This is a genomic window from Haematomicrobium sanguinis DSM 21259 (assembly GCF_000688395.1).
Lineage (GTDB): Bacteria > Actinomycetota > Actinomycetes > Actinomycetales > Micrococcaceae > Haematomicrobium > Haematomicrobium sanguinis.
In genome coordinates, this window is the sequence record NZ_JIAG01000005.1 from 1 (window position 1) to 57671 (window position 57671).

The 57671-nt window shown below is 62.1% G+C and carries 56 protein-coding genes (1 of these 56 running past the window's edge); 22 read left to right on the forward strand and 34 right to left on the reverse strand.

Features of this window, described 5'->3' with window-relative positions:
- On the forward strand, nt 1-219 hold a 219-nt coding region (locus O148_RS15025), incomplete at its 5' end, for an HNH endonuclease (protein WP_035745108.1).
- A gap of 70 nt (nt 220-289) precedes the next feature.
- Here O148_RS15025 and O148_RS0105485 read toward each other — a convergent pair.
- From O148_RS0105485 to O148_RS0105520, 8 genes are all read right to left on the reverse strand, one after another.
- Complete coding sequence (locus O148_RS0105485; RefSeq protein WP_026530109.1) at nt 290-2176, reverse strand: thioredoxin-like domain-containing protein; 1887 nt, start codon at nt 2174-2176, stop codon at nt 290-292.
- Nucleotides 2173-4383 (reverse strand): bifunctional copper resistance protein CopD/cytochrome c oxidase assembly protein, encoded by a 2211-nt coding sequence (locus O148_RS15030; protein WP_075204295.1) that lies wholly within the window; start codon nt 4381-4383, stop codon nt 2173-2175. Before O148_RS15030 ends, O148_RS0105485 begins: the two co-directional genes overlap by 4 nt.
- 5 nt (nt 4384-4388) lie before the next feature.
- Nucleotides 4389-6713, reverse strand: coding sequence for a hypothetical protein (locus O148_RS0105495; RefSeq protein WP_026530110.1), 2325 nt, complete (start codon nt 6711-6713; stop codon nt 4389-4391).
- Nucleotides 6714-6780: 67 nt separating this feature from the next.
- The gene (locus tag O148_RS0105500; RefSeq protein WP_026530111.1) at nt 6781-7065 is read right to left on the reverse strand and encodes an HU family DNA-binding protein; all 285 of its coding nucleotides are present in this window, start codon (nt 7063-7065) and stop codon (nt 6781-6783) included.
- A 703-nt stretch (nt 7066-7768) separates the two neighbouring features.
- On the reverse strand, nt 7769-8074 hold the full coding sequence (gene rpsN / locus O148_RS0105505; RefSeq protein ID WP_026530112.1) for a 30S ribosomal protein S14: 306 nt from the start codon (nt 8072-8074) through the stop codon (nt 7769-7771).
- Nucleotides 8075-8076: 2 nt separating this feature from the next.
- Complete coding sequence (rpmG, locus tag O148_RS0105510) at nt 8077-8244, reverse strand: 50S ribosomal protein L33 (RefSeq protein ID WP_026530113.1); 168 nt, start codon at nt 8242-8244, stop codon at nt 8077-8079.
- Nucleotides 8244-8513 carry a 50S ribosomal protein L28 gene (gene rpmB, locus O148_RS0105515; protein WP_026530114.1) on the reverse strand — a complete coding sequence of 90 codons (270 nt, stop codon included), beginning with the start codon at nt 8511-8513 and terminating at the stop codon, nt 8244-8246. The genes rpmG and rpmB overlap by 1 nt, the downstream gene beginning before the upstream one ends.
- A gap of 737 nt (nt 8514-9250) precedes the next feature.
- Nucleotides 9251-10135, reverse strand: coding sequence for an SGNH/GDSL hydrolase family protein (locus O148_RS0105520; RefSeq protein ID WP_026530115.1), 885 nt, complete (start codon nt 10133-10135; stop codon nt 9251-9253).
- Between the two features lie 247 nt (nt 10136-10382).
- Here O148_RS0105520 and O148_RS0105525 point away from each other — a divergent pair, with 247 nt between their 5' ends.
- The 4 genes from O148_RS0105525 (at nt 10383) to O148_RS0105540 (ending at nt 14432) form a co-directional block, all read left to right on the forward strand.
- Nucleotides 10383-10613: a hypothetical protein gene (locus O148_RS0105525; RefSeq protein WP_026530116.1), complete on the forward strand. Its 231-nt coding sequence runs from the start codon at nt 10383-10385 to the stop codon at nt 10611-10613.
- Nucleotides 10614-10902: 289 nt separating this feature from the next.
- Nucleotides 10903-11976 (forward strand): YdcF family protein, encoded by a 1074-nt coding sequence (locus O148_RS0105530; RefSeq protein ID WP_051619886.1) that lies wholly within the window; start codon nt 10903-10905, stop codon nt 11974-11976.
- Between the two features lie 36 nt (nt 11977-12012).
- Nucleotides 12013-13044, forward strand: coding sequence for an ABC transporter substrate-binding protein (locus O148_RS15035; protein WP_051619887.1), 1032 nt, complete (start codon nt 12013-12015; stop codon nt 13042-13044).
- Nucleotides 13041-14432: a glycoside hydrolase family 125 protein gene (locus tag O148_RS0105540; protein WP_084157105.1), complete on the forward strand. Its 1392-nt coding sequence runs from the start codon at nt 13041-13043 to the stop codon at nt 14430-14432. The genes O148_RS15035 and O148_RS0105540 overlap by 4 nt, the downstream gene beginning before the upstream one ends.
- A 175-nt stretch (nt 14433-14607) precedes the next feature.
- Here O148_RS0105540 and O148_RS0105545 read toward each other — a convergent pair whose 3' ends face one another.
- Nucleotides 14608-15153 (reverse strand): acyl-CoA thioesterase, encoded by a 546-nt coding sequence (locus tag O148_RS0105545; protein WP_026530119.1) that lies wholly within the window; start codon nt 15151-15153, stop codon nt 14608-14610.
- Nucleotides 15154-15245: 92 nt separating this feature from the next.
- Between O148_RS0105545 and putP the strand changes: the two genes are divergently transcribed.
- On the forward strand, nt 15246-16733 hold the full coding sequence (gene putP, locus O148_RS0105550) for a sodium/proline symporter PutP (RefSeq protein WP_026530120.1): 1488 nt from the start codon (nt 15246-15248) through the stop codon (nt 16731-16733).
- Nucleotides 16734-16760: 27 nt separating this feature from the next.
- On the opposite strand, the gene O148_RS0105555 is transcribed toward putP, so the two are convergent.
- Nucleotides 16761-17051, reverse strand: a complete 291-nt coding sequence (locus O148_RS0105555; protein ID WP_026530121.1) for an ArsR/SmtB family transcription factor — start codon at nt 17049-17051, stop codon at nt 16761-16763.
- 89 nt (nt 17052-17140) lie between these two features.
- Here O148_RS0105555 and O148_RS0105560 point away from each other — a divergent pair, with 89 nt between their 5' ends.
- Genes O148_RS0105560 through O148_RS0105570 form a run of 3 tightly spaced genes read left to right on the forward strand, consistent with a single transcriptional unit; the run spans nt 17141 to nt 19922 of the window.
- Nucleotides 17141-17893 carry a LamB/YcsF family protein gene (locus O148_RS0105560; protein WP_026530122.1) on the forward strand — a complete coding sequence of 251 codons (753 nt, stop codon included), beginning with the start codon at nt 17141-17143 and terminating at the stop codon, nt 17891-17893.
- A complete protein-coding gene (locus O148_RS0105565) occupies nt 17890-19464 on the forward strand; it encodes a 5-oxoprolinase subunit B/C family protein (protein WP_026530123.1) in 1575 nt (524 codons plus the stop codon). The genes O148_RS0105560 and O148_RS0105565 overlap by 4 nt, the downstream gene beginning before the upstream one ends.
- A 59-nt stretch (nt 19465-19523) precedes the next feature.
- Nucleotides 19524-19922, forward strand: coding sequence for a hypothetical protein (locus O148_RS0105570; RefSeq protein WP_026530124.1), 399 nt, complete (start codon nt 19524-19526; stop codon nt 19920-19922).
- A 79-nt stretch (nt 19923-20001) separates the two neighbouring features.
- Here the strand turns inward: O148_RS0105570 and O148_RS0105575 are convergent, their stop codons facing one another.
- Entirely contained in the window at nt 20002-20868 is an 867-nt protein-coding gene (locus O148_RS0105575) for a hypothetical protein (RefSeq protein ID WP_026530125.1), read from the reverse strand.
- Between the two features lie 166 nt (nt 20869-21034).
- Nucleotides 21035-22315 carry an alpha-L-fucosidase gene (locus tag O148_RS0105580; protein ID WP_026530126.1) on the reverse strand — a complete coding sequence of 427 codons (1281 nt, stop codon included), beginning with the start codon at nt 22313-22315 and terminating at the stop codon, nt 21035-21037.
- Nucleotides 22316-22695: 380 nt separating this feature from the next.
- Between O148_RS0105580 and O148_RS0105585 the strand changes: the two genes are divergently transcribed.
- Genes O148_RS0105585 through O148_RS0105600 form a run of 4 tightly spaced genes read left to right on the forward strand, consistent with a single transcriptional unit; the run spans nt 22696 to nt 24251 of the window.
- Complete coding sequence (locus O148_RS0105585) at nt 22696-23130, forward strand: hypothetical protein (RefSeq protein WP_026530127.1); 435 nt, start codon at nt 22696-22698, stop codon at nt 23128-23130.
- A gap of 3 nt (nt 23131-23133) precedes the next feature.
- Nucleotides 23134-23562, forward strand: a complete 429-nt coding sequence (locus O148_RS0105590; RefSeq protein WP_026530128.1) for a hypothetical protein — start codon at nt 23134-23136, stop codon at nt 23560-23562.
- A 6-nt stretch (nt 23563-23568) separates the two neighbouring features.
- Nucleotides 23569-24042 (forward strand): hypothetical protein, encoded by a 474-nt coding sequence (locus O148_RS0105595; protein WP_026530129.1) that lies wholly within the window; start codon nt 23569-23571, stop codon nt 24040-24042.
- Nucleotides 24042-24251 (forward strand): helix-turn-helix transcriptional regulator, encoded by a 210-nt coding sequence (locus O148_RS0105600; protein ID WP_026530130.1) that lies wholly within the window; start codon nt 24042-24044, stop codon nt 24249-24251. Before O148_RS0105595 ends, O148_RS0105600 begins: the two co-directional genes overlap by 1 nt.
- Before the next feature lie 223 nt (nt 24252-24474).
- Here O148_RS0105600 and O148_RS0105605 read toward each other — a convergent pair whose 3' ends face one another.
- The 3 genes from O148_RS0105605 to O148_RS0105615 are packed head-to-tail and all read right to left on the reverse strand — an operon-like array spanning nt 24475 to nt 27249.
- Complete coding sequence (locus tag O148_RS0105605) at nt 24475-24735, reverse strand: glutaredoxin family protein (RefSeq protein ID WP_026530131.1); 261 nt, start codon at nt 24733-24735, stop codon at nt 24475-24477.
- 10 nt (nt 24736-24745) lie between these two features.
- Nucleotides 24746-26137 (reverse strand): alpha/beta fold hydrolase, encoded by a 1392-nt coding sequence (locus O148_RS15040; protein WP_084157106.1) that lies wholly within the window; start codon nt 26135-26137, stop codon nt 24746-24748.
- Nucleotides 26134-27249 (reverse strand): LacI family DNA-binding transcriptional regulator, encoded by a 1116-nt coding sequence (locus tag O148_RS0105615; RefSeq protein ID WP_026530132.1) that lies wholly within the window; start codon nt 27247-27249, stop codon nt 26134-26136. The genes O148_RS15040 and O148_RS0105615 overlap by 4 nt, the downstream gene beginning before the upstream one ends.
- Before the next feature lie 206 nt (nt 27250-27455).
- Here O148_RS0105615 and O148_RS0105620 point away from each other — a divergent pair, with 206 nt between their 5' ends.
- The 4 genes from O148_RS0105620 (at nt 27456) to O148_RS15050 (ending at nt 32814) form a co-directional block, all read left to right on the forward strand.
- Nucleotides 27456-28568: an alpha/beta hydrolase gene (locus O148_RS0105620; protein WP_026530133.1), complete on the forward strand. Its 1113-nt coding sequence runs from the start codon at nt 27456-27458 to the stop codon at nt 28566-28568.
- Nucleotides 28540-29724 (forward strand): alpha/beta hydrolase fold domain-containing protein, encoded by a 1185-nt coding sequence (locus O148_RS15045; RefSeq protein ID WP_157374514.1) that lies wholly within the window; start codon nt 28540-28542, stop codon nt 29722-29724. The genes O148_RS0105620 and O148_RS15045 overlap by 29 nt, the downstream gene beginning before the upstream one ends.
- Before the next feature lie 47 nt (nt 29725-29771).
- The gene (locus O148_RS0105630) at nt 29772-31058 is read left to right on the forward strand and encodes an MFS transporter (protein ID WP_169737506.1); all 1287 of its coding nucleotides are present in this window, start codon (nt 29772-29774) and stop codon (nt 31056-31058) included.
- 169 nt (nt 31059-31227) lie between these two features.
- Nucleotides 31228-32814 (forward strand): MFS transporter, encoded by a 1587-nt coding sequence (locus tag O148_RS15050; RefSeq protein WP_420805751.1) that lies wholly within the window; start codon nt 31228-31230, stop codon nt 32812-32814.
- A 158-nt stretch (nt 32815-32972) separates the two neighbouring features.
- Here O148_RS15050 and O148_RS0105640 read toward each other — a convergent pair whose 3' ends face one another.
- Nucleotides 32973-33731 (reverse strand): DeoR/GlpR family DNA-binding transcription regulator, encoded by a 759-nt coding sequence (locus O148_RS0105640; protein WP_026530135.1) that lies wholly within the window; start codon nt 33729-33731, stop codon nt 32973-32975.
- 35 nt (nt 33732-33766) lie between these two features.
- On the opposite strand from O148_RS0105640, the gene O148_RS0105645 reads away from it, so the two are divergent.
- Nucleotides 33767-34999, forward strand: coding sequence for an MFS transporter (locus O148_RS0105645; RefSeq protein ID WP_169737507.1), 1233 nt, complete (start codon nt 33767-33769; stop codon nt 34997-34999).
- Nucleotides 35000-35063: 64 nt separating this feature from the next.
- Here O148_RS0105645 and O148_RS0105650 read toward each other — a convergent pair whose 3' ends face one another.
- From O148_RS0105650 to O148_RS17000, 10 genes are all read right to left on the reverse strand, one after another.
- Nucleotides 35064-36119, reverse strand: a complete 1056-nt coding sequence (locus O148_RS0105650; protein ID WP_026530137.1) for a zinc-binding dehydrogenase — start codon at nt 36117-36119, stop codon at nt 35064-35066.
- 62 nt (nt 36120-36181) lie between these two features.
- Entirely contained in the window at nt 36182-37042 is an 861-nt protein-coding gene (locus O148_RS16990; protein WP_051619892.1) for a hypothetical protein, read from the reverse strand.
- Nucleotides 37039-38610, reverse strand: coding sequence for a hypothetical protein (locus tag O148_RS0105660; RefSeq protein WP_026530138.1), 1572 nt, complete (start codon nt 38608-38610; stop codon nt 37039-37041). The genes O148_RS16990 and O148_RS0105660 overlap by 4 nt, the downstream gene beginning before the upstream one ends.
- Before the next feature lie 168 nt (nt 38611-38778).
- A complete protein-coding gene (locus tag O148_RS0105665) occupies nt 38779-39921 on the reverse strand; it encodes an acetate/propionate family kinase (RefSeq protein WP_026530139.1) in 1143 nt (380 codons plus the stop codon).
- Nucleotides 39918-42110 carry a phosphate acetyltransferase gene (gene pta / locus O148_RS15060; RefSeq protein WP_084157108.1) on the reverse strand — a complete coding sequence of 731 codons (2193 nt, stop codon included), beginning with the start codon at nt 42108-42110 and terminating at the stop codon, nt 39918-39920. The genes O148_RS0105665 and pta overlap by 4 nt, the downstream gene beginning before the upstream one ends.
- Before the next feature lie 318 nt (nt 42111-42428).
- Nucleotides 42429-42767, reverse strand: a complete 339-nt coding sequence (locus tag O148_RS0105675; RefSeq protein ID WP_026530140.1) for a hypothetical protein — start codon at nt 42765-42767, stop codon at nt 42429-42431.
- A gap of 53 nt (nt 42768-42820) precedes the next feature.
- On the reverse strand, nt 42821-43039 hold the full coding sequence (locus tag O148_RS17740) for a hypothetical protein (protein WP_157374516.1): 219 nt from the start codon (nt 43037-43039) through the stop codon (nt 42821-42823).
- A 470-nt stretch (nt 43040-43509) separates the two neighbouring features.
- On the reverse strand, nt 43510-44187 hold the full coding sequence (locus O148_RS16995) for a DUF6318 family protein (RefSeq protein ID WP_157374518.1): 678 nt from the start codon (nt 44185-44187) through the stop codon (nt 43510-43512).
- Between the two features lie 30 nt (nt 44188-44217).
- Nucleotides 44218-45123 carry a PKD domain-containing protein gene (locus O148_RS17525; RefSeq protein WP_084157110.1) on the reverse strand — a complete coding sequence of 302 codons (906 nt, stop codon included), beginning with the start codon at nt 45121-45123 and terminating at the stop codon, nt 44218-44220.
- Complete coding sequence (locus tag O148_RS17000) at nt 45120-45632, reverse strand: DUF6318 family protein (protein ID WP_051619894.1); 513 nt, start codon at nt 45630-45632, stop codon at nt 45120-45122. The genes O148_RS17525 and O148_RS17000 overlap by 4 nt, the downstream gene beginning before the upstream one ends.
- A 372-nt stretch (nt 45633-46004) precedes the next feature.
- On the opposite strand from O148_RS17000, the gene O148_RS15075 reads away from it, so the two are divergent.
- Nucleotides 46005-46976 carry an aminoglycoside phosphotransferase family protein gene (locus O148_RS15075; protein ID WP_084157112.1) on the forward strand — a complete coding sequence of 324 codons (972 nt, stop codon included), beginning with the start codon at nt 46005-46007 and terminating at the stop codon, nt 46974-46976.
- Between the two features lie 77 nt (nt 46977-47053).
- Here O148_RS15075 and O148_RS0105705 read toward each other — a convergent pair whose 3' ends face one another.
- From O148_RS0105705 to O148_RS15085, 4 genes are all read right to left on the reverse strand, one after another.
- Nucleotides 47054-47398 carry a type II toxin-antitoxin system PemK/MazF family toxin gene (locus tag O148_RS0105705; RefSeq protein ID WP_026530143.1) on the reverse strand — a complete coding sequence of 115 codons (345 nt, stop codon included), beginning with the start codon at nt 47396-47398 and terminating at the stop codon, nt 47054-47056.
- A complete protein-coding gene (locus O148_RS15080; protein ID WP_420805752.1) occupies nt 47385-47693 on the reverse strand; it encodes a ribbon-helix-helix protein in 309 nt (102 codons plus the stop codon). Before O148_RS15080 ends, O148_RS0105705 begins: the two co-directional genes overlap by 14 nt.
- Before the next feature lie 21 nt (nt 47694-47714).
- Complete coding sequence (locus tag O148_RS0105715) at nt 47715-49337, reverse strand: outer membrane protein assembly factor BamB family protein (RefSeq protein ID WP_026530144.1); 1623 nt, start codon at nt 49335-49337, stop codon at nt 47715-47717.
- 410 nt (nt 49338-49747) lie between these two features.
- Nucleotides 49748-50092: a hypothetical protein gene (locus O148_RS15085; RefSeq protein WP_157374520.1), complete on the reverse strand. Its 345-nt coding sequence runs from the start codon at nt 50090-50092 to the stop codon at nt 49748-49750.
- A 320-nt stretch (nt 50093-50412) separates the two neighbouring features.
- On the opposite strand from O148_RS15085, the gene O148_RS0105725 reads away from it, so the two are divergent.
- The gene (locus O148_RS0105725) at nt 50413-50640 is read left to right on the forward strand and encodes a FitA-like ribbon-helix-helix domain-containing protein (protein WP_026530145.1); all 228 of its coding nucleotides are present in this window, start codon (nt 50413-50415) and stop codon (nt 50638-50640) included.
- Between the two features lie 384 nt (nt 50641-51024).
- On the opposite strand, the gene O148_RS0105730 is transcribed toward O148_RS0105725, so the two are convergent.
- The 4 genes from O148_RS0105730 to O148_RS0105745 form a co-directional block, all read right to left on the reverse strand.
- Entirely contained in the window at nt 51025-51426 is a 402-nt protein-coding gene (locus O148_RS0105730; RefSeq protein ID WP_035745116.1) for a GNAT family N-acetyltransferase, read from the reverse strand.
- Nucleotides 51427-51587: 161 nt separating this feature from the next.
- Entirely contained in the window at nt 51588-52778 is a 1191-nt protein-coding gene (locus tag O148_RS0105735) for a Fic family protein (RefSeq protein ID WP_026530147.1), read from the reverse strand.
- Between the two features lie 94 nt (nt 52779-52872).
- The gene (locus O148_RS0105740) at nt 52873-53823 is read right to left on the reverse strand and encodes a dihydrodipicolinate synthase family protein (RefSeq protein WP_157374522.1); all 951 of its coding nucleotides are present in this window, start codon (nt 53821-53823) and stop codon (nt 52873-52875) included.
- Between the two features lie 2 nt (nt 53824-53825).
- Nucleotides 53826-55379, reverse strand: a complete 1554-nt coding sequence (locus O148_RS0105745) for an MFS transporter (protein ID WP_051619896.1) — start codon at nt 55377-55379, stop codon at nt 53826-53828.
- A gap of 191 nt (nt 55380-55570) precedes the next feature.
- Here O148_RS0105745 and O148_RS0105750 point away from each other — a divergent pair, with 191 nt between their 5' ends.
- Together O148_RS0105750 and O148_RS0105755 are read left to right on the forward strand one after the other, a co-directional pair.
- Nucleotides 55571-56236, forward strand: coding sequence for a FadR/GntR family transcriptional regulator (locus tag O148_RS0105750; RefSeq protein WP_026530150.1), 666 nt, complete (start codon nt 55571-55573; stop codon nt 56234-56236).
- A gap of 179 nt (nt 56237-56415) precedes the next feature.
- Nucleotides 56416-57671, forward strand: partial view of an exodeoxyribonuclease VII large subunit gene (locus tag O148_RS0105755; RefSeq protein WP_026530151.1) — the 5' portion only. It continues 157 nt past the right edge of the window; the window shows 1256 of its 1413 coding nt (coding positions 1-1256); its start codon is at nt 56416-56418; its stop codon lies beyond the right edge, outside the window.

Consider the following 57671-nt stretch of genomic DNA (forward strand, 5'->3'; position numbering starts at 1 on the left):
GCCTTCTGCGAAGCACACCACATCACCCCCTGGTCCCACGGCGGCCACACCAACCTGAACAACGGCGCACTCCTATGCCCCTACCACCACCACTACATCCACACCGGCACCTGGACACTCACCATCACCAACAACACCCCCACCCTCACCCCACCACCCTGGATCGACCCCCACCAACAACCCCAAACCAACACCATCCACACCCTCCGCATCCAATAGGACAGCTGGAAAAAGCACGATGGCGCGTGCCCACTTCAAGTGGGCACGCGCCATCGGACAGCCGTGGAGGTTAGTTCATTCCGCGCAGGTCCAGCACCAACGCATTCTCGCCATCTGCGTCCAGCTCCACCGGGATACCCCAGTCCTGCTGATACAAGTGGCAGGCCGCGTGCATCGGAATCTCACCACCAGGTTCACCATCACAGGCGGCCGCACGCGCGGTGATGTGCAGGACGCCGGAGGCCACCTCGGGATTGAGCGTGACTTCGCGATTCAACCCCACCGAGGTACCGGAGCCGTCCACCAGCAACTCCGGCGGCGTCGAAGACACCTGCAGTTGCGTTGGGTCACCCCACCGATCGTCGAGCTTCTGCCCTGCCGGTGCGGCAAAGCGCACGGTGAGCCGAACATCTCCGGCGCGCAACGCCGTCGTTGGTCTTTGTGTTTGGGACGCGCCCTCGTCTACCGACTGCGCCTCGCGGGGAATCGCGATGCGCACCAGCTCATGACGGTTCGTCTCGACAACCACTAAGAACGGTTCCTCGCCGGAGGAATCCACGAGCACATCGGAAGGCTCGGCGAGCCCGCGCGCGAGGGTGGACACCTCGCCGGATGCCGGATCGAAACGGCGGATCGCGCCGTTGTAGGTATCGGCAATCGCCACCGACCCGTCCGGCAGGATCGTCACCCCGAGCGGGTGCTGCAACCTCGCCTGATCGGCCGCGCCGTCGCGGAAACCAAAGTCGAACAGACCCTCGCCGATTGCGGTGCCAACCCGCCCTTCCTCCAGGTAGCGCAGGGCGGAGGTTTCCGAGTCGGCGATCCAGAGCCGCCCGGCCGGATCGACCGCAAGTCCGGACGACTGCGCAAACCAGGCATCTGCAGCCGCCCCGTCCAGCAAGCCCTCCAAACCGGTTCCGGCCAGCACCGAAACGCGCCCGCCAACCGGATCAAAACCGAAAATCTGATGCGTCCCGGCCATCGCGACGGCCAACACCCCGTCGCCCGGGAGCCAGACCATATCCCACGGCGAGGACAGCGAGACCTCACGGGCGTCACGATCCAAAGACAGCGCGCCCTCGCCGGCGTCGAGCAAACGTTGCACACCGTTACCGGCAACGGTCCCAACCTCTCCGGTCTCCAGGTTCAGCGAACGCAATCGGTGATTCACGGTGTCCGCAACCACCACCGAGTAGCCAACCCGGTCCGCAATATCCGCTGGCAACAGCGCCAACCCTTGCGGCTCGTTGAACTTCGCCACCGATGCCGCACCATCGGCCCAGCCGCGCTCTCCAGAACCAAAGCGCGCCTTCACGGTTTGCAAGTCATCGTCCAGCAAGACGATCTGATGATGCCCGGTATCGGCAACGACATACCCCGCGCCCGGGAGCGCTATCGCCTTGCCCGGGAACCGCAGAGCCGTCTCGCGAGCCGGCGGCGCAACATACGGCCCATCCCCGCGGTGCAGGGTTCCTTTCGCCTCATGCTCGGCCACCAGCTCATCAATAAAGGACTCGAGGCCCGCCGCGTGCCCCTCCCCGGAGAGGTGCGCGGCAATATAGCCTTCGGGATCCACCACCACAAGAGTCGGCCAGGCGCGCGCTGAGTACGCCTGCCACGTGGTTAATTCCGGGTCGTCAAGCACCGGATGGTGAATGTCGTAGCGATCCACCGCCGCGGCCAACGCCACCGGATCGGCCTCGTGCTCAAACTTCGGCGAGTGCACACCGATCGTGACCAGCACGTCCTTGTACTTTTCTTCCAAGGGACGCAGCTCGTCCAACACGTGCAGACAGTTAATACAGCAGAATGTCCAAAAATCCAGGATCAGAATCTTGCCGCGCAAGGACTGCAAGTCCAACGTCTCCCCGCCGGTGTTCAGCCAGTTCCGGCCCAGCAACTCGGAGGCGCGCACCCGGTAGTTCGCCCGGATGCTCTCGGTCGTATCGCTGCTCATGAATCGTCCTTGCTTCTCGATTTCGCGTCCGCACCGGCCCCGTCGCTCGAAGCACCTCCTCCTGAGGTGCCGGACGCCGGAGAGCCGCCACTCGTCGTCGTACTTTTTATCCCGGAACCGCGCCCAGCGCTAACCCGCGCGTCATTCTTAGCCATATCCTGGAACATTTGGTTATAAGCGGTGAGGTCCGCCTCGTTATTCCGATTGGCCTGACGGTCGCGGCGGCGCTGCTCGCGCGAATCCGAGCGCGACCACAGGATCGCGACGCCAATGGCCATCGCGACGGTCGGGATTTCACCGATCGCCCACATGAGCGAGGCGCCGGTGCCCTGGTCTTCGATCGCGCTGGGACCCCAATCGCGGCCGAGGTTGCCGAACCAGCTCGCCTGCAACAGCGCGTTGGAGCTCATCAGCGCGACACCGTAGAACGCGTGGAACGCCATGGTCGCGAGCAGGATGATCAGCCGCATCGGGTACGGGGCGCGGCGCGGCACCGGGTCCTTGCCCACCATCGAGAGCGCGAAAAGATAGCCGGACACCACAAAGTGCACCACCATCAGCACGTGCCCGGTATGCTCGCGCAACGCAAATCCGAAGAAACCGGTCGAGTAGAAAATAATGATCGAGCCGGCGAAGTTGACCGCCGCGAAAATCGGGTTGGTCACGACCTTCGCAAACGGGGAGTGCACGCCCCACAGGATCCATTCGCGCGCGCCGCGGCTGCCGTCCTTGCGGGCCGGGAGCGCCTTGAGCGCCAGCGTCACGGGTGCGCCGAGGACCAGGAAAAGCGGGATGACCATGGTCATGATCATGTGCTCGGCCATGTGCACCGAAATCAGCACGTCGCCGTACACGCCCGGCGCGCCCGAGGTGACATACGTGAAAAACCCGAGCCCGGTAAACCAGGACACCGCGCGCATGATCGGCCACTTGTCGCCGCGCTTGTGCAGGCGCCACAGCCCGCGCGCGTACCCGATCCCGAGAATCAAAATGATCGTGAGGAACAGCCAGTCCCAGCGCCACACGGTCAGCATCCGCTCCGGCGTGAGTTCAGGCGGCAGTTCATAACCGGTCAAGATGCGCGCAGGCGTCGCGTTCGGGTCGATATCCTCGCTGCGCGGCGGCGCGGTGCGTGACAGGCTCACCGCAATGGCGCTCACCGCGGCCATAATGAGAAGTTCGACGGCGATGAGTTGCCATAGCACGCGCCTCACCGAGAATTTCCGCTCACCATCCAGGTGAGGGATGAGCCAGCGCCGGTGCATAAAACCGATCATGCCGAGCACGATCGTCCCCGCACCTTTGAGCAGGACCATCACACCCCACGGGGAGAGGAGTTGGCCGATGTTCTCCAGGCGTACTTGGGCGTTGATGACGCCGGAGAAGGCGACCACAATGAAGGCGATCAGCGCGAGCGTGGAGTAACGGGTGAGAACGGTTTTAGCGTCGCGGCCAAGTTTCGCGGAGATCACCACGAGGACAACGATCCCGCCGACCCACACCGAGGCTCCGATCAGGTGCAGGAAGATCGAATTGGTGGCGCTCGTGTGGTCGTCGCCGGAGGCGGAGTGGCCGATGAGCGCCTTCGGGACGAGGCCCGCGAAGGCCAGAAGGAGAGTGATCAGCAGCGGCGTGTAGGTGCGGAACGCGAAGGCGAAGGTGGAAATGATGGCCGCGAAAATGGCGGTGGACAACCAGGCTTGACCGTTCGAGATGTTCATGACGAAGTCGAGGAACGCGGTGGTGAACTGATCCGAGTTGCTGATTTTTTGGCCGGCGATATCGGAGAAGCTGAAAACCGTCATCGCAATCGCGGCCAGAGTCCAGGCGACCGAGGCGATTTGCGCGGTCAAGAGCGTGAGCCGAAAAACCGGGTGGTAGTCCTCCTCCGCGAGCGGCTGCTTCTTCTTGGGGCTCTTGTAATTGCGGGCGCGAGTGTCCGGCGGAAGGATGACGGTCGCGAAAACGAGAGCGCCAATGGTGGTGGCCATGGCGTAGTCATTGACCATCTGCGCCAGGGGCAGCCCCCAGCGGGTGAGGGCACCGGGGTCGAGGGCGCTTCCGTTGGAAAAGGCGCTTCCCGAGTAGACGAGCGTTAACGCCAGCGCGGTTGCTCCGACGGCCAGCGCTATTCCCAACCAAATGGGGTTGACGCCGGTGTCCGTTTTTTCCGCGGTGGGCCGCTCTTTAAGGGTGGGGGAAGCCATACTTTCTATTGTCTGTTAGGTGCGCGCTGTTCGCCCAATTCCGTGTCCTGCCTCACGGATTCCGGGGTCTCTGGGAGCCAGTGCAGTCCGGGTTCAAGTTCGCGTTGGGTTTCCCTGCCCTGACCGTCGATCCAGGTCAGGGTAATTTTTGCCGGGGTCTTGACATGGAGGTAGCGCATGGAGGCCTCCATGGCTTTGACCCGCACGTGTCCCTTGTCCATCCCGATAATGCGGGAGCCGATTTCGCGCACGTGTTCATCGCGCTGCGCATACGGGCCAAGGATGAGGAATGCGTTCTCTGCCGCGATTTCGGCGACGGCCTTAAAGACTTCGTGGACCGCGTTGTCGATGCCCCACTTCTCTCGCCAAGCATAAAGCGGAGCGTGGAACCAGTCCGAGACCATGTCGAGGTAGCTTTCGCCGGCAGTGGTCGGGGTGGTCGTGACCGTTTTCCCATCGGCGAGCACCCGGTTGAACTGCTGGCCGTCAATGAGCGGATCGGGGGTGAAGCTGTAGCGCAGGCGGTTCTGGCTGTGGTCGATCAGCTGAATGCCGGCGCCCAGGGTAGCGAACGTCTGGTCTAAGTCTTCGCGCTTGCCTTCGAGGAGATAGAGGTACCAGCTCGCGTAGGCGCGCCATGCGGACCAGCCCATGGGGGCGTTGAGTTGGTTCACCATGTAGTTCACGGCATACTGCGCCTCCCAAAAGCGCAGCGTGGCTCCGTTGACTCGATGATCCGGGGTCAGCAGGGCGCTCAGTGCGCGGTGTTTGGTCAGCAGGTCTCGTGCGGCTCTGCGATACTTTTCCTGGCGTTCGGGGTCGCGGGTGCGTAGAGCCCCGAGGCCCAGTTGCAATGAGGAACAGGAAATCATGCCGTCTTCAAAGGTCATTTGGCCTTCGGTGCCGATGTCGTCCAGTTTTTCGGCGAGTTCGTCGAGGGCACGGTACGCGCTCTCTCGCAGCGCGGAGGCGGCGATCCTCAACGTCTTCGCGCGCTCGGCGTCCTCCCGCGCCGCTTGGGCCAGGAGCGCGGTGCTGGTTTCCAAGATGGACTTCGCAATATAGATGACCGCCGTGTAGTGGACGTCATGCCCGCTGTAGTAGGCGCCGTCCTCTCGTTGCGTGCTCATCAAGAATGTACACAAGCGGAAGGCCTGGACCAGGTCCTCCGGATCACCGAACGCTTCGTAGCGGTCGGTGAGGATTCCCGCGAGAGTGGCGGCGTCTTGAATGCGGCCGGTCTCCTGGGCAATGACGCCGCGCTCCGCGTCATAGATCTGCGGAAAGACGCGCAACCATTCTCGGATGCTCTGCATGTCGGCGTCCAGGTCTGGAACGATCCTGGCCGCCAGAAACATTGAGTAGAAACCGTAAAAGGACTCGGCGTGATGGGTTGGTTGCTGCCGAATGCGGTGGGCTTCCCTGCGGGCTATGTCCAGGTACTCTGCCCACGGCCGCCGGCGAAAGATCATGACGTCATTGTCGAGTCGGTAGACGCCCTCGCCTGGCGGAACTTGGTACGCGGTGACCCAGGGTTGTTCGTTGAAGGGTTCGTTGTCGAACTCGTCGTCTTCGTCATCGGGGTCCGGTTGGTACTCGTCCGCCATTTCCGGATCGCGCGGCGAAAAGTATGTTGTGATCGTCAGGTCTTCGCCGGGCGCGGCGGTGTAGTAGTTCGCGAGGTAGAGGTTGCGCGAGGTGGTTTCCGCGACAAACTTGGGGACGTCTGAGAGATCGCGGACCAAGCGGAACGCCAGGCGCCAGGTGCGCACTTCCCCGGGCGCAAGCGGCCGGCCCACTGGGTGTCGCATCGGCAACGGGCCGGGGTGGCTGAGAAGCAGCGTGATGCCCTCGATGCGATGTCCACCGGACGGCACGGTCATCGCCGGGCGTGGATCGCGTTCGGGCAGGTCAAAGCTCCCGTGGGAGTAGTTCAGGCGCCACGCGCTCACCGGAGCATCGCAACTGAGCGCAAGAATTTCGCCGGTGGGGCGCATGAGGTAGCCCCAGAATCTGTCTAGCTCGCACCGCAGCAGTGTCGGAAAAAAGATACTGTCCCACTGCGGGTAGGACTTCATCTCGGTGTCGATCCCCAAGCGAAGCCCTACCTCGCCGAGCTGCTGTTCCTCGGCCGTGTTATTGGCGAGGGTGGCAGAGAGGACCAGGTCACCCGCGTCATCTGTGCCAATTTCGAGCCGAGAGTTGAGCGGACTCTCCTTGGGCAACACGAGCGCGAGCCGATTGGCGGCGTCGGTGCGCAGCGGGATGTCTACTCCGCCGCTTCTGAGTGCGCGTAAGTTGTCGGCAGTGCCGTCGATGTACCAGCTCATGGTGGAGATAGAAGTAGGGCCGCCGTTTCAACTGAAACGGCGGCCCCCAATTCTCATGCGAGAACTACTACTTCTTGGAGACAGCTGCCTTGAGCTTGGAGCCAGCGGTCAGCTTGACGCTGGAACCAGCAGGGATCTGGATGGTCTCGCCAGTCTGAGGGTTGCGACCGGTGCGAGCCTTACGCTCGGTGCGCTCAACAGCAACCCAACCCGGGATGGTGATCTTCTCACCCTTGGCAACGGAAGTTGCAAACACATCGAAGAGAGCGTCGAGAACACCGTTGACGGCGGTCTGGCTTGCGCCGGACTTCTCTGCTACCTCTGCCACAACATCGCTACGGTTCTTAGCCAATTTCGTCCTCCTGGACTGGATACTTTTACTTGCCGGATACACGCGGTTGCGTGCACCTCTCCCCGAAACTTACCAGCAATTACGGGCGCAACCGACCAAATTCCCCGGATTTCCGGCGTTTCGGACACTTTTTTTAGCTTTTCCCGTGGTTTTCATCCCCCAGCGAACGCTCCTGTCACTCCCGTCACACCCACGCTTGCGTTACGCGACCCCACGTTGCCTTCCTACGGCCCCGCTCCCGGCCCACGCGATCCCACGCTGCCAACCCGCGCGAGCAACCCTCCAGCCACCCGAGCAACCCTCCAGCCATCCGGGAAAGTAGGGTCACTTTGACAATGTAGGGCGGTATACGGCCCTACATTGTCAAAACAACCCTAGAAAGTGACGGCGGCAGGGCGCACACCGTGAGGCAACGCGCGCGGTGAGGTCCGGTAGGGAGGCGAGGTCCCGCCGTCGTCCCTCACTGCTGGAGTATGTAGCGGCTAAGGCTCAAGTCCTGCGCCCGCCCGCTGCCGTCCGGACCACCCACCCGAGAAGCTGTCCACCCATCCGGGAAAGTAGGGTCACTTTGACAATGTAGGGCGGTATACGGCCCTACATTGTCAAAACAACCCTAGAAAGTGACGGCGGCAGGGCGCACACACAAAAGTGGCCGCCCCCTCGATGAGGGGACGGCCACTTTAGGGCGTGTCTGCGTCTGGAATTACCAGGAAGACTTGGTCACGCCGGGCAGTTCGCCCTTGTGAGCCATGTTGCGGAAACGCACGCGGGAGATACCGAACTTCTGGAAGGTACCGCGCGGGCGGCCGTCGATCGCGTCGCGGTTGCGGACGCGGACCGGGGAGGCGTTGCGGGGCAGCTTCTGCAGTCCGACGCGAGCGGCTTCGCGCTCTTCATCGGTGGAGTTCGGGTTAACCAGAGCCTTCTTGAGCTCAGCACGCTTCGCGGCGTAGCGCGCAACGATGACTTTACGCTGCTCGTTTTTGGCGATCATTGACTTCTTAGCCATGTTTAGCGCTCCTCTCGGAATTCGACGTGCTGGCGGACTACCGGGTCGTACTTCTTCAGGACCAGGCGGTCCGGATCGTTACGGCGGTTCTTGCGGGTCACGTAGGTGTACCCGGTACCAGCGGTGGACTTGAGCTTGATGATGGGACGGACGTCCTTATCTTTTGCCATTAGAGCTTCTCACCTCGTGCAAGAATCTCGGCAACAACGGAGTCGATGCCACGTTGATCAATAACTTTAATGCCCTTCGCCGACACGGTCAGCGTGACATTGCGTCGCAGGGAGGGAACCCAGTAACGCTTCTTCTGGATGTTCGGATCGAACCGACGGCTGTTGCGTCCATGACCATGGACGTAGCGCTTGAGCGCCTTGCGGCTTGCTCGGGCAACGCTTTTTCCGAAGCTCGGCTCAGCTCCGGTCACCTGGCAACGTGCTGCCATGATGGTGCCTTTCGTTTGACGTATCTACTAGGTGCGCAGGATTAGGACTACGCGATGCTCTACGTTGCGTCCCGTGTCGCCCGGCTCTACGCCCGCACGCACAGTGCGGCGATGTTGAATCCTGCGTCCGCGGCACACGTGCCCACACAGATATCTGCTGAAATCTTCTGCGGGAAATTCATGCCAGCGGCGGGTGAAGGGTTGCGATCGACTTGAGCCCCTAACTACCGGTCATCTCCACAACCGACGTGCCACACCTAAGCGGTTCATCAAGGTTGGGGTTACTTCCGGAGCAATCGCTCGCATCCACGCAACATAGCGCCTTGCTATTCTACGCGCTCACATACCACAAAGGCTAATCGGCACCTGATGTGAAAGCTCGCCCGACGCAAAATGGGGGGACGCATCGGGCGAGCAGCTCTGAGTGGTTTTTCTTCGCGCAACACCACTGTGGGGGAACTGATTTTCACATCTCCACGGGGTTTTTCGGTCGCACTGACCACACTCACAATTGAATACCACGAGGAAAGAATTTTCAATCCGAGTTTGGAAAAAAATCTTGAGTTCCTTGATTTGGCGCCTCTGACTAGGGGCTATACACTTTGCGCGCTCAGCAAAATGTGAATGCTCTTTCATATTTGTGCATCACTTTGCATGCATTTGAAGCTCCCCAGAGGACCCTCAAGCACCGCCAATAATCGGTGGTATTTTCAGAATTTTGTGCCAGTGATTGTGTGCTACAACACTGATTCTCGCAACTCTCTTGGCGCTCTGCGTTCAGCTTTCTGAACGCCGTTCAGGGTTTCTGTTGGCACCGGCCGGGGATAGCGTGCACACAGTGAATCGCCCAGGGATACTCGGCGCAGGCGCCTCCCCAACCAGGGCCTGGCGTACTCGGTGAACCAGCGGACTTCCTTTCGCAACAGCTGCCAAAGCCAGTCCACCCCGGCAGAAGAAGCGTCGGGCGACGGCAGGCCGGGAACCTGGACGCGCTCAACTTCCCGCACCGGCATCGTGGCGGCAAAGGACGCACCAAGCACCTCGAGAACTTTCATCGCCATGTACTGGTGACCCACCGCCGACATATGCAGCCGGTCCTCGTCCCACAAAGCCGCATGCTGATAGTCCTCAAATGCCCAGTGGTCCACCAAGAGGCAACCCAGACGCGAGGCGATATCGCGAACAGACTCATTGTAGGCGTGGTTGCGCCGATGAAGCAGGTTGAGCGCCGGGTGCAGCCGCACGTCGTAGCCGGTGAACAGCACCACTACCCCGCCGGTGGCTACCAGACGGCGCACCGCACGCTCGTACTCCGCCATGAGCGCGGGCAAGTTCAGGCGCGGGTTCATTAGATCGTTCCCGCCCGCGTACATGGTGATCACCGTCGGGTTCATGGCGCACGCCGCACCGATCTGGTCGGCCACGATCTGTTCTAGCCGCTTTCCCCGGACCGAGAGATTCGCGTATTCCCAGCTGGCGTTCGGGTCCCAGCTCAGGGCTTCGGCAACCCGATCTGCCCAGCCGCGCACCCCGTTGGGTCGCAGCGGATCCGGGTCGCCCACCCCTTCAGTGAATGAGTCACCCACCGCGACAAAGCGCTTCACCACGTCTCGCGCACTCACAGCATCAGGCTAGGCACCTCTGCTCGCCGACACGGTGCCCTTTCGGTGAGTTTCATGCGAACGAGCGGTGAACTTTCACCCCTTCTCGCCCAGGACGCCGCCGATAGACTCTTATGCACCTAATGACCGCCGAATTAGGTGCAGAAGAGTCCAACGGCAAACGGCACCTCCGCATAGCGTCACGGCGCTGCACCACCGAAAATCCGCTGATAAAATCCAAAGAGACGCACCGGGAGGGAAAATACGCATGAACATGGAAGTTGTCATTGTCATTGAGTGGATCGCATCGATACTGGCGATCGCCTTTGGCGTTTGGGGCCTGCTCTACTCGGACATCCAGTCCGGCAGCACGCACGAGGGCGTCAAAGCCAAGGCCATCCCGGTCGGCGTGATCTGGGCTCTTGCCGCCGTATTCGGCTTGATCGCCTTCCTCGGCGCATACGTTTTCGACTACAACCAGTTGCAGTCCGCCGCCTAGCGCGCGCCACCCAAACACCAACAACACGCGAATGGCCGCCCCAGTGCGGGGCGGCCATCGTTATGCGGCGAGCGCCTCCCGCATGGCATGTGCCCCGTTCGTGATGAATGGAGCCGCCCGAGCCGAGCGTGACCCCGCCCGGGCGGCCCATCCATTCGCACATGAATGCGGGAGCGCGCTCCCACTAACCACATTTCCGCTCAACGCCCCACGGTTACGCCCCACCGTTACCCCCGGTTATGCACCAGTTACACACCGGCCAATCCCCAGATCACGTAGGCTCAATACTGTGATCCTCGTCCTGTCCATTGCCGCACTGTTTGTGTTGCTCTTTGTGCTCTCCTTCCGCACCGACCGCCGCCGCCTGCGCAACGGCGTCTACCTGCTGATCGCGCTCGGCATCCTCGCCCTCGCGGGCCTCTCCCTGCTCAGCCGCACCCCCGACGGCAGCAATACGGCCACCCTGATCGTCTTCGGCACCATCCCCCTCGGGGTGCTCTTCCTCGTGGTCTTCCTGCTCGCCAACGGCCTGACCATCATCCGCAAAGAGGGCCGCTCGCTGGCAAACCTGCTCTCCTTCCTGCTCGGCCTCGCGATCCTCGTCTCGGCCGCCTATTTCATCGTGGTCATCACCAACCCGAGCACCCCGCGGCTCGCCCTCTCGCTTGCGGTCTTCCTCTTCCTGACCTTGGCCTACCTCAGCTTCGTGTTCACCGCGTACTTCCTCTACTCGCTCATTTACGGCCGGCTGAGCTACCAGCGGCACCCGGACGCGGTCATTGTGCTCGGCTCCGGCATTTTCGGCGAGCGAGTGCCGCCGTTGCTCGCCTCCCGCTTGCAGCGCGCCGCGGACATTTTCACCAAGGAGTACGACGGCGATCACTCGCCAATTCTCATCACTTCCGGAGGACAGGGGCCCGGTGAGAGCATTCCCGAGGCCCTGGCCATGAAGCGGTGGCTCGTCGAGCGCGGAGTGCCCGAGGCGGCGATTGTGACAGAAGATCGATCCCGAAACACCTCGGAAAACATCGCCTTTTCCCAAGTGATTTTGCGCGAGCGCGGTTTCAGCACCGGTCGGCCGGACGCCTCGTCCCCCGAAGCACCCCAGACCGGTGACGCTCCGGCACCGAGGCGGGCACGCGCCGTCGTAGTTACTAGCAATTACCACGTTTTCCGGGCCGCCATGGAGACCCGGCACCACCGCCTGGACGCGGATGTGGTGGGGTCGCCGACCGCGTTCTATTTCCTGCCGAGCGCGGTAATTCGCGAGTTTGTGGGTGTGCTGCGACAGTTCTGGTGGGTGCACGCGCTGGTCATTGCGGCGATTGCCGCGCTCACGTTTGTGCCGGGGCTGGGGGTGTAGCGCCGGGCGCCCGAAACTTAGGGTAGCCTTAGTTCCATGCTTTCTCGTTTTCGCGCCCTGATTGGCGCGGCTCTGGTGATGTTTTTGTTGGCCTTGACGGCGTGCGCGCCGAGCTCGTCAAGCGGCGGGGACGGCGGTGCAGGGAACCTTGACGTCGCGCAGGGCGCCACGAAATTCAGCACCGCCGACCAGGAGACCGCGAAACTTGGCACGGATGCGGCCCCGGGCGAATTTCCGCGCACCATCACCGACTCGATGGGAACGGTCACGCTGGAAAAGAAGCCGGAGCGGGTGGTGGTGCTCGATGGCGGCGAGCTCGATTCGGTGCTCGCGCTCGGTGTGACGCCGGTGGGTATGGCCGAATACGCGACCTCCCCTAACGGCGAGTCCTATCTGAAGGATCGGGTGGCCGATATACCGGTGGTCGGGGACGTGAAGGAGCTCAACCTGGAGGCGATCGCGGCGCTCAAGCCGGACCTGATCCTAGGGAGCAGCCTGCGGGCCGAGAAAATGTATCCGGCGCTCTCTAAGATCGCGCCGACGGTCTTTGCGATCCGCCCCGGGTTCCCGTGGAAGGAGAATTTTCTGCTGATCGGGGACGCCTTGGGCGAAGAGACCAAGGCGGTGCAAATCCTGAACGACTATCAGGACAAGGCCAACGCGGTACGCGACTCCGTGAGCAACCCGCCGACGATTTCGCTGTTGCGGTTCATGCCGGAAAAGATTCGCCTGTACGCCAACAAGTCCTTTGCCGGGGTGATCTTGAAGGATGCTGGTATTCCGCGTCCGGCAAATCAGGACATCGATGATCTGGCGGCGGAGATTTCGGCGGAGAATGTGTCCGATGCGGAGGCCGATTTGATCCTGTACTCCAGTTATGGCGACCCGTCCGGCACGGCAGAGGAATCCGTGGTGAACGGCGCGCTGTTCCAGAACCTGGCCGCGGTCAAGGCCGGGAACGCGAAACGCATTAGCGATGACGTGTGGTTCTTGGCGCTCGGGCCGATCGGTGCGAATCTGGTTCTGGACGATCTGCAGAATATCCTCAAGGAGTACCGCCCGGCATGAACTTCACGCCAATAGTCGCAAAGCCCTTTGTTATCGATGAGGCGTTGGCCGAGCTATTGGCGTCCCGCGCTGCGGCTGTCGCCGAGGCTACCGGCGAGCCGCGGTTCGGCGAAATGCTCTTAGCCCAAATGCGGGACACCTTGGAGAAGACCATCAATGTTGCCGAGGACGGCACGACCTTTGTCATTACCGGGGATATCCCGGCGATGTGGCTACGCGATTCGACGACGCAAATGTTGCCGTTCATGCGGCTCGTGGACGCCCACGAGGGTTTGCGTGAAATGGTGCGCGGACTGCTCGAGCGGCAGTTCCGCTATATCCTGCACGATCCCTACGCCAACGCCTTTAACGAATCTGCCAACGGCAACGCCTGGCACGCAGGAGATATAGACCCCGACCCCTGGTTGTGGGAGCGCAAGTTTGAACTGGACTCGCTCGCCTTCCCGGTGCAATTGGCGCACCAGTACTACCAGGCGACCGGTTCGCTGGACTTTCTGACGCCGGACGTGTTTGCCGCTTTCCGGCTCATTGTGGACACCCTGACACTGGAACAGCGGCATGAGGAAAACTCGCACTACCGCTTTATCCGGGAAATGGATCTCGTCACCGAGACGTTGGGCCGAGATGGCCGTGGCACGCCCGTGGGTTACACCGGGATGGCGTGGGCGGGATTCCGCCCGAGTGACGACGCGTGCACCTATCACTACAACATTCCGGGCAATCTGCTGGCAGCCCTGGCGTTGGATTACATTGCCGAGTTTGCCGAGCTTTCGGCGGCCTCGAGTGCGGCCTCGGGTGCCGCCTCGAGTGCGGCCTCGGGTGCGGACGGCCCGATTGCCGATGAGAACTTAGCTCGCGGTGCGCGCCGCCTGGCTAAGGAAATCCGCGCCGGGGTGGAACGTTTCGGCGTGGTGGAGCATCCAGAATTCGGCCGCATCTTGGCCTATGAGGTCGACGGCCTGGGCAACACGCTGCTCATGGATGACGCGAACATGCCGAGCCTGCTCTCGCTCCCGATGACATCCACCGTCAGTGCCGATGACTCCCTGTATCGGAACACGCGGGCGTTTGTGCTCTCGGACTCGAATCCATATTTTGTCCGCGGAAGCGTCGCCGAGGGCATGGGTTCGCCGCATACCCCCGCTGGGTACATTTGGCACATCGCGCTCGCGGTGCAGGCGCTGACGTTGCCGCGGGACGGTCTGGGGCAACAAGAGCGCCGCGAGGAACAGTTACGCATTGCCCGTGTGATGGCCGCGACGGATGCTGGAACCGGACTCATGCATGAAGGCTTCGACGCCAACGACCCGACCCAGTTCACCCGCGCCTGGTTCTCCTGGGCGAACTCGATGTTCTGCGAGCTGCTCCTCACCCTCACCGACCCGTAACCCCACCAAGTTGGCGCAGATTAACAAAAGTGTGCGGGATCCCGTACAACTTCGGTAATCTGCGCCAACTTTGTGGCGCGGGGCGGGCGCGGGGCGGGCCTTGGGCTGGCACCGAGCGAAACCGGTGCGGGGGGCGGCGAGGGCGCTGAGCGAAACGGGACCGCACCCGGACCGCTCAGGCGACCGGCGGGAAAGGTGCGCTTTTGCTGGGACTGGGCAACGCCGTCGTGCTTCTCCACTCGGAAACCCAGCCCGGCAACGCGGTGCCGGCCGGTGGCGCGCCAACCACTTCGAAAATGTCGGCGAGATCCAGTGCGCCGCGCCGCGAAATGAACCGGATCGCGACCGTCGCCTGGGCGTAGATTTCGCCGTCGATGACCGCGTTGTGGCGGAAGTACACGTTTTTCGCGTCGACGCCGAGGACCTCGGTGGTGACCTGATACCGCGCCCACAGCACGAGCGATTTGCGGAACGCGATCGTCTCGGTGGAGGCGACCATGGACCAGCCGCGGCGGCGCATCACGCGGAAGAGTCCGGCGGCGCGCAGGTGGCGCAGGCGGCCCAGGTCGAAGTGGGAGAAGTAGACGCCGTTGTTCATGTGCAGCGCGACGTCGATGTCGCTCGGAAGCACGCGCATGGTCCAGGTGGTCCTCTCGCGCCAGAAGTCGGCTGGCGCAATGCGGGCAAGGAGCGCGTGGATGGTTCGGAAGATCAAATGCACGCTCCCATGTTACCTGCGGGTAACATCGTGTGGCGCGTAGCATTTAGTGATCACTCGACGCACAGCGCGGCGCACCGAAAGGCAAAGGGGCCATGGACAAGCTGGGGTACTACTACATCGCATTGGCGATCTATTTCGCGCTGATGCTCGGTATCGGCTACTACGCGTGGCGGCGCACCAAGAACCTGGACGACTACCTGCTCGCCGGCCGCGACCTCAAACCCGGCGTCGCCGCGCTCTCGGCCGGCGCCTCGGACATGTCCGGCTGGCTGCTGCTCGGGCTCCCCGGCGCGATCTACGTCTCCGGTTTGAGCGAAGCGTGGATCGCTGTGGGTCTGACCATCGGCGCGTATCTGAACTGGCAGTTCGTGGCGCCGCGCCTGCGCTCCTACACGCAGGTCGCCAATGACTCGATCACCGTCCCAAGTTTCTTCGACAACCGCCTAAAAGATCCCACACACTCGGTGCGCTTGGTGTCCGGCATCGTCATCTTGGTGTTCTTCACCTTCTATGTCTCCAGCGGCATGGTGTCGGGCGGCAAATTCTTTGAAAGTTCCTTCCAGGGCGATTACGTCTGGGGAGTGGTCATTGTTGGCGGCATAACTGTGCTGTACACACTGTTCGGCGGGTTCATGGGCGCGACCTTCACCGATGTCGCCCAGGGCCTGCTGATGCTCGCCGCACTCATCACGGTCCCGATCGTGGGGCTCACCCAGGTGGGCGGATTCGGCGGCATGATCTCCACCATCGAAGCCGCCGACCCGCAATTGCTGGTCTGGAGCGGCTCTTTCATCGGCATTGTCTCCGCACTTTCCTGGGGGCTCGGATACTTCGGCCAACCGCACATCATTGTCCGCTTTATGGCGCTACGCTCCCCGCGCGACGCCCGCGCCGGAAAATGGATCGGCATCGGCTGGATGGTCGTCTCGGTTGTCGGCGCCATCTTCACCGCGCTGGTCGGTGTCGCGTACTTCCAAGACAACCCAGACGCGAGCCTGGAAGACCCGGAAACCGTGTTCCTGGTGCTCTCGCAAATCTTCTTCCATCCGCTCGTTGCCGGATTTGTCCTGGCCGCAGTCCTCGCAGCCATTATGTCCACCATCTCCTCGCAACTTGTGGTCTGCTCGTCGGCGCTCGTGGAGGACCTCTACCACCTGGTGGTCCGCCGCAAACTCTCCCCGCAACAAGGCGTGAACCTCGGCCGCGCGGGCGTGCTGATCGTGGCAATTGTCGCCGCGGTCATCGCCTTCAGCCGCAACGACTCGATCCTAGATCTGGTCGGCTTCGCGTGGTCCGGCTTCGGCGCCGCATTCGGGCCGATCGTGTTGCTCTCGCTGTTCTGGCGCAAACTGACCTGGCAAGGCGCGCTCGCCGGAATTGTGCTCGGCGCGGCCACCGTGTTCATTTGGGCGAAGGTCATCGAGCCGGCCGCGAATATTGGGCTGTTTGAGATTGTCCCCGGGTTCATCGTGTGCACTGTGGCGGCCGTGGTGGTTTCGCTTCTCACCTTCCGCAGCGATCCGGAGATTGAAAAGACCTACGACGACGCGCGCCTCCTCGCAAAGTCCGGCGCGGTTTAGGCGGGGGTGCTTCGAGCGGGTTTCGGCTTAGGCGTGGCCCACGTGGTGGACCGCTTCACGGAGGAAGTCCCGCACGTGATCATCGGCGAGCGAATAGATGACCGAGCGGCCGCTCCGGCTCGGCGTCACAAGGTTCAAGTGGCGCAGCAGCCGCAAATGGTTGGAGATGGTCGCCTGCGCCAACCCGGTCGCGTCCACAATTTCGGTAACCGAGGCCGGGCCCTCCTCCAATTTGGCCAAAATGAGCAAACGGGCACTGGAAGAGAGGCCCTGCATGATGTCGGCCATATTGGCGGCCTCGCTGGCGGAAAGTTTCACAACTCACACTCTACTGAACCGTTTCGCTAGGCTGGGAATGAACGTTGTGTGCGGTCGCGAGCCGCGGCGCGGAACCTGGAGAGTGGATGCTGACGCAGATTGATCTCAACAGCGATGTTGGCGAGTCTTTTGGTCGCTGGCGTCTGGGTGAAGACGGCATCTTCACGGTGATTTCCAGCGCGAACATCGCCTGCGGTTTTCATGCCGGTGACGCCCCGACGATGTCCGCCTCCTGCGCCCTGGCCGCGGCTCACGGAGTGAGCGTCGGCGCGCACATCGGGTACCGGGACCTGGCCGGGTTTGGCCGCCGCTTCATCGACGTGGACCCGGCCGAACTCGCGGATGAGACCGCCTACCAAATCGGCGCCCTGCAGGCGATGGCCGCCCGCGAAGGCACCCGGGTCCGCTACGTGAAACCGCACGGCGGACTGTACAACGCAATGGTGCACCACGAGACCCAAGCCCGCGCCGTGATCGAGGCCGTCGCCTCCGTCGATGCGAGCCTCCCAATAATGCTCCTGCCCGGAAGCCTCGGCATTGAGATTGCCCGCGAAGCCGGCGTCCGCGCCGTCTCCGAGGCCTTCGCCGACCGCGCCTACAACCCCGACGGCACCTTGGTGAACCGCCGCGAACCCGGCTCCGTACTACACAACCTCGAGGACATCACCCGCCACGTCGAGAACATCGCCAACGGTTTCATCAAAGCCATCGACGGCACCCGAGTTCGCGTCGAGGCCGAGAGCATTTGCGTCCACGGCGACACCCCCGGCGCACTGGAGATCGCGCGCCGCGTCGCCACCACCCTGCAATCCGCCGGAGTCAGAATCGAGCCTTTCGCATGAGCACCGTTGACCTTCTCGACGTCCGACCCGCCGGCGGCGAAGCCCTCCTCGTCACCGTTGCCGACCTCCCCTCGGCGACTTCCCTGGCGGCGCACCTGCGCGCCGAGCCGCTCACCGGCCAGCGCGATCTCACCCCGGCCGCCCGCACCGTCCTGATCCACGCGCGCGGCGGCACCAATTTGCGCGATTTCGCCGCCGAGTTGGCGAACCGCGAGGTGCCTTTGTTGGAAGGGTCACCGGGGAAAGTGGTCACCATGGACGTGGTGTACGACGGCGATGACCTGGCTCGCGTAGCCGAGCTCACCTCCCTGAGCGCTAGCGAAATCATTGCCCTGCACACCGGAGCAGAGTGGACTGCGGGGTTCGCCGGATTCGCGCCGGGGTTTTTCTACCTAACGACCTCTTCTCCTTTCCCGCGCGTTCCGCGACGAGAGTCTCCCCGGACGAGCGTGCCTGCCGGTTCGGTGGCCGTCGCTGGCGAGTTCTCCGCCGTGTATCCGCGGGAGTCCCCCGGTGGGTGGCAACTCTTGGGCCGCACCGATGCGCGGCTGTTCGATCTCAATCGCGCCCCGGTGACCCTCGTCGAGCCGGGGGACGTGATTCGGTTCAACGCCGTCCGCGAGTTATTGAGCGTCTCGCCCGCGCCCGGCGTCGCTCCCCCGCCCGTTGCCGCCGGTACGCCGTCGCTCACGGTGATCGCCCCCGGCACCTTTTCCAGCATCCAGGACTCCGGGCGCGGTGGACACAGTGAAATCGGCGTTGGAGCTGCGGGATTTGCCGACCGCGCCGCGGCTCGACGGGCTAACCGGCTCGTCGGCAACGCGAAGGGTGCCGCCTGTATTGAGCTCATTGGCGGCGGTTTTGTGGTGCAGGCCGAGGCGGACGTGATCCTGGCTGTGACCGGTGCTCCCACCACGATGGTGGTCTTCGATGAGGAATCGGACCTGCGCGAGCCCGAGTCCGGCACACCGTTCTCGCTCTACGCGGGCGAGTCGCTGGAGATCGACTTTCCCGCGGCGGGCTTGCGCAATTATCTGGCGGTACGCGGCGGATTCGATACTGGCGAGGTGTTGGGAAGCCAATCGACCGATACGCTCTCTGGCATCGGACCCCTCCGAGCGCCCAAGCGTTTGGGAACCGGGGACGAGCTTCCCATCGGTTCCGATGCCCCGCACAGTGTTGGCAGTTTCGAACCGGACCTTGTTCCTGTTGCGGACGCGGAAGTGGAGATCCGTTTTCGGTGGGGCCCGCGAGACGACTGGTTCGCCCCCGAAGCTCGGGATGCACTGGTCAGCACGGTCTGGACGATCAGTCCGCAGTCAAACCGGGTGGGTCTGCGCCTGGATGGCGGCACCCTCGACCGCGACGAACAGCACACCGGGGAACTTGTCAGCGAAGGCGTCGTACTCGGCGCTATCCAGGTGCCCGCTAGTGGACAGCCGATTATTTTCCATGTGGATCACCCGGTGACCGGCGGGTATCCGGTGATTGGCGTCGTCGAACGTCAGGATATTGATAAGGCGGCGCAGCTGCCGCCGGGGACCGCGATAAGGTTTGTGGCCAGGGACTGACCGGGTAGTCTCGAGGTAGGCCGAGGTTCGGCCTCAACGCATTATGAGGGGATATTGCCATGAAGGCGAAGAAATTTGGAGCTGCCGCGCTGTTGGCGGCCGCATTGGTCATGCCGTTGAGCGCGTGCGCCAACTCGAGCGATTCCGGGAACGGCGGGGGCGACAAGCTGAGCAAGGATGAAGCATGCTCACAGGTGAAGACCGCGATCGAAGATCTGCAAAAGCAGGCACCGCCAACCGCCGCGGATCAGGCCATGACCATGTTCTCCGATCTGACTGGCAAGCTCGATGATATTGCCGCGAAGTCGCCGGACGAGGTCAAGGCACCGATCGAGAAGGTCAACGAGTTGTTCAAGAACGTTGCGTCCAACCCGGCGAGCATGAACTCCAGCGACATGACGACCGTCGGCCAGGACTTGCAGAACGCGTGCCCGGACCTCGCGAATATCGGCAAGTAGGTCTCGGTGACCGCGAACTTTCGTGGGCGCTAACTGCCGTTTGCGCCCACTCTCAAACTTCCGTGAGCGCTAACTCGGGTTAGCGCTCACGGAAGTTTCGCGTTTCGACGGCGTTGAGCGCTTTACGCACGAGTGCAATGAACCCGTCGGTGTCATGACGCACCATTTCCCACGTCACCCGCAGTGTTGGTACGCCGCGGATGACCGCGACGTTGTTCCGACGGCGGTCCTCGTTGTAACCATCGGGTGTGTCGTGGGTGGCCCGCCCGTCGAGCTCAAGGCCGAGAACCCCGTTAATCATCGCGTCAAGGTGTCCGAGCCCCTCAATATACTTCTGTATTTGCACCTGAAAACCGGCGTTCTCGAGGTGGAATCTGCTCAGTGTCTCAAGATAGGAGCCGCTTGCCGGATTTACCCGCGTCACCACAGCGCGTTCCCCATGCGGAACACGTTTGTCCCGGACCAATCGATGCAGATCGCCCAACGAGACGCGCCGCTGAATTACCGAGGATTCCGCAATCAAGAGTGCGTCCAGTTCGGTTCGACATCTCAAGGCGTGCAGGACGGTGTTCAGGTGTGGGTCTTGGTGCCGTCGATAGTGCGGACGTATCGGCATCGACGCTCCGTTCGGTAAGCGCAGTCGGTCCGGAACGTCCCCTCGACTGCGCCGAAAACTGACGTGGAGCTGCCGAGGTTGCTCATAGAGCGTCCAGAGTTTGAGTGTCGTGGCCCGGGTGGCGCACGTGACCTCGAGACCCTTACTTCTCAGCTCGGCCCAGTGTTCGGCAATCCCCGGAGCAGTGAGCACACCGCGCGGACCCTCAAAAAGTTGACCCGCGCGCACAAGTTGGCGGATGTACTGTTTTGAGATGCCGGCGCGCTGGATTTCCACCTGGCGGACCGCCCCGGCGTGAAGGTCCAATAGGTGCGTCAGCTTTTTCTCCATCCGCTTAGTGTGGCTGATTCGGCACGCACGCGTTGACCAGGACGGGTCAATTGTGGATAACTTTCCCAGAGGCTCGAAAACTTCCGTGAGCGTCAACGGCCGTTTGCGCTCACACTAGAACTTCCGTGAGCGCTAACTCGGGATAGGGCTCACGGAAGTTCCGCCGCTACTCCTTCAAGAACAGCTCTATCACCGGCACCGCCACCTCGGGCGCTCGCACCGGCAAGTCCAAGGTCAGCGTCCCGGCGGGCTGCGACCCCGGTGTGGTGTTCACGGCTTCTTGGCCCGGCTTCGCCCCGCGGAACTTAATCTCGGAGGCGTCGTTGAGCAGTTGCGCGTATTCGACCTTCCCATCGAGGTCCGGTAAGTGCAGATGCCCAAAGGGCCAGGCGAGCACGTGCACGTAAAGCCGGTTGCCGCGCTGCGTGTACCGCACGTCCTGCGGCGGCGTGTACTCCGAGGGACCCGCCCCGTAAATGGAGCGGCTGTGCAGACGCATCCATTCACCGATCCCATCCAGGGTCTCAATGTCAATGCCGTCAATGTACCCGCGCCCGGTCGGCCCGACGTTCAGTAGCAGATTCCCGTCCTTGGACACCCCATCGATCAGCATTCCCAAGAGCATCGGCACGCTCTTGTAGTTGTAGTTGTCGCGGTAGTATCCCCAACTGCCATTGAGTGTTTGGCAAGCTTCCCACGCAAGGGAAGTGCCGTCGTCGTTCTTCAGGGCGGAGGCCGGCTGGTACTGTTCCGGGGTCACAAAGTCTCCCGGGATTTCTAGGCGGTCGTTGACCACGATGCCCGGCTGCAGCTCGCGGACCATGGCGAGCAGCTCCTCGCTGCCCCACTCCTCGGCGCCCTTGCCCTCGGCGATGCCATCGGGGTTGTTGGCCTTGTAAGAGAAGTCGAAGAAGAGGTAGTCGATCTGGCCGTAGTCGGTGAGCAACTCGCGGACCTGACCGTGCAGATAGTCGCGGTAACGGGCGAGGTCCTTGCCTTCATCCAGCTTGTCGCGGTCGGGGTGGTTGCGCTGCGGGTGCACGCCGTCGATCGTGAAATCGGGGTGGTGCCAGTCGATGAGCGAGTGGTAGAAACCGACCTTGAGCCCGGCCTCGCGCACGGCATCGACGTACTCGCGGACCAGGTCGCGACCGATCGGCGTGTTCGTGACCTTGTATTCGGTCAGAGCGGAATCCCAGAGGCAAAACCCCTCGTGATGCTTGGTGGTCAGGACCATGTACTTCATGCCGGCTTTCTTCGCGGCCGCCGCCCATTCGCGCGGGTTGTAGAGGTCCGGGTCGAAGTGGTCGAAGTACTTTTGGTAGTCCTCGTCGGTGATTTCCTCGCGGTTCTTCACCCATTCGTGGCGCGCGGGCAGGGCGTACAGGCCCCAGTGGATGAACATGCCGAAACGGGCTTCGGTGAACCAGGGCGCTTGATCGAGCATCGATACTCCAGTAGTCAGATGGTTTTGCGCGGTCAGTGTCTACTTTTCCGTCTTTTGCGCAGCGATGCAAGCGATTCATCCGACCTTTCTCCCCGTCTACGTAGCGCGACACGCCGATGTTTCCGCGTTTCCCTCGGCGTGTCGCGCTACATAGATGCGGGTTGGGTCACCGAGCGCTTGGCCACCCTTCTTAATGACGACGGCGATGCTCACCTCGCAAGCCCCGCCTCACCTCGCCGTCGGGTCACCACGGCCTTCACCGCCCACCGCCCGCACGAATCAAGCGCCGAGACGACGAAGGGGTTGGCAGGATGGGGTGCTCGATGTAAAGTGAGCTTTACTACTCGATGTCAAGGTCGCTTTACATAGGAGTGAGGCTCATGTTGATGAAGTACCGGTGGTGGATCCTCTCATTCTTGTTTCTTGCCACCCTCGCCGCGAGCTTCGTTTTGTTTGGCTTCACGAAAAGCGCCCAGACCACCTCCGAGGCCAATGCATTTCTCATCGCGCAAATTGCCGTAATGACCATTGGCGGACTGGGAGTCAATCGGTTCGCCGCCTGGACGCGCGAAAAACGGGGACAGGCCTCGCCGGAATCGATCGAGTCGCAAGCAGCGCTCCAGGCAAAAGCAACAACGCTCGATGACGCCCCCATCTTCTTCGCGATCCCGTTTCTGACGGCACTTGCCGGAAATTCGAGCGAAACGATTGCCTATGTCATTGTCGGGTGCACCCTGTTGCTCTACCTCAATTACGGCTTGCGCTACTGGCTGGCCAAACGAAAGCTCGGCATCGGGCTCATGGAAGGGCTGTAGATAATGAGCGCGAAATTGCAACAACGTCTCTTGCTTGGGGCCGGAATCCTCTGCCTCTGCCTGATGCCGCCACTCATATTCTGGACGCTTACCGCCTCGACTTCGGGCGACAAGGTGCTGAGCTTCTGCCTGCTCACGGTGACCTTTATTGTGGGCGGTGTTTCTTGGTCACAATGGGAGGTGAGCCGCAAGCGCAACAAGGGCCCTCACAATGAAGAGTCTGTCGAATACCAATCCCTGCTTTTGTCACGCGCGCGAGCTTTTCCCCACGTCTACGTCGCTGCAACGCTTATGTTCTTTTCGATTGTCGTGTTAACAGATCAATACTCGGTCCGCATGGCTTGCAACCTTCTGTTTATTTATGCCTTGGTCGCGCTTGGTGTCACGCAGTTCACCGCACGGAAAAGTCTCGGCGCGGACACGAGACTGTGAACCACCATGAGTGAACAGATCCCCCCGAATCCAGGGCGCACCCGGCCCTCACGCCCGGGCCGCCTGCGCATCGAGTTGGCCTCGATTGCCGGGTTCGCGGCCACCTGGCTACTGGCAAATTACTTCTTCGCGAACTGGCAGAGTGCTCCAGAAAACAACCAAGCCAAACCGGTCTGGGGCATCCTCTACTTCGTGTGCGTCCTTGGCGGCCTCGGCGCGATCATTAAGCTCCGCGAGCGCGCGTTTGCCAAGCAGCGCAAATCCTCGCCCGAATCCGTCGAGTTCATTGCCATGCAACGCGCCCGGTCCGCCGCCTTCCCGGACATCGCCATCGCCATGATCGCCGTCATGGGCGCCGCTCCGCTCAACCTGAGCTTGCTCACCACGAATCTGATCGTGCTCGCGACCTTCGTGGCACTCGCCATCGACGTGAGAATCCGCCGCGACCGCGAACTCGACCGACTCCTGGGCCAAAACTAGTGCGCAACCGCTTAGCCGAACTGCGCCAGGAACGCGGCCAGTCTCAGGAAGACCTCGCCGCGGTACTCGGCGTCTCACGCCAAACGATCATCGCGATCGAGCGCGGCAAATTCAACCCCAGTCTCCCGCTCGCCTTCAAAATCGCGGCGACCTTCCGCACCCCGATCGAGCACATCTTTTTCCCGGACGAGGATCCTCCCGCGCCCTAAACCAGGCACCGAGTCGGCACGTTTTCCGCTATAGAGAGTGCCTATAGCGGAAAACGTGCCGACTCGGCGATAGGGGTGGGCGCCCAGGTGAGGTTCGACGGCGGTGCGTTGCCTTAAGAAGGCAACGCACCGCCGTCGTAATTCACTAGGCAAAAACCCCGCGGGTGAACCATCTATGTAGCACGACACGCCGAGGAATCGGCGAAAACCTCGGCGTGTCGCGCTACATAGACGTGGAGAGGCGGGCCTTGAGGTCCGCGTCGCTCGGCTCCACCAAGTGCGAACCGTCCGGGAACACGATCACCGGGATGTTGGTGCGGCCGGAGATTGCGCGCGCCCGGTCGGCGCCGTCCTCGACGGTTTCCAGGTCAACGTAGTCGTAGTCCACGCCCTCGCGATCGAGCAGCGCCTTGGAGCGGCGGCAGTCGATGCACCACTGGGCGCCGAACATCAAGATTTTGTCTGGTTGTGCGTCAGTTGCCATAGCTCTAAGCCTAGCCCTTTGCTCCGGCATCGCCAGCTGAGTCCGGCCGCACCGCCGCCAGCATTTGCCCCAGGAGCAGCGCCCCATCCTCGCGCAGCCCGTTGTGTTGGTAGCGGTCCGTCTCGATCACTTGCGCCCCGCGCACCAGCCCGGCCGTCTCGACCGAACCCGAGCGCGGAACAAACATGTCATCGGTATACACCACACCGACCACCGGCACCGCATTTGACGCCAACGCCGCCACATCATAGAGCGGCCCCCAATCCTCACGGGTAGCCAAGTGCTCGGCGACCTCCGCCAGCGGCACGAGCGCGGGATCCTGCGCAAACTGCCAGGGGTAAATCATCTCTCCGGTCAACAGCGGCTCCGACGCATCCGCCGCGAAATCCGGCAACTCCGCGCGCACCCGGGCGGCCGCCCAATTCGTCGCCGCGCCGGGCCCGTTCGCGTAAATCGACTCGTGCATGAGCCCGTAGAGCGGATGCGACGCCAGAGACACAATCCGCCCGAGCCCCTCCAAAAACGCCGCCGCGAGCCGCTGCCCATCGGCGGTCTCAACAAATGCGCCCTCCAGCAGGTAATGCAACTCGTGGAACCCAGTCGAAGACCCCAAAATGATTCCGACCGTGAGCACGCGCTCCGGCGTCAGCCGCTCGCCGGTCGGCAATTCTTCGGCGACCTCCGCCACATGCCGCACCACCTCGCGCAGGCGCTCGGCATCTTCCGGGTAGGTTTCAAAAAACAGAGAATTACGACGGCGCGTGGCCGCGTAGGTCTCCCGGTACACCTTCTCCGCGGGCCAGGTAATAGCAGCCAAGCCTCCGGTGATCAGGCTCGCCTCCAAACCTTCGGGGTGCAGTGAAAGATAGGTGAGAGTGCAGAAGCCGCCATAGCTTTGGCCAAGACTCGTCCAGGGCCGTTCCCCGCCACGGGAGGCAGGCAGCGCGCGGCGCAAGGTTTCGGCGTCGCGGACAATATTGTCGGCGCGAAAGTGCGTGCAGTAATCCGAGCGCTCCGCCACCGAACCGGCCGGCATTGTTTGTGCCGTCAGCGGAGTCGACAATCCGGTGCCGCGCTGATCGAGTAACACGACCCGGAATTCCTCCATGGCCCGCTTGAGCCAGCCGCCAAGCACCGTGGGCCGATCGGCGCCCGAACCGGGACCTCCCTGCAGGTACACCAAATACGGGTAGTCTTCCGCCTCGGCGCGATCGGTGGATAACTCTCGTGCAAACACTTCGATGGATCCCGCCTCGGGCGCGGCGTAATCGAGCGGCGCGTCGAAGCGGTGCTCGCGGACAATCAGATCTTCGCCTTCGCTTTCGCGCCGACGAATCTCCGTGGTGCGCAGCTCAACTGCGGGTAACGGGTGCTGGGGCAACGGCGTGGAGGGGGTATTCATGACTTCTTTCTGCGAGACGGGACAGGGGAGGGAGAAACGGGCATTGGACTCTGCCCGGTAGTAGTGCGGATCACCAATTCGGGCTCCAGCATGATGCGTTGGGTGACAGACCGCCCGGCACCCAACATGCCCTGGAGCAATTCGGCTGCCACCCGTCCGCTCTCTTCAAACGGTTGGCGCACGGTGGTGAGGCCGAGCGCTTGGGCGAGGGCGCCGTCGTCATACCCCGCGAGCGAAACGTCCTCCGGCACCCGCACCCCGTGCGCACCAAGCGCGGATAGGAGCATCGCGGCGAGCTCGTCATGGTGGGCAAATGCGGCGGTGACATCGGGGTTTTCGCGAAAGAACGCCGCGGCGGCGGCGAAGCTGGCTGGGTCGTCGCGGTCAACTTCCAGCAGCGTGAGATCGCCGAAACGGCGGGGGGATTCCTGGGTTGCAAGCAGCTCACGCACGTGCTCCACCGTGATGGGCGGGACATTGAGAGCGCTCGCGAGCCCGGTCATCCGATCCATTCCGGCCGAAACATAGTTGAGCGACTGTTGATGCGGATGCACGTAGGCAATGCGCCGATGGCCGAGCCCCACCAAATGCTCGGCAAGCGCTTTCGCCCCGGCGTGATCGTCAATCAGCACCGTGGGATTCGCACCGAATTGGGTGTCCACCGCGACCAGCGGCGGCCCCCAGCTGCGCAGCTTCTCGCTGATGCCCTCGGCCAGCGGCACGCCCATCACGATCACGCCGTCGACATTTGCGCGCACCGGCAGTGCGGACAGGAGCGGCTCGTCGGCGGCTTCGGCGGCTGGAAGATCGTGAACCATGACGTCCGCCCCGGTGCCCTGCAGTTGCCCAACGATCCCGTTGAGCCGCCGGGCAAAGGAGGGGTGCGTGGAAAACGGCGCGGCAACCAGGACTCCGGCGACGTGCCCGCCGCGCGTCTGGCCATCCTGCGAGAGCGGTCGATAGCCCAATTCGCGGGCAGCCTCGATGATGCGGGCGCGCGTCGCGGTGCTCACCCGTTCGGGGTGATTGATCGCCAGCGACACCGTGGAAATGCTCACACCGGCGCGCTCGGCCACCGCATAAATGCTCGCACGCATGCCCGTCGACTTCACTCAGCCGATATTACCCGCGAGCGCCGACACTGATTCCCCGCCCGGCGAATTTTCGCCAAACCCTTGCGTGTTAACCGAAGCGGCGCTAGGTTTAAAGAACTTTTATCGAAGTTCTTCGACGACTCCTCCAAGTCATCGATTGCCCCGGGATTGAAGGACGTGTCAGTGTCGATCACGCACACCGCAACCGCAAAGGGCCGCGCGCGATGAGCGCCGACCTCCGCCGCGTGGTCAGCGCCCCCACACGCCGTTGGCTGGACGCGGTTTCCGATGTCACCGCCTTGGTAGGCGCGCCGCGCAATGACTCATGGGATGAACGACGGCGCGTGGCCACCTCGATTGCCGACACGCTGGCTACCGCATTTGCTCGCCCGGCGCCGGCCGGGGTCGAGCGGTTCGCGATCGAGTTACCTCTTTCGGGCGGCCTGAGCGCCCAGGTCTTTCGGCCCACCAAAGCGACGGGTGCGCTCCCCACGCAACTGTATCTGCACGGTGGCGGGTTCCTCTTCGGTTCCGAAAATGAACTCTGGAACTCGCGCATTCTGTCCGAGCGCGCGCGGTATTCGGGCGTACAAATCATCTCCTTGGGTTACCGGCTGGCGCCGGAACACCCCTATCCGGCGGCGCAGCTGGATGTACTGGCGGCATTGCGGCACCTGGTGGAGAACGCCGAGGAGTACCACGTCGATCCGAGCCGTCTGGGTGTCGGTGGGAACTCCGCTGGAGGCAGTATCGTCGCCGGGGCAATGCTGCGGTTGCGGGATGAGAACCGTCGAACGCGGCACGAGTCGGCATTGCGCCGCGCCGACCTTCAACTCGCAGACGCCGCACCCTTGCAAACCCGCTCCGGTGACCCCTTTTCCGGTGAGTTGCGGCAGGGAAGCGGGGAACTCGTCGTCGTGCATCAATTGCTGGAAGTGACGCCCGCCGATTTTGATCTCGAGGCGCCTCGGGTGGCTCAGCTGCTGGAACTCACCGGGGAGGACGGTGTCGCGGAGTTGGTGCGCGCGTATACCGAAGACGGGCGGGCGGCCGATCAATACTTGGAGCCCGGGCTCGCGCCGGATGTGTCGGGGCTGCCGCCCGCGCTGATCATGGTCGCGGAGTTTGATCCGATGCGGTTTTCCGCCGAGTCCTATGCGAAGCGGCTGGCCGCGGCGGGAGTGGGTGCGCAGGTCCATGTGGGGGCGGGTATGGTGCATGGCTCGGTGTCGACGACGGCTGTTGATCCGGCCGCGCGGCTGTGGCAGCAAGTAGTGGTGGATTCGATGGCGGAGGTGTATCGAAGTGGTGTCCAAAATTCGAGCATTCCTGGGTAGGCTGAACCTCGGGCGCAGGGGGTTGCGCGCGCTGGTGTGGGCGCGCAAGACGGTGCCGAGCAGGGCGCCGGCGCGCGGGGCGCTGGATCCGGTGGTCGATCAGTTCTTGAGCGCGCGGATGAAGGAGCGGCTAGGTGGGGGCCCTGGCGGCACGGGCGAGCAGCCGCCGTCCGCGTGGGATGCGCCCAACCCGGATATGGAAGCCGTGCGGCGCGAAGCGCTCGCCGCGGATACCGAGATTTTTGCGTTGCAGAATACGCCGATGCCTGCGGTGGACATCGCGGAAGAGACGGTGTCCGTGCCGGGCTTTCCGGATGTGCGGGTGCGGCTGTACCGGCCGCTGGGTGCTGCCGGGGATGCCGGGGGTGCTGGCACCGCCGGGGGCGCAAGGCTGCCGGTGCTCGTACAGTTTTACGGCGGGGCGTTTCGGCAAGGCGGCTACGACTACCCGAACTTTGACTATGTGTATCGGTCCCGGGCCGCCGACGCCGGAATTGTGGTGGCCGCGGTCGATTATGCGCGGGCACCCGAGCACCGCTTTCCCACCCCGGTGCGCCAAGGTGCCGCGGTGTTGCGGTGGCTGTTTGCCGAGGCGGATCGCTTGGGAGTGGACCCGTGTCGCGTCGCCGTGGGCGGCCAGTCCGCGGGTGGAAACATCGCCGCAAGCGTGGTAAATACTCTGGCCGCCAGTGACGCCGGGCCCCGCGTGCGGATGCAAGTTCTCGAGGTTCCGCTTTTGGATCTCAGCGATCGACACAAGGACTTTGGCGCCGTGGCGGCCCTAGGCGTTCCGGCGGGTCTGCTTCGGACCGAGCGCAAAAAGGTGGCCTCGATGTATATGGGGACGCTCAGCTCGCGCGCGCTGGCGGATCCAGAGGCCTCGCCGCTTCGCAATACGAACCTGTGGAATGTCCCGGAGACGTACCTGTTCATGGCCGCAAATGACGCGCTGCGCGGGGACGGTCAAGCCTATCTGGAACGGTTGCGCGCCGCGGGTGTTCCGGCGGCAGGATTCCTGGCTTTGGGACAAACGCACGAGAGCATGTCCTTCACCGGATGGACCGCCGCCGCGCGCGGGTGGCAGGCGGCGGTGATCGGGATTCTCCGCACCCTGCACAATGACCCGCAACCATACAGCGCGCCCCCGCAAGAATGAGGGCGCGCCAAGATTCAACAATTTCGCATGAGACAACGAGGTCACCGATGACACATCCAGTGCAATTGAGCGCGGAAGAGGCGGCGCGTAGCGAGTCCGGCACGCATCGCCATGCCGCCAAGCAGGGGCGTCTTTTCCTGCCCTCGCTCATTCTCGGCTGGTTTGGCATCACGCTGGCGCTGTTGACCGCCGGAAGCGTCGCCATTCCTAAGGTGCTTGCGTTCTTCCGTGAGCCGACGAAGGACAATGATTTGGCGCTCATCACCGGCATTGGCGGGATTGTGGTCATGGTGATCACCCCGCTCTTTGGCAGGTTGAGCGACCGGACCTCGAGCCGCTGGGGGATACGCAAGCCGTGGCTCGCGGTTGGTACCGCGGTGGGGTTTATTGGAGTTCTGGGGCTCGCGTTCACCACGTCGCTGTGGATGATTGTCGCGTTTTGGTGCTTGGCGCAGATCGGTTTTGGCGCGACGAACATGGTGGTGCACGCGCTCTTGGCGGACCAGATTCCCACCCGGATACGCGGCCGGGTGGCTGCGGCGACCGGTGTGTCCACCGGGATTGCCACCATCACCGGGGCGGCCATCGTCGCGGCGCTGCCCAATGATCAACAGTGGAGCTGGTTCATTGTCCCCGGCATGATCGGCAGTCTGTTGTGTTTGACGCTGTTGTTTGCGCTGAAGGACATCCGTTTGCAGGAGCCCCCGGAGCCCATGAATTGGCGGGTAATTCTCTCGTCCTATTGGCTCAACCCGGTGATTTACCGCGACTTTGCCTGGGCGTGGCTGTGCAGGATGCTCGTGACCATGTCGATCGTGTCCGTCTCGATCTTCCTGCTGTTCTTCATCATTGACCAGCTCGGCATCCCGCGCGAAGTCGCCTCCGGTGTGCAAGCGCAAGCCCTCCTGTATTTCTTCGTCGGCAACGTGGTCATGGCGATAGTGTGCGGCTGGCTGTCCGATCGCCTCGGACGGCGGAAGCCCTTTGTCATCCTCGCTTGCCTCGTAACCGCCGCCGGCCTGATCCTCGCCATGACCACGCGGGACATGAACATTTTCATGATCGCGATCCTCATTGTCGGCTCCGGTCAGGGCGCGTACATTTCGGTCGATGTCGCGCTCATGACCGAGGTCCTCCCCAACTTCGACAACGCCGGCAAAGACCTCGGAATTGTGGCGCTTTCCTACCAACTGCCGCAGGTTCTGGTGCCGCTGACCGCCGTGCCGATTCTGGCCATTGGCGGCGGCGACAACTACGGGGCGCTGTTCGGGTTCGCGACCATCCTCGCGGTCCTCGGCGGCCTTTCGGTGATCCCAATCAAGAAGGTCCGCTAAGCCGGTGCGGCGCTGGGGGCGGGGCGCGGGGCGCCTAAGTAGCCCCGCACCACGGTGAGGTACGACGGCGAGTCCCCGACACGCCGTCGAACCTCACCTTCTTAACTGCTCGCCCCCACCTTGCCGCCACCAAATTAGACATTTGTCGACTCGGCGCTATGCTTGAAGGTTGTGTCCTAAGGCAACCAACTCGGAAGCGAGCGAGACAATTAACAGCCAGCAGAGTTCCCCCACAACAACGACTGCTAACCCAAAACACCACAAAAAGGTCTTTAAACGCCGCCGCCTCAAGGTCGATGACGTCACCGTCGTCGAGCGGCCAATGCTCAAGAAAGCCATCGGCGGAACCGTTGTCGGCAACCTCATGGAGTGGTACGACATCGGCATCTACGGCTACCTCTCGGTCATCATCGGGCGCGTGTTTTTGCCCGAAGCCTCCGCCGCCGGCCAGAATCTCTTCGCCCTCGGCGTCTTCGCGGTCACCTTTGTCGCCCGGCCGCTCGGCGGCATTGTGCTCGGCCAACTCGGAGACCGGATGGGCCGCCAAAAGATCCTGGCGTTCACGCTCCTGATGATGGCGACCGCCACCTTCTTGATCGGCATCTTGCCGGATTACTCCGTCATGGGCATTTGGGCGCCGATCTCCCTGATCGTCCTGAAACTTGTCCAAGGTTTTTCCACCGGCGGCGAATACGCCGGTGCCACGACGTTCATCACGGAGTATGCACCCGACAAACGTCGCACGTTCTTCGCCTCACTCCTGGATCTCGGCTCCTATATGGGGTTCGCGATCGGTGCCGCTTTCGTCTCGGTTCTGCAGCTCACCTTGAGCACCGAAGTGATGGAGGGTTTCGCCTGGCGCATCCCGTTCCTCGTGGCACTCCCGCTTGGCGCGATCGCCATTTACTTCCGCCTCAAGATTGAGGACACTCCGGCGTTCCAAGAGGCTCAGGACGCCGCCGAGAGCGCTGCGAAGGCCGCCAGCGAGAATCCGGACGCGCCCAAGGGGGTCGTCCAGCTGGTCAAGTCATACTGGCGCGAACTGCTCACCGCGTTCGTGCTGGTTTCCGCCGCGAACACGGTTGGCTACGCGGTCACCACCTACATGCCGACCTACCTCACCACCACGCTGAACTATGACCCGGTCCACGGCAACCTCCTGACCCTCCCTGTCCTCGTCGGCATGGCGCTCGCCCTGCCGCTCGCCGGAAAATTTGCGGACCGCACCGGCCGGAAGATTGCGCTGTTTATCGGTTCGATCTCCGCGATTGTGCTCGCCGTGCCCGCATTCCTGCTGATGATGCACGGCCAAATTTGGTCGACGCTGCTCGGCCTGATCCTGCTCGCCATCCCGGTCATCTTCTACGTGCCGAACCTCGCCGCCGCACTCCCCTCGCTCTTCCCGACCGAGTCGCGGTACGGCGGCATGGGCATCTCCTACAATCTCGCCGTCGCGATTTTCGCGGGCACCGCGCCGTTCATCATGGAGGCGCTCGTGACCTTCACCGGCCAGCCGCTCGCCCCGGCGTTCTGGGTCATGGGCACCTCGGTTGCCGGCCTGATTGCCGCGATTTTCGTGCGCGAATCGGCTCGCCGCCCCATGCCCGGCGCCATGCCCTCGGTCGCGACCGAGGCCGAGGCCAAGGAGCTTGTAGCGACCCAGGACGCAAACCCCGACCTGGACATCGACGAGCTCTTCCCCGAAAACGCGCTCGCCGCGAATCCCGAGCCCGGAACTAGTACGGCCAAGGTGTAGCCTTTCGACGCTCGGGCGGGGCGCCTCAGTAGCCCATTGCCAAGGTGAGGTTCGACGGCGAGTCCCCGACACGCCGTCGAACCTCACCTTCGTAACCCCCTCGCCAGGGCCTGCGGGCGCGGCTCGACCGGCTCAAATTTGCACCGGACCGCACACGGTTACACCTGCGTGACCTCGATTCCGAGCGCTCGATACTCGGTCAGGATGTCTGTCGGGGCGTCGCGCGTGGTGACGAGGTGGGTGAGCGCGTCGATTGGGGCGATTTCGAACGGCGAGGTGCGCTCGAGTTTGTCCGCTGTGGCAACGAGGATGGCGCGTCCGGACTGGCCGAGCGCGGCCTGTTTGAGCAGCGCGTCCTCCTTGCCGGTGGACGTCAGCCCGTGCGCCGGGTGCGCGGAGCAGGAGCTCATGATGTACGTGTCGGCGCGGAATTCGCGGACCGATTCGACCGCCGCGGCGCCGTAGTAGGCAAGCGAGTCGGTTTCGATCGGGCCGCCGGGCGTGACGACCTCGGCACCGGCACGGCCGGCGATCGCGGCCGCAGCGTGCAGCGAGAGCGGGAGCACGGTGAGCGGGCGGCCGGCGAGTTCCTGTGCGACGGCCAGGCACGTGGTTCCGTTGTCGATGATGAGCGCTTCGTGATCCTGAATGAGCGCGGCAACGGCCCCGGCGAGCTGCACTTTGGTGCCGTGGTGGGCCTCGGCGCGGGCCGCGAACGGCATCGGTGTCCCGCGCTGACTGGCCCGTACCGCCGCCCCGTGTGCGCGGGCGATCAGTCCCTGCGATTCCAGTTGCGTCAGGTCGCGCCGGATGGTGATCGCGGAGACGCCGGTCAGTTCGCTCAGTCCCTCGACGCTCACGCGTCCTTGGGTATTTACCGCGGAGATGATCGTTTTCAGCCGAAGTGATCGTTGCATCTGATCATTAAAGCAAATACGGTCAACGGATGCTCATGAAACACCCCACCAAGGCTCGCGCGCGGCTCGGCGTCTCGCTCATGTTTTTCAGCAACGGCGCCCTGTTTTCCGCGCTTCTTCCGCGGTATCCGGAAATCAAGGACGCCTTTGGGCTAGACAACGCGCAGTTTGGGCTGCTGGTGATCGCATTCCCGCTCGGCGCGATCGCTGCGGCCAGTTTAGGGGCACCGCTGGTGCGGCGCTTCGGGGCGCGGACCGTGGTTGCGGTGGGCTCGGCGTTGCTCGCGGCGGCGCTTGCAGTGGCGGCATTTTCACCGGTGGTGGGGCTGTTTGCGGTCGCGATGGTGCTCGCCGGACTTCTCGACGCCGTGGTCGACGCCGCCCAGAATATCCAGGGCGTTGCGGTGGAATCCTGGGTCGGCAAATCGATCCTCAATTCGCTGCACGCGCTCTGGAGTCTCGGCGCTGCGACCGGCGGCGCGCTGGGCGCCTGGGCGGCGGCGATCGGCATGCCGCTCGGCACGCAAATGCTCATTAATGGGGCGGTATGGGTGGCTGTCGCGGGGCTCGGTAGCGCGCTGTCCGCAGTCCCCGTCCGCGCGCCGGCAGCCCGCCTTGCCGAGCCGGGGGCACTGAAGCACGACGGCGACTCCCGCACTCCCGCACACACCTCGCCTTCTTCGCGGGTCCGGATCCCGGGTTCTGCGTGGCGGCTGCTCCTGCCCTTGATTCTGCTGGCGATTAGCGGCACCGTCATTGAAGACGTGGCGAATAACTGGGCGGTGCTGTACCTGGCTCGCGAGACCGATGCGGCACCGTTCATCGCGGGCCTGGGACTGTCGGTGGTGCTTGGGTCGCAGTTCGTGGGGCGGCTGTTGGGCGATCCGTTGACCGACCGGTTTGGCCGCGAACGCGTCGCCGGCGCGGGCGGGGTACTCATTGTGGTCGGCGTGGCTCTGGTGGTCGTGAGTCCGGTATATGTCCCGGTGCTGATTGGCTATGCGCTGCTCGGGTTCGGGTGTGCGACTCTGGTCCCTGCAGCCTTCGCGGCGGCCGGTCGCGTGCCGGGCTTGCGCGAGGGGACCGGGATCGCGATCCTGGGGTGGCTTATGCGGCTCGGGTTTTTGGTGACATCTCCGGCCGTTGGTGCGGTCTCGGAAGTTGCCGGGTTGCGCGTGGCGTTCCTGATTCCGTTGGTCGGCGGCGTCGTCGCAGTGGCGATCGCGTGGCACCTCTCCCGCCCCTCCCCCCACCCCCGGCAAATTTAAGCGTCAAACTCACGTTTCAGCGCCGTAGATGACGCTGAAACGTGAGTTTGACGCTTAAATTTGCTTAGGGGAAGGTGAGTTGGACCTTGAGGGACTCGCGCTGGTCCATCGCACGGTAACCGTCCGGGGCGTCCTCGATGCCGATCGAGCGGTCAAAGACGCGACCGGGATGCGCGCTACCGTTCAGAATTGCTGGAAGCAGCCGATCGATGTATGCGCGCACCGGTGCCACACCCCCGGTCATGGTGCCGTTTTTCCAGAACAGCGTGTCAAAGCCTTCGGGAGCCCCCTTGAACTGCGGCACACCAACGCGGCTGAAGGTTCCGCCCGGTCGCAGGATTTCAAGTCCGGTTGTGTACGCGTCTTCGTTGCCGACCGCCTCGATCACTACGTGTGTCCCGTCGCCGCCGGTCAGCTTCTTGACGTGCTCGACGCCCTCGGCACCGCGCTCGGGAACCACATGAGTCGCACCGAACTCTTTGCCGAGATTCGTGCGCGTTTGATGCCTGCCCATCAGGATTATCTGCTCGGCGCCCAATTGCGTCGCCGAGAGCACTGCCAAGAGCCCGACGGCACCGTCCCCAATCACCGTGACCGTTTTGCCCGGCGCTGCACCGCCCTTGTAGGCAGCGTGGAATCCGGTGCCATAGACGTCGGAGAGAGTCAGTAGGTCTGGGAGGAGCTTCGAGTCGCCGTCCACATGCACGCTTGCATTATTGGGCACCACGTACAGGGTGCCGTCGGCCTGGGGCACCCTGACGAACTCCGCTTGCCCGGCCGGACCGTCTTCACCGTATCCGCCGCCGTGACGGCAAGAGGTCTGCAATCCTTCTTGGCAAAATTCGCAAGTGCCGTCGCTGTATTTGAACGGCGCGATCACGAAGTCGCCCTTACGTACCCGTGACACGTCGCTTCCGATGTCCTCGACAACTCCAATAAATTCGTGGCCCATTCCACGGCCGGTCTCGCTCGGCTTCATACGGTGATACGGGTGCAGGTCCGACCCGCAAATGCAGGAGCGCACCACCCGGACAATGGCGTCGGTAGGGTTCTTGATTGCTGGCTCCGGTACGTCAATGACGCGCACGTCACCCGCCCCGTACATGTATACCGCTCGCATCAGCATCCTTTCGATCAGGTGGGTTCCCCTATAGTCCACTCAACGCGACGGGCCGGAAATGTTCAACCCTCTTCCAAGGCAAGGCGAATATCGTCCTCAAGTTTCGCATTGGCTTCCTGTGGCAACACCACGAGCCCCTCCACCTCCCGGTTCAGCCTTTGATAGGCGAGCCGACGTTCGGATGGCGTGGAGCTCGAGTCCTGGGCAATCGCAAGCATCGCGGCGGCACGTTCCAGAGACTTCAACTCCGCGGGTGTGTAGTTATTGCGCTTCACGCTTTTAGCGTTGAGTTCGGCCTGCTGGAAGGCGAGTTCAAAGGCGGCAACGGCGTCGCGGTAATCGCCCACGTCTGTAGAGTCCCGAAGTTCTTCGGCATCTTGCATCGCATTGATCATGTCCGACGTTTCCTTCACCCGCGGGTCCGCCATAGCCGGATAGTCAATCATGTAGGCCAAGTCGAGTTCATACCGGCGCCACTTTTTGAGGATGTCATCATGTTTTTGTCGGGCTCGGGCGCGAATTTGATCTGGGGTTTCGATACCGGAACCGTTACCAGCTCCGCCACCGATGATCGTGGACCCCGTCCGCGTTGAGCTCGACGCGGACCCCGGGTTTTCGGTGGATATAGTAGCCGCCGTCCCTCTGCCGTTCGGCTGGGCGGCACCGCTTGCGCGCGAGCCAGGCATCGCCGTCGCACTTCTCTTTCCGGAAGACCCGGTGCGGTAGAAAATCGCCACAAACATGGCCACAATGAGCGGGGATCGGAGCGGTTCGATGAAGATCGACCCGAGCAGTAGGCCGACCACCACGGTAGCGCGGGTGAGCCCGAGCAGCCGGTTTTTGGTCGCGGCGGGGACCGGCCGGTTGTCACGGCGGTTGATGATGAGGCGTTGCGAGAACGGCGGGCGTGGGGGCTTCGTCACGGTTTCGGCTTCCCGTCCAAGGTGTAGGAGAAGTCTCGCTCCTGGCCGTCCGGGGATTCCAGGTAGATGGTGGCGCCGGCGGGGCCGAACACAATTTGCATGCTGCGGCGCTCCTCAGGCGTGAAGTCGCCGAGTGGAAGGTTGCCGGGGTCGAAGGTTTCGAGGAGTTGGTCGCCTGCTGCCGGTGAGGCGCTGGGCGGCGGGGTGCTTACGGGCGCGTCGGTTGACGTCGAAAGGTTCCCGTCCGGAGAACCGGTGGCGGCGCAACCAAGGTCGTCGCAACTGAGCAAGACGGAGGAGTCCGACGCCAGCACATCGAAACTTTGCGGTCCCAGGCGGTAGACGTCGCTTGGGATCCCCTTAGCGGCTGCCGTGAACTTTTCCCAGGTTTGGCCGAGCAGGTCGGGGTCGAGGAGCGAGCGCATGTTCGTTTCCTCGCCACCGGGAGAGCGGGTCGACAAGAGCACTGCGGGCGAGTCGCCGCCGGGTGTGCGCACCGTGACCTCGCTCGAGCCGTATTCACTCTGGACGCCCAGGGTGATGAGCTTGGCGCCGGAGACAGAATCATTGGCGTCAACCCGGGCGTGATACGGCTTCGCGTCTTGGAGCGCTAAGGCATCAATCCCCTGCTGGAGCACATCTTGAACCCCCTCCGGGTTGAATTCGGAGTAGTCGCTGACCACAAACTTCTCGTCTTGATAGAGGGTGCGGCTCGGCGTGCGGGTGACCTCCGCATCGCGTTGATCGAGGCGAAGGTCGAGTTGATCAATCTGGCGAGGGTTGTTGGCTACCGGCACCTCCGCTGAGATCGACTGCGGGTAAATGCTGATGGGGCCAAATTCGTCGATGCCTGATCGCTCGCGCAACGTTGCGATCGCGTTGCCGATGCCTTCCGCGTTCAGCTCAATGTTCGCGTCAGCCGGGCGGCGCTCCTGAAAGGGCTGGTAAATGTTTAGGTCCCAGGCGGTGCCGATCATGCTCGCCGCGAGGGTCACCGAAAGCGTGACTGCGGCGTACTTGACGACTTGCCTTCGGCCCAAGACTTGCACCTGCTCGGGGGCGTCCAGGGTTTTGCTTTCGAGGTCTGCTTCCGGCACCGGATCGCGGTCCGGGTCGCGGCGAATCGGCACCACAAAGTTGTTGATGGTCGGGGAGATTGCGCACAGCCAATATTGGCCCGGAAGCGGAGGCTCTTCGCGGGGCGCGTCCAGCATGGCCTCGACTTGGCTGCCACCGTCTTCGGGTTGCAGGCGGAGGAGCCAACGGACCCACGAGTTGCCCACCGGCGCGTCCTTGCCTGGAATGCTCTCGGCGACGGCCACGGTGCGAACCACCAGAAGCGGGCGCACATCCTCTGTGCGGAGCAGGCGGCGGTACTCGCGTGGATCGTCGCGGTACAGGCTGGGAACCTGATTGCCATGGTAAATGATCCAGGACGCCAACCATCCGATAAGACCAACCGGAATGAGCCACGGCAGAAATCCCAGATCCCCCTCGCCGAGAAGAGTAATCGCGGAACCCACCACACCGCCAATGGTCAGGGCGATGGAGAGGGCAACGGCGATCACGGCTGGTCCCCTTCATTGGTGCGACTCGTGGCGGCGATGTGATGCAATGCTGGGATTATCCTACCGCCTCCTCCCCCGGCAATTTTCAGCGTCTAACTCACGTTTCATCCCCTTCTAAGGCGCTGAAACGTGAGTTAGACGCTGAAATTTGCGTCGGGAGGGGTGAGGTTACGGTGTGGCCAACACCGCGACCACCGCATCGGCGATCGCGCGCTCCTCGTCCGTCGGCACCACCAACACCGGAATCGCCGAATCCACCGAAGAGATCACCCGCGGCTGCTTCGACCGCTCCCGATTCGCCGCCTCGTCCAGTTTCACACCGAGCGCCCCCAACTGCTCCACCACCAGCGCACGGAACGTATCCGAATTCTCCCCGATCCCGGCGGTAAAAATCAGCGCCTGCGCCCCGCCGACCGCGACGTGATACCCACCGATGTATTTGGCGAGCCGGTATGCGGCGACGTCGAGCGCGAGGCGAGCATCGCCGTCGTACTTCCCGCCATCCTCCGGGTACGCCGCCTCCACAATTTCCCGCATGTCATTGCGCCCCGCGAGCGCCTTGAGCCCGGAATTGCGGTTGAGCATAGTGTCGATCTCGGCGGCGGTAAAGCCCTCGCGCTGCAGAAACAGCAGGATTCCCGGGTCCACATCGCCCGAGCGCGTGCCCATCACGAGCCCCTCCAGCGGCGTGAATCCCATCGACGTGTCCACGGATTGGCCGCCCCGGATCGCCGTCGCCGACGCGCCATTGCCCAGGTGCGCGATCACCGCGTTCAGCTCCGAAACCGGCCGATCCAACAGTTCCGCAGCGCGCCCGGCGACATACTGATGACTCGTGCCGTGGAAGCCGTAGCGGCGAATCCCGTGCATCGTGTAAAGCTCATTCGGGACCGCGTAACGCCACGCCTTCGGCGGCATCGTGCGGTGGAACGCGGTATCAAAAACCGCGACCTGCGGCAGCTCCGGCCACTTTTCGGTAATCGCGCGAATGCCGAGCACGTTCGCCGGATTGTGCAGCGGCGCGAGCGGATTGAGCCGTTCGATCGCGCGCGTGACCTCGTTATTAATGCGCACCGGCTCGCTGAACCGCTCACCGCCGTGCACCACTCGGTGCCCCACCGCATCAATTCTCTGGTCACCAAGATGATGTGCGACGACGCCCAGCGCCTTGGCATGGTCGCTCACCTCGCCCTCGCCGATCCTTTCGACAATTCCTTCCAACAGGACCGGGTTTGTGCCGGGCTCGGCTTCGGTGTCGCGGACTTGGTATTTGAGCGAGGAGGAACCGGAGTTGATAACGAGGACGATCATGGGGCTTTCGGCTCCTGGGTTGCGGTGGTTTCTGGGGTGTGTTCTGGTGTGGATTCAGGGCTGGATTCTGGCTCGGATTCGGACGGCTCGGTGGGCTCGGTGGTGACCGGTTCCGAGGGGTCCGGGTCTTGGGCCTGGATCGCGGTGATTGCGACGGTGTTGACGATGTCCTCGACGGTGCAGCCGCGCGAGAGGTCGTTGACCGGCTTGTTCAGCCCCTGCAGAACAGGGCCCACTGCGACGGCCCCGGCCGATTGTTGCACCGCCTTGTATGTGTTGTTGCCGGTGTTGAGGTCCGGGAAGATGAAGACCGTGGCCTGCCCGGCGACCGAGGAGCCGGGGAGTTTCGAGGCTGCAATCGAGGCGTCGACGGCGGCGTCATATTGGATGGGACCCTCCACGGCCAGTTCCGGTGCTCGTTCGCGAACCAGTTGGGTGGCGGCGCGCACCTCGTCCACGGCCTCGCCGTAGCCCGAGTCACCGGTGGAATAGGAGAGCATCGCGATCCGCGGGTCCACTCCGAACTGCTGCGCCGTCTGCGCTGAGGCGATGGCAATGTCGGCGAGTTGCTCGGTGTTCGGTTCCGGGTTGACCGCGCAGTCGCCGTACACCAGCACCCGGTCCTCGAGGAGCATTAGGAACACCGAGGACACAATCTTGACGCCCGGTCGGGTCTTGATGAATTCGAGTGCGGGCCGGATGGTGTTCGCGGTGGTGTGGGCAGCACCGGAAACCATGCCGTCCACCAGTCCGAGGTGCACCATCATGGTGCCGAAGTACGCTCCCTCGAGCATGCGTTCGCGCGCTTGCGCTTCGCTCACGCCCTTGTGCGCGCGCAGTTTCACGTATTCGGCCACGAAGCGGTCGAGTTCCGGGCTCGTTTCCGGGTCAATGAGTTCCACGCCGGTCAGGTCCACACCTTCGGCCGCGGCGAGGTCCCGGACTTGATCCACGGGGCCGAGCACCACCAGGTCACACACGTCGCGGCGGCGCAAAATCTCGGCGGCGCGGAGCACCCGCTTGTCCAGACCCTCGGGCAACACGATGCGTTGCCGATCTTGACGGGCCCGCTCAATGAGTTCATGCAGGAACCGCAGCGGCGTCATTTTTTCCGGCCGTGGTAGCGAGAGCCGTTCGATCAGTTCGGCCTCATCCACGGTGCGCGCCCATTCGCCGAGAGCCGCGGCGGCCTTGCGCGGTTGACCGTTGGCGATTTCGCCGCGCACTTCGCTGACCTTGCGCGCGGCGGTGTAGGTGTCGTCTCCGGTCATGAGAATGGGGAAGGGCGCCTGATCGAGAATCGGCAAAATGCTCGATTCCGGTTCCAGACCGCCGGTCAACAGCAGTCCGGACGGTACCGGGAACGTCGGAGACAGCGAGGAAGCGAGGGTCGCAACCATGACATCGGCGCGATCCCCCGGCGCAATGACTAGGGTGCCGTCTTTAAGGAGGTGCAGAAAATTGGTCACGTTCATTGCCGCGACCTTGATGTCGGTGACGTCCCGTTCCAGCGCATCGCTCCCGGCTTTGAAAGCGGCGCCGGTCGCGCTCACCACGTCGGACAGGCTCGGCTGGGCGATCTCGGGCAGGTCCTCGAAAACGTACACGGGCCGGTGCGATGCACCCGGGCGCACCTGCGCGCGGATGGAGGCAACGTCGTCGTGCTTTGCCCGGTTGACGATCATGGCCAGCAGGCTCGCGCCGGACTCCACGAGTTCGCGGCGCGCGACGTCCACCGCGTCCACCGCCTCGGCCGCGGTCATGTCCCGCGCGCCGACGACGCCGATCACCGGGATGCCGAGGTTGCTGGCGAGGCGGGCGTTGAGGTCGAATTCGACGGCGGCGTCGTGGCCGGAGAGGTCGGTGCCCTCGACGATGACGATGTCCGCCTCGCGCGCCATGTCGGAAAAGATTTCGACCGCGCGGGTGTCGATTTCCTCGCGTTCGCCGCGCATCAGGAAGGTGCGCGCCTCGGCGCGGGTCATGCCGCCGCGGGCGCGCTCGGGCGGTAGGTCGAAGGTGGTGCGCATGAGGCGGACCATCGGGTCATCGTCCGGGTTGTCTGTCTCCACGACCGGCCGGAAAAACGCGATCCGGTCCGCGTGCCGGTGCAACATGTCCGCCAGACCGAGGCTAATGAGCGACTTCCCCGACCCGCTCGTGGTCGCGCTGACGTAAATTCCCCGCATGCTGGCCCGCTTTCCTTGCTGATGTGGCGCCCCCCTGGCGTCCGTGGCGTGCCTTCTCAGTCTCTCACTGCGGGGTTTGTCGGCGCCATGACGCCCGTCACGCAGGTTGCTTGCCTTGGCGGATTTCATCCCCTTTCTCACGTTTCAGCACCTTATAAGGGGATGAAACGTGAGAAAGGTGCTGAAATCTGGTTGCGCGCGGGGATGAACGACGGCGATGCCTCCTTCTCCTTCCGTCTCACCTTAGGTGAGGCCCGGGGCCGAGGCGCGCATCGCCGTCGTGGGTTTGTCATTTGGGGCGCGGGGCCAGCGTTAAGGTTAGCTGACGCGTCTCTCCCGCTGAATCTGTGAAATCCCATACGCGAGTTGCGCCGCGAGAGCGGCCAGTCCGGCCGTGAAGAACCATCCAGAGTCGGTGCGCGCGATGAGATATGCGATCAGGAAAATAGAAATAGCAACCTGAATCGAGGCGATTGCCGCATTGATAAGGGTGGCCCTCGCGCTCTTTTGCAGAACGACAACAATTGCCGAAGCCATGAGGACTGAAACGGCGAGCCATCCTATTTCTAGTATTCTGTCGAATCCATTTCGATTAACCGTTGACATTCCGAGAATGACCGCCAGCGCCACAGACACCACACCATAAATAATTTTCATTTGCGCGATTCCACCTGCCTTTGGTGCGATAAATGCCGTTCCGGTGGATCAGCCTAGCGCGCGCTGTCTCCGGAAAGTGCCGAGGCCAGCGCGGTTGCTCCCAGAGCCTTGAGCGCTTTTGCGATGGCTCCTTTGTTGGCTTTGATGAAGGCGACGCCGGCGGATTTCGCGGCGGAGCCGAAGGGAATGCACCCGATGATTGCGCCCGCGACGTACTCCACGGGGTCGCCGCCTTTGTATGCCTGGTAGGCGGACCGGCCTACACTGGCCACACAGCCGAGAATGACGGCCCCGCCGATTACAGGTACGGCTTGAGGGCGCGCCGGGTCGTTAATGGTAGATATTGCGGACGCTGTGGGAAATTCTGAATTTTTTATGCTGGCGGCGTTTTCGGGGGGATTTGCAATTGCGGCTGTCGCGGAACCAAGAAGCAAGGTTGCGGAGAGCGCTATTGCGGTCGAAGCTTTTGCAAAAGTTCTCATCGGACAGGTCCTTTGTGAATTTATTGTTCGAGCTTCGTACAATGCGAACCTAACATGTACAAACTGTGAGTTCAAGGTCGGATTGACGAAGTGCAGCGCTTTACCTTTCCGGAGACGTTCGGCCCACGGTGACTTCCGCGGAGACCCAGGATTTGGGACTTTCGGCGCCCGCCTCATCCACGCGTAAGAGCTCTGGCTCAGGCTCTGGACCTACCGTTTGGACACCGGTTACGATTGTGCGGCAACCGCGCTGAAAACTCTCATGAGTTAGGGTCCTTGAATTCTTGGACAGTCCAACCGGCATCACCGAAGTAACTTTCGACGATCCAGGTTCTACCCTGGCCGCCTTCTTCGCCGAGACCAAATTTTCCGTTTTGGTAATACTTGTATGGCTTTTTATCCCAAACGACGATGTCCTGGAACACACCATAGGGATCGGCGCCCGGCGCTCGCTCCACGCGAATAAGCACTAGTTCTCCGCCGACGGTCCACGTGTTCGCCTGAGCTTGTGAGTAGGCGACGCTCATCAAGTTCAAGAGGTATCTCGACCCTTTAGCGGTCTCGGCGCTCATGATGCTCGGGTCTCGCGATTCGATCGTGTAGTTCATGAGATCGAAGTAGTACTTGATGAACGCCTCGCGGCCTTGCGGCGTATTTTCTTTTGCCGCCGCGGGCATCTCCGGAATCGGCACGTTCTCGGCCGGGCCTTCCGGCGTCGCGGGCTTGTACGCCGCGGCGGTCTGGGATGGGGTTGGGGTTGGAGCTTGAGTCGAGGGCACTGAAGGCGTGGCCGACGTCGTCGACTCCACCGCAGACGGCGACCCAGCGCCGCCGGTCTCGACGCTCCCACTGCAACCCGAGACACCCATCGCGATTGCCAGCAACAAAACAGGCGTCCTGAGCCGACGGGGAAAGCCGCTACCCGGAAATGTGATCATTGGCTTGGTCGACACGTGCTTTAGCGCCGGTCATGGGACAGTTCCTGGGCAACCCCAAGACTCGGGATTTTCGGCACACGCCTCGTCCACATTACGAATATCGGTGCGCCACACGTCGATCGTTACCGGCTCCGAAACAACCTCTGCCTGACCGTCGACAGGAAGCTCCGGCTTCCCCTCCACCGAATACATCGCCTTATAAATAGTCGTCAACGTGACCGTATAGGTTCCGGTATTGCTGTAGGCATGACTAGTATCGGTGACGACGTCACCTTCATCCAAGCGTTTCGGCCAGCCCGGCTTGTCAGTGACAAAAGTAGTTCCGTCGCCGTAATCCCAACGGAACTCCACCGGGTACGCACGGACAATCACCGACTTGCCCAGCAAGTTAAGATCCCAACTCTGATCAAACTTCTTGGTGAAGATGTTGTTGTTGAACCTAATAAGCGTGTTGGGCCCTGGCTCAACCTCAATGCGCGGTTTCGCAAACTGAAACTCGTCCAGGTCTTTCTGTCTAACAACTGGATCAGGTCGATCCGGCGGCGCGAGCAGACCAGGGCGAGTGCAGAAGGGCTCACTGATAGGGCGAGCAGGTTTCGGTGGAGTGAAGTCCTCTCGCATTAACACCATGTACATCCCCGGTTTACCGTCGTCGGCAATGCACTGGCTTGGATCGATGTAGTTACACTGAGTCCACCCGTCTTCAATTTTCGGCCCGCAGGCGAATGAGTACCAGACCCAATAGGGGAGTATCTTGGACTCTGCGGTGGCAGAAGATGGGGGAGGCGCCGTTGGGTCATCGTAGAGACAAAACCCTTGTTCGGCGCCGCCGATTCCACAATCGACGAGCTCGCCGGCGTTCACGCTTGCGGAATTCCCGATGGACATTGCAATCGCAAGCAAACAGACTGCGGCTATGCGTTTAAGATTACTCACTCGTATGGTCCATCAAAATTGTTTACAGCCCACTTCCCATTCACAAAGTAGGTTGAAATAGTCCAGACCCTGTTAGCTCCACCCTTAAGTTGTTCAGCAGCTGGACCACCAGATTTGAAGTAAGCTCGATAGTCGGCTTTGTCCCAGTTCACCTGAGCACTGTATACGCCCTGCGGGTCTTTTCCTGGAACTAGCTCGACCCCATTTAATGTGAGTTCGCCGCCTACTACGTAGACATCCTTGGATGCCTGAAGTTGCACTGAGCCAAGTAAGTTCTGGCAGTACTTACATTCCGGGCTCGTATATTGCGACATCAAAGTCGGGTCCATCGCCGCAAAAGTGTAGTTCATGAGATCGAAGTAATACTTGATAAATGCCTCGCGGCCAGCATCAGTCTCCTTTTTAGCCGCCGCGGGCATCTCCGGCACCGGCACGTTCTCCGCCGGACCCTCCGGCGTCGCCGGCTTATACGCTGCGGCAGTCGGCGTCGGAGTCGGAGTGGGCGTCACCGACGGCGACGCAGACTTAGACGTCTCCACCACCGACGGCGATCCCGAATCCCCAGGCGTAGCTCCCCCGTTACACCCCGACAACACCAGAGCCCCGGCAACTAACGCCACCCCCAGAGTAACAACTCCACGCGAACCGCTCACTGAATCCCCCATTGGCCAACCTTCTCTTCTTCGAGTGATTTGCCCCTTACCCTAGCCCAAACTCACACAACCCGGCAGAAGTTATCCACAGTTTTCTTTTCGAGACCGCACATCCGCCAATCCACGCCGGACGATGCGAACCAGCAGCGCCAAAGAAATGTCACTCCGCACTCTCCTTACTCACACTTTCTCGAAAGCTGTAAGTAGAGCCATCGGTAGGCTAAGCCCATGACCTCCCACCCAAGCAGAGCCGACCAGCACGACATTCACCCCAACCTCACCGAAGAGCAGCGCGCCCTCCTTCGCGAGTGGCTCCCCGGGCTCACAATCATCCAAAACCACAGCTGGGGCACCATCGAAACGACAGTCCTCGAGGCCACAGCCCCAAGCCCCACAGCCACAGGCACAGCCACAGCCACAACCACAGCCACAACCACAGATACAGCCACAGGCAGATACATCATCAAAGCCGGCGGCCCTTCCGACCACCACATGGCCCGCGAAATCCACGCCTATAACAACTGGGCCAGCGCGTGGCGACCGGGCGTCGACGCCCCGAAACCGCTCAAATCACACAAGAACGCGAAGCTCCTCGTCACCGAATACCTCGACGGCACGCTCGTCCAGGGCCACGTCGCCGAACAGGACCCGGACACTTACCGCCAGGCCGGCGCCCTCCTACGCCGCTTCCACGACCAACACCGCGAGCCCCACCCCGACTACGAGCTCAAAGAAAACCGCAAACTCCTCCGCCTCCTCGAGCAGCCGCACCGCATCCCGGCTGACCACGTCGCGCACCTCCGCGGCACAGTCCCCAATTGGCCCAATCAACCAGCCACCATCGTCCCCACGCACGGCGACTGGCAGCCGCGAAATTGGCTCATCCACGAGGGAAATATGCGCGTCATCGACTTCGGCCGCGCCGCCCTCCGCCCCAACTACACCGACCTCGTCCGCCTTCAGTTCCAACAGTTCGCCACCGTCCCCGGCTCCGAAGCCGCCTTCCTCGACGGCTACGGACGCGACCCGCGCGAACCCGAATCCTGGTACCGCGAACAAGTCCGCCAAGCCGTCGCCACCGCCGTGTGGGCATTCGGCGTCGGCGACGAGCCCTTCGAACTCGCAGGCCGCGCGCACCTCACCCGCCTCCTGGCGAGCCGCCCCGGGGAGGCGAGCATCGCCGTCGTACCTTATATATAGGTGACCAAAAGATGCACGACGGCGATACGCACCACCCAGCCAAAAGGTCACCCTGAGTGCCGCGGAAGTGGGCGAAGTCAGTCGCGGAGGAAGTCGAAGAGCCACATTCGAGCCGTGTTGAGGCACGCCGTTGAGACGAGGCCAGACACCCCCGAGATCCGGTCGCGGGCGATGGTTTGCGGCTGCTCCGTCATGATCCAGGAGGGGACGTCCAGCCTGCTGTTGCCGCTCACGCGCACGTGGTTTGGCCAGCCGCGGTTGACCGAAGTGATCGGCAGGACAATCACAAGCGTCGACACAATGTCGATGTAGGCCCGCGAGGCGACGACTAAGAGCGGGCGATGGCCACCTTGTTCGCGGCCGCGAATGGGGTCCAGCGAACCCCAAACGACCGCGCCGGGAAGGAGCTCAAGATCCGGCACGGCGCATGTCTGTCAGTTCCGCGCGTTCCCATGCCTCGGTTTCGGCACGGTATGACGCGAGTTCTTCGGCCGATGTCGACTCGATCGCCGCGCGTAAACTCGCCAACCGCCGCCGCCGGTCCTCGGCGTCCGCGAGCCGCGCGAGGAACTCACCGAGGGTGAGTTCCTCGCTCGCGGCCAGCGCTTTCAGGCGGTCGCGAAGCTCGTTCGACACCTTGATCGTGGTGGTCATACTTTGAGTATACCGTTGGTGGTTGGGTTGGTCGAGGCGGCGCCCCGGGCGTGCGGGCCGCATCCGGGCTTACCGGCCCTAGGCCTACTCCCCGACCGCGTACCCGGCGATGCCCCTTTCGGTCGCGATGACAAACATGCCGTCGCCCGCTTTGAGGCCGGCGTCCCGCACACCACCCAAGGACATTGTGAGTCCGTCTTGAAAGCTCTTAGCATCGTCGCATGCGCCCACAGCTTGCGGGCCGAGGATTGTGGATTCCGACCGCTTGGCACCAACTAACGTGAGCACTTGCTGTTTCCCCATGCTTTGCGCACAGGCGAAGACACTGCCGGCAGGAAATCGTTGCACGTCCCCGGTGGTTGAATCGACGAGCACCGCTGGCCCATCCGCGCTGGTGATCGGCACGCCGGTTCGCGTTCCCACGAGGTTCGGCGGCACGGTGCTGTCCAGCATCGTCACCCCGAGTCCCCCCACTTCGACTTTCCAGGTACTCTCACCAGTTGCGGTGTCAATGCCGATCACTTGCCCGGTGGCGTCGCCTGAAAAGCCGTCCTTTGCCAAGGTGTATGTACCGCCGGTCCATTCGCAGAAAGCGGCACTATCGCCAACGGCACCGTCAGGAACCTTCAGCCCTTCACACATCCGCACTCCGGGACGCTCCCACACGAGCTTGCCGGTAGCCGCATCCACCGCGATGAGCTTGGCGTTCGACGCGTCAAAGGTCCTGCCCGTCACGTTCCCCGAGTAATCGCCAATGATCTTGTCTACCTCTTTGTTCACGCCGATGGCGTCACCGATGAGCAAGGTGCCGTCAGCGGTCGCGAGCCACTCCCTACCCACGCTCCCGGCCCTCGTTTCCGGGCCAAAGAGGGTGGCGGCGTCCGCCTGCCACATCGTTGTGCCATCAGGATTCCGGCGCACGATCAGCCCGTCTTCCCCGTCGCCCACGTTGAGGAGGTCAAGCCCATGCTGCAGGGTTTGGTCATAGAGCACCTTGGGAAGATCGCTTTCGTCGCGCTGCTGAAATTCACCCGTGGCAGGGTCAAAGCTGTACCGCATCGCGCCCTTGTCCTGGGCGCCGCCCACACCTTCCAGTGACTTGGCGAATCCTTGGGCGCACACCGGCTTCCCATCGGAACACGCGCTAAGCGGAGACCCATTGACCAGGTGCGGCCCCGGCGCCCCCACGGGTTTGCCGGTCTTCACATCGACAAGAGTGAGATCGACCCACACGCCCGCAGATTCCTCCGCTGGCTTCAAGAACGCGACGGCCGCGGCACCGTCAACGTCAATGACCAGCGGCGCCAAGGTGGAAACCTCCGGGTCGACGCCGATCGACGCGTCCGACTCCCACTTCTTCTTCCCATCGCTTGCGCTATACGCGACGAGCTTCAAATTCTGGCTTGTGTCCGTTTGGTACGCGAGGACCGTGTCATCGACCACCGCAGGCTCACCGGCCACCTTGGCATCCACCGTCCACGCCGGGTCGACCAATTTCGCGTACTCGGCAACGTCCTGGACCGGCGCCTGCTTGTACGCGCCATCGGTGCTTTGGGCGTTCTCGGCGCTCTGGTTCTCCGCCGGCGATTCCTGGCGTGCCGGGTCCGCGCCCGGCGCGCAGGCGGTGGCGCCAAGCAGTCCCGCGGCGGCAAGCGCGACCCACATCGCCCGCGCCGCCCGTGCCGACTTTGCGTCTCGAGTTTTCATGAGGTCCCCATCTCTCGGTGCTGACTTCTCCAGCGTTGGGGAAACCCTAGCCCAGTTCCGCGCGAGGCGTCATAAGTTATCCACAGGCAGGGCTTTTGCCGCGTGTTTCCGGGAATTTTTAACAGATGAACGACGGCGTTGCTCGCCTTGGGTGCCTCAGCGCGCTCAACTTTCCAGCCACTTAAGCGCACGCTCGACGCGCTCAGGGTGACGGCTTTCAAGTTCCAAAAGACGCTGTCGAATAATCCCGCTGTCTACCAATCGTGCCGCTAGCAGCGCCCTCACAAAGTTCTGGTCTTTTTCCCTAAATGCACACAACTTCGCGACGCAGAGGTCATCTCGATCCCAGGATTATCACTTCGTCGCGTTTGATAATCTCGCAGGCCGCCCGAATAGCGTGCTCCAATTGGTCACGCCGCATGATCGCGAAGGTTCGCCAGCACTTTCTGACGTTCCGCGTCCGTCAGGATTCCAGCCATGGGGGAAACCTCGCGCATCTCAATGGCCCACTCATAGGTTCCGATTAACACGTCGCGAAACCCCTCGACATCCCGCGACTCAAGCAGGTCCAGCCACGCATCAGCGTTGCGCAGATGTGGCTGGCCGGTCACAAGCGAACGTATCCTGGCGAGGTTGGCTTTGATGAGGGGAGCCCACTCCTCAATAGTTGTGACGTTTAGTCGCGCGGACAATTCGCGATGGAGCATCCACGATCGTAACTCGGAGGGCGCCAACTCGATTTGAGGACGAGGCATTCGCTCAACCCGCTGGCTAGACATGCGTAACCTCCTCGCACCTGCTACACCACCCAATCATGCCCGGCACTAGACCACGCAAGCGTGCGATATTCGCAGTCACTTATTTCCTGTGTAGCCAGCGCGCCTATTCGTTTCAGCAGCGAAGGCAAAATCTGTATACCGCACTTCCGGGTGTTTTTCACAGATGAACGACGGCGTTGCTCGCCGTGGGCGCCCCGTCTCACCACAGTTTTTGACCCATAATTTCCGCTCACGACCCCCCCACGTCGGCTTACCACGAGGCAGACTGGTATCACAGTATTGATATCGGAGGTGCCATGGAACAAATTTTGATCAGAAACCTTCCGCCCGGAACCAAGGCGGCGCTAGCCGCGCTTGAGAAGCAACACAACCGTTCCGTCGAGTCCGAGGCTCGGGCAATTCTCCTCAGTGCGGTCACAAAAACACCTCGCACACTTCCCGCCATCTTAAAAATGACTGGCGATATCGAGATCGATTTCGAACCAGAGCGCCTTGGCATGCAAGCACGTTCCGCCGACCTGTGAGGCACCTCCTGGACACCAACATCGTCGCCGCGCTTCGCGTTCGCCATAAAAACCCTAAGGTTGCGAACTGGTCAAGCGATACTCCACTCACGGAATGACCCTGGTCATCCGAAACGTCCGCCATTTCAAACCTCTTGGCGTCGCGAGCCTCAATCCCTGGGGCAACTAATCGGACGAGGTTCAAGTATCCCCGATGTGCCCTTTTGGAGCATTCCACGAAGGACAATGCAACTAAACTGCCCGTTTACGATCATTGTTGGGCAACAATGATCGAAAAACAGCATTGTGGAACTGTTGGTCAACAACTGCCGGCATGAGTCAGAGCAACCCGGCCGCGCCCAAGTTGTCTCGCACCGCGCACCACGCGCGCAACTGGTTTTGGAGTCAAACAGTGAGGTTCTGTGGGTTGCGTAAGCCCGCTCCCGCGAGCGGAATGAATCCCCGTCTTTGGTAGTACGGCAGGACGTCAGGGTCGCAGCAGACGTCAATGGCGTACATCTCACGGAGTTCATCGGTGATGCGGCGCACTAATTCGGTGCCGATTCCGCGGCCTTGGTATTCGGGCAAGACCTCCAGCCAAGGGAGAAATGCGTTACACACCCCGTCGGAAATCGCATTAACGAATCCCACAACTCTGACGTCGTGTAGCGCCCACACTCGCCGATAGCTTCCTTCCATTACGGAGAGAAGTTTCTCTGCAGTTGGCGCGTTCGGCCACCCGACAAAGAACCCTTCGATCATCGCTGGGGTAATGCCGTCATTGGTCGGACGGTAGGTGATGTTCATGTGCTCAGCGTATCTTTTGCAGTTACTTCGACATCCTCAAATGGGTTCGCTAGATCGATTTGGAACCGCTCGGCGTCTCGACCCTCAATCCTTTGCTCCGCAGTTTGGATCTAAGGGCTGTCGCATTTGCTACTGACCGCCACAATCCTTGAATTCAAACCCTAGAGCAGATTCTGGATCACTTTCGGTGCATAGAATCGTCGCTTGTAATCATTCGCTCCGACAACGGCGAGCAAGTCCAGGTCCACGAGTTGACCAATCAACGCGTTGGAACGTGGATAGGACAGACCGATTGCCTCTTGGACATCCGCGACTGAGAAGACAGTATTTGCAATGGCAAAATCAATGAGTGCGTGCGCGGTGTCTGCCCGGATCTGAGAACGTCGCAAGGTTTCATGCATTTCGTCTTGCGCCTGAGCGAGTGCCACCATTTTGAGTTCTGTTTGGCGGGCTGATTCTCCCAGTCCCGCGGCAAAGAACCTTATGTATGAATCCCAATCTCCAGTTGTACTCACCGCGAGCAGTTTGTCGAAATACTCTGCGCGTCGAGCTTCAAACCATGGTGAAACACTGAGCGTTGGCTCACTCAATATTCCGGTGCGGAGAAGATGCAAGACTATAAGATAGCGACCCAACCGTCCGTTTCCATCCGTAAACGGGTGCAAAGTTTCGAATTGATAGTGAACCATTGCCAAAGCAACCACTGGGTCGATCTCATCTGAGTGGTCGGCTACAATCCAATCCATGAGGTCCCGGACTCGGTTTTCTAGGTCAAGTCCGGGTGGTGGAGGAACAAACCTCGCTGAGTGAACGGGGAATCCAACGTCGCCAACATCAGAGTGACGCCCAATCACGACCTGGGTGTCTCTTAGCTTCCCCGAATTGGATTCTTCCGGTGTCCCAGACATTAAGATTTGCTGGAGCTCTCGCAGGAGATGAACGGACAGGGGCCGCCCCTGAACTGCGTAGGCGAAACCCACATTGGCCATTTCAACATAGTTGAGGACTTCCTTGACCTCGGGCGAGTTCACAGAGCGTTGGCTGGCAATAAGGACATCGGACAACGGGGCATATGTGCCCTCAAGCGCCGAGGTGCTTTGAGCTTCTCGGCGCAAGGTTGGCATGCGAAAGAGCCCGGGATTTGGCAGTCGGGCCGAGGTGCTGTTGAGCGCGGCGAGGCGTGCCCGTGCGTTGGCTACTTCAATATAAGTCTTGTTCGTCAGACTCGGGGACACGCTTCCTAGCGGATCCGGCACGAATGCCGAGTGGGTCCACTCCCCGTGCCTTTGGTCCAGCCCTGAGATGGGCACAAGTATCCCTGGCGCACCCTTTTGGAACATTTCAACATCCACAATGTAACATTACACCCCGTTTACGATCATTGTTGGGCAACAATGATCGAAAAACAGCATTGTGGAACTGTTGGTCAACAACCGCCTGGGTGAGTCAGAGTAGCCCGGCAGACTCCAAATAGCCTCGCACCGTGTCCGCCTCCGCCGAATCAAGAGTGACATACGGCAACGCCGTCACGTTGGTGCCAATGATTCCTAAGAGCATCAGTGCTGTCTTGAATGCGCCCAGCGCCGATGATCCTCGCCCCATGCGTGCGGGGTCGCCCGCATTCACCAGCCCGAACAGTTCGATCAAGCGATCCTGGCCCTGGCGCGCACGCGTCAATTTTTCGGCGTCGCCGGCATACCCCGCCCTCGCATCCCGGAAAAGATTGACGTACGCCGACGGATCCACGTTCCCCAGACCGGGAACCACCCCGTCGACACCAAACCCGATGGCCGCGTCCACCATGAGCTCCGAGCCGGTAAACACGCGGAATTCCTGAAGTCCGCGCCGATTTCTCTCCATCACAAGCGCGCGCAGATTCGCATCGTCGCCCGACGAATCCTTCAGACCGGCGAGCACTCCGTCCTCCGCTAATCGAAGGATCTCCTCTCGCGAGGGCCGCGTCGGCACCGATACCGGAATGTCGTACGCGAACACCGGCAAGTTCGTTGCGGCGGCCACCGCCCGAAAGTGTCCGTCGATTTCCTCTTGCGACGTCCGAGTGTAGAACGGCGCGGTAACCACGAGCGCATCGGCACCCCCGTCTTCCAACCCGGGTAGCAGCTCAATAACCCGCTCGGTCGACATTTCAATGGCACCGGCAAGCACCGGAACACGACCCGCAACGGCATCGGAGGTGGCCCTCAACATGTCCAGACGCACGGTGTTGCTCAGCAGCGCGGCCTCACCCGATGACCCCAGCGCAAACAGACCGTCCACTCCTGCCGCCAATTGGTAGTCCACCAAAGACTTCACGGATTCGCGGTCGACATTCCGCGCTTCATCGAGAGGGGTCACCAAAGGCGGAACCACGCCTCCAAAGTTCACTAGCTCTGCCACGCCTATTCGCCTTTCCGTTCAGTATTGCCTTCAGCCGAGGTGCCCTCGCCGTGTGCCGTCACCCGAACGGGAGCCTGCCCGCCCGCTTGCGGAAGCAACTCGCCGTTGTCCGTGGGCCACACGTCATCACGTCGCAGCCACCGTTGCACCAGGTACGGCACGTTGAAGCCGATCAGCACAATCACCACGCCCGTGAGGGTGAACGAAATGACGGCGAGCGCGGTACCGAGCGGCATGGTGCTGGCGAGCGCTGCACCCAAGACCGGCGCAACGGCACCGCCAAGCGCCCCCACGTTGTAGGTGAATCCAAGTCCAGCCGCTCGCTGCTCTGGCGCGAAATACCCGCCGATCCATTTGGGCAGCAGCCCCGAGATTCCCTGACCGAAGATTTGTTGCGCAAGAATCAAGAACCCGAAGAGGGCGAGGCTGGACCCGCCAACCAGAAATACCGGGAAGATCAACAGCTGGGAGACCACCAGGGACATCCAGTACGCCCGCCGCGTCCCCAACCAATCCCCGGTAAACCCAGCGAGGATGTTGCCAAATCCGGCACCGAGCCCGGCAAAGGACATGACGGCCGCGACCTGATCCGCCTCATAGCCCAGTTCGGTTTTCGCATAGGTGGGTAGCAACGCCTGAATGGGCCAGGAATACAGGAACGCGCAAAACACCGTGATCATCAAAACCACGGCGATCGGCCAGCGGCCCCTCGCGAACTGCACCATAAAAGCCACGAACACAGCCGCGATAACAATGCCAATCGCCGCCAACACCACGCCGGAAACCTGCCCGGTGAAGATCAGAATCAGACCGGTAAACGCCACCACGGCCAGAGCGATATTCATCATCCGCCGCTTCGGATCCGCAAAGAGCGCGGTGATGACATCCGCCCTGCGCTCGCGCTCACTCGTCTGCGCTTTCATCTGCTTCCAGTCGTGCGCCTCGGGGATCGCGCGGCGTAACCAGAGCGCGATCGCGATCGGCACCAAACCTGCTGCAAACAGCCACCGCCAGCCAAAGCTCGGGACAATCAGCGCATATGCCTGAGCGGCTACAACCGCCCCGAACGCGAACCCCGAAATGAGGAAACCGGACGCCCTGTTGCGCAGCCGTTGCGGCCAGGATTCGATGACGTACAGCGAACTCGCCGAGTACTCGCCGGCCATCCCGAGCCCAATGAACAGCCGGGCAATAAACATCACCCAGTAGCCCGGAGCGATCGCGCAGACCACGGAGCCCACGGAGAACGTGATGATCGAAAGGATCATCGAGGACTTTCGCCCCCACCGGTCGGCAATCGCGCCGAACATCATGCCGCCAAACCAGCGCGAAATGAAGGCCGCCGAGATGAGGCTTGCGGCCAGCACCGGATCGAGGTCGAATTCTTGGGCGACCTCCGTGAGCACCAGGCCCATCAGGACAAAGTCGAACCCGTCCAGCAGGTAGCCGAGCCACGCGGCAAAAAGCGCCTTCCAGTCTTTGCGCTTGAGTTCGCGATACCACGGAACCTTTTTTGAGGTCCCGGGTATTGCTGTGGAGTGATCAGAGCTCGCCATTGAGTGTTCTCCCGCCTTTTAAGAACAGTGATGCGCGTCGATGGGATAGTTGTTGGACGTCCTACAACTATCCCGAGAGTAGCACGCAAGCGTGGAGAAGCCAACGCTTTTCCGCACAACACCGCGACGCTCAGACCCGTGCCATAAACTAACCCCAGGCCAGAATCGACGGACAAACCCAAGGAGCGCGCATGGCAACGGACGGCAAGAGCGCACGCGACAAAATCCTGGATTACGTCCGCGAAGCCCGGTTGAAATCTGGCGATCCGCTCCCCACCGAGTTTCAGCTCATGGAACTCCTTGGCGTCTCCCGCAACACCATCCGCGAGGCCGTCCGCGAACTGCGGACACTGGGAATCCTCGAGGTCCGCCACGGCCGCGGCACCTACGTTGGCGACTCATCGCTGTCCTCCCTGAGCCAGGCGCTGATCTTCCGCGTCATCTCCTCCCCGCGCGGCGAACAGCGTGAAATGGCCTCGCTGGTCGAAATGCGTGAAGCCATCGAAATGGCAGTGCTGAGCAATGTCGTCGGCAACTTGCCACCCGAGGTAGAAGCCCAGCTCAGGGAGCTTGCCAATCGAATGGACGACCCCGCATCCCGCGAAAGCGCCGACCGCGAGTTCCACACCACTCTGGCCGCGAGCGCCGGAAACGACCTTGTCGCGGACTTCGTCGACGTCTTTTGGGACGCGTATCACGCGGCTCACGACCAGCTCCAAGACATTTCCGCCGAGGCCGCGCAGGCGACCCGCGCCCACCACATGAAAATCGTCGACACCGTCGCCTCCGGAGACTTGGCCCTCGCCAGAAAGGCGATGGAGGAGCATTTCGACGAACTGAAGCGGCGCCTCGCCTAAGCATTTAATGCACGACGGCGTTGCTCGCCTTCTTCCGCCCGCGGCACCTAGTTGCCGCGAGGCTGGGAGGAGGCATCGCCGTCGTTCATCAGGATTGCAATCGGATCGAAACCAAAATTTTTGCTCAGTGGTCTAACGCTTTGCGTGCAAAACTGATTCAATGTGCCTACTAATTTGTAATGGGGGTTGGCACGTTGGCAGGAACAAACGGCGAGGTCAAAGAAGTCAGTATCGTTCAGCTGGCCGGTGGAGCACCGCCCCCTCAAGGTTGGGTGCGGGTGCACGGAGAGATTCGCGATCTCAGAAAGCGCACCGGAATCACCTATTTTGCCCTGACCGCCGTGGACGAGGAACAAGAGGAAGTTCATACCCTTTCTGCCCAGGTTCTTGATTTGGATTTGCAACGGATGCGATCGGAATGGAAGCGCGAGAAGCCCGATGCAGGTCCCTTCCCGTTCACACCTCACCAGGACGTCGTGTTTGAAGGGAAACTCGAGGTGGATAAGGACTCGAAGTATCGATTTCACGCCAAAAAGATAACGGGAGGGAATGGGACCGGCGCACTGGGAATCAACGAGGATGACGCGCTCCACGCTTTAGCCGATTTTGGAGTTGATCGCGACCGGCTGGGCGCCGTCTCCCAGCTACCCAACCGGCACCCTAATGCATGGAATGCACCAGATCGACTCCAAAAGCTACTCGTAATAGTGGGTAATGAAACTAATGCTAAAAGGGACATCCAAGCAAAGCTCGCTATCTTGCCCCCGGCGCTACTTGAGGTGGAATACAAGTCCTTTCAGTGGAAGCCAGGACTCATCCACGATGCGCTGAAGGATGCGGTTAATTCGGGTGTGGACCTCGTGCTCGTCGCGACCGGAGGCGGAGCCGAAGCTTGGCGACACAAGTACCAAAACGTTGAATCGGCCGAGCGCATCTGGAAGGCCCGACTGCCTGTTGTCACAGCCCTGGGGCACGCTGGTGACGTCAGCTTGGCGGATCGCGTGGCGTCATACTCGTTTGACACCCCAGATCACGCAGCCACCTCAATTCTTGAAATTGTTCAAGGCGCAGAGCGCCGCCGACAAGAGGCGTTGCGGGCCGAACGAGTCAAAGCCGATGCGAAGGTGGCCGCAGAGCACCAGACTGAGCGTGAGAGAGCACAACAGCGAATCGCCTGGTTGAGCAACCAGTTGGAGGAGAGCGTCCGCAACGCGGCTCTAGAATGTGTCTCCGCAAGGAAAAGATTGGTTTTTATCTGCTTGTTGGCTGCCGGTTGCCTGTTTTTGGCATTCGGCCTGCCTGTCCTCTTCCCGCTGCCCGAGGGCCAGATTCGCCACAGTTGGATTGGATGGATTCCAACAGGTGCGGGGATAACTACAGTTGCTTCGGCGTTTGTGTGGCGGTCAAAGTCCAACGACCGTTTCGAAATTTTGCG

Coding starts and splice junctions, on each gene's coding strand:
- O148_RS0105595 (WP_026530129.1), top strand. CDS start 23,569: ATGAGTGAACAGATCCCCCCGAATCCAGGGCGCACCCGGCCCTCACGC.
- O148_RS15075 (WP_084157112.1), top strand. CDS start 46,005: ATGACCTCCCACCCAAGCAGAGCCGACCAGCACGACATTCACCCCAAC.
- O148_RS0105650 (WP_026530137.1), bottom strand. CDS start 36,119: ATGCGAGCGGTATACATGTACGGGGCGGGTGACGTGCGCGTCATTGAC.
- O148_RS0105745 (WP_051619896.1), bottom strand. CDS start 55,379: ATGGCGAGCTCTGATCACTCCACAGCAATACCCGGGACCTCAAAAAAG.
- rpmB (WP_026530114.1), bottom strand. CDS start 8,513: ATGGCAGCACGTTGCCAGGTGACCGGAGCTGAGCCGAGCTTCGGAAAA.
- O148_RS0105495 (WP_026530110.1), bottom strand. CDS start 6,713: ATGAGCTGGTACATCGACGGCACTGCCGACAACTTACGCGCACTCAGA.
- O148_RS0105645 (WP_169737507.1), top strand. CDS start 33,767: ATGAAACACCCCACCAAGGCTCGCGCGCGGCTCGGCGTCTCGCTCATG.
- rpsN (WP_026530112.1), bottom strand. CDS start 8,074: ATGGCTAAGAAGTCAATGATCGCCAAAAACGAGCAGCGTAAAGTCATC.
- O148_RS15085 (WP_157374520.1), bottom strand. CDS start 50,092: ATGCCTCGTCCTCAAATCGAGTTGGCGCCCTCCGAGTTACGATCGTGG.
- O148_RS0105525 (WP_026530116.1), top strand. CDS start 10,383: ATGAACATGGAAGTTGTCATTGTCATTGAGTGGATCGCATCGATACTG.
- O148_RS0105565 (WP_026530123.1), top strand. CDS start 17,890: ATGAGCACCGTTGACCTTCTCGACGTCCGACCCGCCGGCGGCGAAGCC.
- O148_RS15035 (WP_051619887.1), top strand. CDS start 12,013: ATGCTTTCTCGTTTTCGCGCCCTGATTGGCGCGGCTCTGGTGATGTTT.
- pta (WP_084157108.1), bottom strand. CDS start 42,110: ATGCGGGGAATTTACGTCAGCGCGACCACGAGCGGGTCGGGGAAGTCG.
- O148_RS15030 (WP_075204295.1), bottom strand. CDS start 4,383: ATGGCTTCCCCCACCCTTAAAGAGCGGCCCACCGCGGAAAAAACGGAC.
- O148_RS0105675 (WP_026530140.1), bottom strand. CDS start 42,767: ATGAAAATTATTTATGGTGTGGTGTCTGTGGCGCTGGCGGTCATTCTC.
- O148_RS0105715 (WP_026530144.1), bottom strand. CDS start 49,337: ATGAAAACTCGAGACGCAAAGTCGGCACGGGCGGCGCGGGCGATGTGG.
- O148_RS0105605 (WP_026530131.1), bottom strand. CDS start 24,735: ATGGCAACTGACGCACAACCAGACAAAATCTTGATGTTCGGCGCCCAG.
- O148_RS0105485 (WP_026530109.1), bottom strand. CDS start 2,176: ATGAGCAGCGATACGACCGAGAGCATCCGGGCGAACTACCGGGTGCGC.
- O148_RS0105730 (WP_035745116.1), bottom strand. CDS start 51,426: ATGAACATCACCTACCGTCCGACCAATGACGGCATTACCCCAGCGATG.
- rpmG (WP_026530113.1), bottom strand. CDS start 8,244: ATGGCAAAAGATAAGGACGTCCGTCCCATCATCAAGCTCAAGTCCACC.
- putP (WP_026530120.1), top strand. CDS start 15,246: ATGGACAAGCTGGGGTACTACTACATCGCATTGGCGATCTATTTCGCG.
- O148_RS0105750 (WP_026530150.1), top strand. CDS start 55,571: ATGGCAACGGACGGCAAGAGCGCACGCGACAAAATCCTGGATTACGTC.
- O148_RS0105570 (WP_026530124.1), top strand. CDS start 19,524: ATGAAGGCGAAGAAATTTGGAGCTGCCGCGCTGTTGGCGGCCGCATTG.
- O148_RS0105575 (WP_026530125.1), bottom strand. CDS start 20,868: ATGGAGAAAAAGCTGACGCACCTATTGGACCTTCACGCCGGGGCGGTC.
- O148_RS0105585 (WP_026530127.1), top strand. CDS start 22,696: ATGTTGATGAAGTACCGGTGGTGGATCCTCTCATTCTTGTTTCTTGCC.
- O148_RS0105590 (WP_026530128.1), top strand. CDS start 23,134: ATGAGCGCGAAATTGCAACAACGTCTCTTGCTTGGGGCCGGAATCCTC.
- O148_RS0105725 (WP_026530145.1), top strand. CDS start 50,413: ATGGAACAAATTTTGATCAGAAACCTTCCGCCCGGAACCAAGGCGGCG.
- O148_RS0105665 (WP_026530139.1), bottom strand. CDS start 39,921: ATGATCGTCCTCGTTATCAACTCCGGTTCCTCCTCGCTCAAATACCAA.
- O148_RS0105540 (WP_084157105.1), top strand. CDS start 13,041: ATGAACTTCACGCCAATAGTCGCAAAGCCCTTTGTTATCGATGAGGCG.
- O148_RS16995 (WP_157374518.1), bottom strand. CDS start 44,187: ATGATCACATTTCCGGGTAGCGGCTTTCCCCGTCGGCTCAGGACGCCT.
- O148_RS15080 (WP_420805752.1), bottom strand. CDS start 47,693: ATGCGGCCCGCACGCCCGGGGCGCCGCCTCGACCAACCCAACCACCAA.
- O148_RS0105630 (WP_169737506.1), top strand. CDS start 29,772: ATGACACATCCAGTGCAATTGAGCGCGGAAGAGGCGGCGCGTAGCGAG.
- O148_RS0105580 (WP_026530126.1), bottom strand. CDS start 22,315: ATGCTCGATCAAGCGCCCTGGTTCACCGAAGCCCGTTTCGGCATGTTC.
- O148_RS0105640 (WP_026530135.1), bottom strand. CDS start 33,731: ATGCAACGATCACTTCGGCTGAAAACGATCATCTCCGCGGTAAATACC.
- O148_RS0105620 (WP_026530133.1), top strand. CDS start 27,456: ATGAGCGCCGACCTCCGCCGCGTGGTCAGCGCCCCCACACGCCGTTGG.
- O148_RS15040 (WP_084157106.1), bottom strand. CDS start 26,137: ATGAATACCCCCTCCACGCCGTTGCCCCAGCACCCGTTACCCGCAGTT.